Source organism: Roseimicrobium gellanilyticum, from assembly GCF_003315205.1.
Taxonomy (GTDB): Bacteria; Verrucomicrobiota; Verrucomicrobiia; order Verrucomicrobiales; family Verrucomicrobiaceae; genus Roseimicrobium; species Roseimicrobium gellanilyticum.
This window is the reverse complement of the sequence record NZ_QNRR01000004.1, coordinates 519044-576714: the sequence shown is the minus strand read 5'-3', so window position 1 is coordinate 576714 and position 57671 is coordinate 519044. Positions and strand designations below refer to the sequence as shown.

The following is a 57671-nucleotide window of genomic DNA, read 5'->3' as shown; positions in this document are numbered from 1 at the left end:
GGCTGCTGTCCAGCTTCCTGGTACCCGCCATTGTGCCGGTCATGATGTTCGGTGAGGGATTCGAAGGAGAGGTGCCGGGGAGGGGCAAGGCGATCTTGATCTCCTTCTCCAGCGCCTGCCTTGGACTGGGCTTGCTCTGGGTCGTGGTGGAGTTGGGGAAACTGGCTTTCGGCCGGCGGAAGATGAAGTTCGACTCCATCCAAAACTGGAACATCGCCCAGCCGGATGAAAACGAGGCGCCCGTCTTCACGGTCGGTGATGAGAAACTCTCCTACAACGACATCTTCGCCCGCCGTTCAGATCGTCTCATCATCACGACAGACACCGTCACCGTGAACGACCGCTCGTTTGGAAAGGGCAAGGCGGAAGTGCATATGGAGACCATCCACATCATTCCGGATGAGGGTGAAAAGGTGATCTACAAGCTGGAAGAGGTGAAAAAGATCGAAGGCCGCACCACGGAGATCGTGATTCCGCGCGAGGCGATGGGCTTTGGCGATGTGCTGCTCATCGCGATGATTGGCAGTTTCCTTGGATGGCAGGCCGTGCTCTTTACCATCGTGGCAGCGTCCATGCTGGGCAGTGTGTTCGCCATATTCACCCGCATCATCGGCCACACCGAATGGAGCGCGAAGATTCCCTTTGGTCCCTACCTCGCAGGCGGCGCGATGATCTGGCTCTTCTACGGGCCGCAGTTTGTGCACTGGTATCTGACAAGAGCAGGATTCAGGGCGGAGTATTGAGGGGGCAACAACGGTGCCCAGTCTTCACGCCTGTGGAGTCCTCGGATTCCCAAATCCCCACCTTCCCCCATAATACACCCTCTCTTGCCGTTCTTGGGCCATGGAGGGATTGATGAACTGCGCTGGCTTGCGGAAGTATTCGTACGCGAGGCGCATTTGCAGCGCAGCCTCCAGTGCGTTCATGCCGCCAGTGCCGGTGCCAAGGCCCGGGCATGCCACGGAGTAGATCTTTCGCCCCTCACCCCTGTTGTGCCGGTGCACCGCGGTGAGCGCGGCCCACAGGGCAAGATACACGTGATCCGTGCCTTGAATGTTCATGGGCGTGCGCATGGTGGGCGCGTGCGCGACGAAGGGATGCTTCACATCATCCGTGGGAACCAGCACACAAGTACCTACCGGTTGCTCGCCGAGATGGTCCTCCAGAATTACCTTCTGAATGCGCTCCATGACGTGACGGCCAAAGAATTTCACGACCGCGAGATCCATTCCAGCATCCATCAGGCCAAAGGAATTCCCCGCCGTGACGACACAGTCAAAGGTGGACAGTTCCTCGAACTTTCCGCAAACAATCTCGACCTCCGGATGGACGCGAAACTCCCAGCGGAAGGCCTCACACGTCTCCCTGCCACGGTCGACAAAAATGAGCCGGACGTCAGACATCACTCAATGGCGCCGTCCACCATGGGAAAAAGCACGTTGAAGGAGACTCACCAGGCACCTCACTCCGCCCAAATCAACTCCATACACCCATCTTCAGAGCGATGGCGCCCATCGGACTTCGCAGTGAAAGTGGGTTTCACCACGGGACCCGTGGGTGTCTTGGTGGTCTTGATGTGCTTGTGCTGCTCCATCTCCTCCGGGGTCCACACTTCCCAGTCCGGTGGCACACCCGGCAGATCTTCGAAAAACTTCCGGCGCACATCGCGCGTCTTCTGGCTGAGCAGTTCGTGCATCTCGAGCTGGCAGGTCTCGCAGATCATGAGCGAGTCCAGCATGCGGAGGCCGGCGCCCAGCATGGTGATCACAAAATCCTGCTCAGGCACCACATCGCGCTTCACCCCGCAGAAGGCGCAGGCGGAGGTGCTGGTCGCATCCTGCCGCATGTGCTCATTCTGATGCTTCATGAGGTTCGCCTTCGACTCCTCGGAGAACTCCTCCAGCAGCGAGTCCCGGCAGGGCTCGCAGAAGCAATACTCAAAGACGCACTCGCCCTTGCGAAACGCCTTGTTGATCTGGTAGCTGGCAAAGGTGCTCAGCGCCTCGCCACACCGTGAGCAAGTCTGGAACGGGCGCTCCTCATATTCGGAATGGAACTCACGTGGGATGGGAACTCCCGGTTCCTGCGGCTGCTGGGGATTCTCAGACATGGCGGAAAAGATTCGTCAGAGACGAGGGTAAGGATGGACCGGAAGCGATTGTAAGTGAAGCGGAAGTTTGAGCGGCGATCCGGCGTTGTCTGTCGTTTCCTATTCTGTATTGGACACCATCATGACATTCTCTGTTTCGATTCACAACCCCACTCTTGCCGTACTTTTTGTGCGCAGACTGGCGCTGAAGGTGCTGGCGGCAGCGGTAGCTGCAGGCGCCATGCTGCCCGCCACGGCCCAAGACTGGCCGGTGGCGCGTGGCAATGCCTCCATGACGGGCAGCTCCCCCGCAAAGTTGAACTTTCCTTTGGAGCTCGCATGGACCTTCGCCGCGGGAGACAAGGCGAAGCGCGAAGGCATCATCGCTGAATCCGTCGTGCAGGACGGCAAGGTGTATGTGGGCAGTCAGAGCGGGAGATTCTACTGCCTTGATCTCGCGACTGGCAAGGAAGTGTGGAAGGCGGAGAAGAAGGGCGCCTTTGAAGGCAACGCCGCATTCGCTGGAGGTCTGGTCATCGCCGGGTGTGTGGATGGCTTCGTGTATGCCTGGAACAAAACCGACGGCAAGGAGGTGTGGAAGTTCGAAACGGACGGAGAAGTCCACGCCGGCACGAACATCTGGACCGGCAAGGATGGCAGGCCGCGTGTCCTCATCGGCAGCTACGACAACAAGCTCTACTGCCTGGATGCAGCCGATGGGAAGAAGCTCTGGGAATACGAGACCGCCAACTACGTGAACGGCGCTGCCGCCATCTTCGACGGCCAAACCGCTTTCGGCGGGTGCGATGGCACGCTGTACATCCTGGACATGGAGAAGGGTACCGAGATCAAGAAGATCGAAATCGGCGCCTACATCGGAAACAACATCGCCGTGGACAAAGGTGTGGCCTACATCACCCACTACGGGAACAAGGTCGTGGCCTATGCCCTCTCCGATGGGGCCAAGCTCTGGGAATATGGCGACCGCGACTTCCCCTACTACGCTGCCGCAGGTCTGGCCGATGGCTGGGTGGTGGCCGCTGGCCGCGACAAACGCGTGCGCGGCCTGGAGCGACAGAAAGGCGAGGAGAAGTGGGTCTTCCGCACGCGAGGCGATGTGGACAGCTCCCCCCTCATCTGCGCCGGGGCAACAGTCCTTTTTGGCAGCAACGACGGATTTTTTTACGCAGCAAATCTGTCCACGGGAGAGGAGACCTGGCGGTATGAGGTAGGTGCTCCTGTCAAAACCGCCCCGGCGGTAGCCGGTGACTTTGTGCTCATTGGCGCGGATGACGGGAACATCTACTGCTTCAAGAATGGAAAAGCTGCTGAATCGAAATAACCTGACGCGCAACTCACCCCCGCCACGCCCCGTTTTATTTTAGATCCGCTCACCTCGCCTGCTCCACCCCACCCACCTGGCTTTTCCCTAGCATGTCCGCTGTCGACGAAATCCCCCTGACCCACCTTTCCGACAAGAAGTCCCACCACGCCACCGAAGCGGGGAACTACTTTGTGGCGAATTATCCTCCCTTCTCCTTCTGGCAGAAGGAGCAGGCCTTCGCCGTGGAAAAGGTGCTGGACTCTCCTGCTCCGAAAGACATCCCCCTCGGGCTGTACTTCCACATCCCCTTCTGCCGGAAGCGCTGCCACTTCTGCTATTTCCGTGTGTACACGGACAAGAACGCTTCCGAAATCCGCCGCTACATCCACGCGGGCATGGAGGAGTTCACCCGGTACGCCGCACGTCCCTACCTGCAGGGGCGCAAGCCGCACTTCGTCTACTTCGGTGGCGGTACCCCGTCCTACCTCTCCGTCCCCCAGCTTCAGGAACTGACCTCCCGCATGAAGGATCTCATGCCTTGGGATGAGTGTCAGGAGGTTGCCTTTGAAGCGGAGCCCGGCACGCTGAATGAGAAGAAGCTGGAGGCCATCCGCGAGATTGGCGTCACCCGCCTCAGCTTGGGGGTGGAGCACTTCGAGGATCACATCCTGGAATCCAACGGTCGCGCGCACCGCAGCGGTGAAATCGACCGCGCCTACCGCTTCGCCCGCAGCCTGGGCTTTGAGCACATCAACATCGACCTCATTGCAGGGATGATGAATGACACCACCGAGCTGTGGCAGAAGGCCGTGGCCAAGGCGGTGGAAATGCAGCCCGACTGTGTGACCATTTATCAAATGGAGGTGCCCTACAACACCGGCATCTACAAGCAGATGAAGGAAGAGGGCAAAGTCACCGCCCCGGTGGCAGACTGGGAAACGAAGCGCGCCTGGGTCTCCTACGCCTTTGATGAGTTCGTAAAAGCGGGCTACACCGTCACCAGCGCCTACACCGTGGTGAAGAATCCAGACAAGATCAAATTCGTCTACCGCGACGCGCTCTGGGAGGGTGCGGATCTCCTTCCACTGGGCGTGGCTTCCTTCGGCCACCTGGGCGGCATCCACCTGCAGAACCAGGCGGACATCCTGCCGTACATTGACACGATTGAAAAAGGTGGCAGCGCCATCTTCCGCGCGTATGCGACGAGCCCCGAGGAGCGCTTCATCCGCGAGTTCATCCTCAAGCTGAAGCTCGGCCACTCCCGCCCAAGCTATTACAAGGCCAAGTTCGGCGAGGACGTACTGACCCGGTTCGCCCCGCAACTGAACTGGATGGTGCAGGAAGGTTTTGCCGTCATCGGCGATGACCAGATCACCCTCACACGAGACGGCTTGCTTCAGGTGGATCGCCTGCTGCACGAGTTCTTCATGCCGCACCACCGCCACGCCCGCTACACCTGATGATGTATCGCATCCCATCATGATATGAAATGATGGGATGCAAGATGATGCCCCTTGAGTTCGTCTGAAGGAATAGCGCCCGACCTGATGTCCCAGCCGGAATCCCCAAACCTCCACCCGGAAGCCCCCATGACCCCTGCCGTACTGGACCAGCCTGCAGCCTCCGCCTCCACGGCTTCGTCAGCCACGACGGATATCCTGGCGCCGCTCCGCTTCTTCTACGGTTTGGGAAGCGAGAGTCCGCGCGTGACCTTCCTGGATGCAGACGCCCTTCCCGAGCCCGCGCATCATCTGCTGGTGCATCAGAGCGACATGACCGGCCGTTTGCGTGAATACCATCACACCGAGATCACACTCGATGTGCATGCAAAGTCCCGCATTGGGAACTACCTCGTGCGAGCCTCCGTCTTGAAACGCAAGAGCGATGGCGTGCCTGTGGAGTTTGGCGCGATCGGCATTCACCTGGATGCTTTCGATGACGACGCACGTGAGCTGATTCTGGAAGGCAAGATTCCCCTCGGCGGCATCATCACCCAGCGCCGCATCGGCCACACGAGCCGCCCCTGCGGCTACTTCCGCATCGAGATCGACCACCGTCTCGCCACCCTGCTCGGCGGCTGGGAGGGACAGACCTTGTATGGCCGGTGCAATACCCTGCACCACGCGGACGGCTCCGCACTCGCAGAAGTGGTGGAGGTGCTGCCAGCGGAGAAGGTGTAGGAAGGGAGTAGCGGCTTTGTTTAGAAGTAGCTTCGCGCAGCTAGTTCAGCGACTTTTGTCTTTTTCGCCGCTCTCCCCCACCAACCTCTCCAGCAACGTCGCACGGCCGCTCGCATCGAGACCCTCCGAGGCCTTCATGATTTCCTCCAACGAAGGCTGAGTGCTTGCGGGCCGGAAGAAGGCCCACAGAGAGCACGCGAGGAGTATGCTCACGAGCCCCAGCAAACCGCCTGCGATTGCCGTCAGACCTGCGGGTGCGCACGATGGCGCATGATGGCCAAAAATGGGCTGGCGGGCAAGGGGCGCGTTTCGTCCCTGCCTGAAGGAGCCGCCGCCCTACGTGGCTCCTCCCCGCATTTGCCTTTCCCCCAAAGTCCGCTAGGCTCTCGACCCACCATTTTCCCCGGCGTGCCGGACAAACCCTGATGAGCGACAAGAAGCCTGAGAAAGCAAAGAACAAGGAGAAGGAAGCCCCGAATCCTTACAAGGACAGCCTGCACCTGCCGGTGACGGAGTTCCCCATGCGCGCCAGCCTCACAGAGAGGGAGCCGCAGCGTCTCGCGCAATGGGAAGCCGCCAACGTCTATGAGCGCATTCAGGAGCGCCGGAAGGGGAACAAGAAGTTCGTCCTGCACGACGGCCCGCCCTTCGCCAATGGTGACGTGCACATGGGCACGGCCCTGAACAAGGTGCTGAAGGACCTCGTGGTGAAGTCCAAGAGCATGCTGGGCTATTACGCGCCTTTCGTCCCCGGATGGGACTGCCACGGGCTGCCGATCGAATTCCGCGTAGTGAAGGAAAGCGCCGGCCTGAGCCCGGTGGAAATCCGCCGCAAGTCCGAGGAGTACGCGCGGAAGTACATCGACATCCAGCGCGAGAGCTTCAAGCGCCTCGGTGTCTTCGGCACTTGGGAGAAGCCCTACCTCACGCTCGACCCGGCGTATGAGGCGGACATCATCCGCACCTTCGCAAAGTTCGTGGAGCAGGACCTCATCTACCGCAGCAAGCGCCCGGTGATCTGGAGCTATGGCGCCGGCACCGCGCTCGCGGAAGCTGAGGTGGAGTACAAGGACAAGACCTCCCCTGCCATCTACGTGGCCTTCAACCTCGTGGACTCCCCTTCCCTGCCTGCAGAGTTGAAGGGTGCCTCGATGGTCATCTGGACCACCACACCCTGGACGCTGCCCGCGAACCTGGGCATCGCGCTTCATGCCGAGTTTGGCTACATCGTCGGCGACTTCGCCAACGCTGCTGGCGAGACGCGCAAGCTCGTGGTGTACAAGGATCTTCTCGGGGAATTCACCGCGAAGACCGGCTTCACGCTTGCGAAGGAACATGCCACGCTGAAGGGCAGCGCCTTTGCCGGACTGCAAGCTCAGCATCCTTTCCTCGACCGCACGTCGAAGGTCATCAACACCGACTTCGTCACCGCAGACACCGGTACCGGCCAGGTGCACATCGCACCCGGCCACGGTCAGGATGACTACCTTGCGGGCAAGGCCCACGGCATGGAGATCTTCTCCCCCGTGGATGACAAGGGTCACTACACCAGTGAGGTGGGTCTGCCTGACCTCGTGGGCAAGCACGTGTTCCAGTCGAACGAGCCCATCATCACCCTGCTGGGTGAGAAGGGCGCGTTGCTGGCGCGTGAGAACTACGTGCACCAGTACCCGCACTGCTGGCGCTCGAAGACTCCGATCATCTTCCGCGCAGTGGAACAGTTCTTTATCAAGATCGACAAGATCCGCGGCAAAGCTCTGGAAGAAATCGACAAGGTGCAGTGGCTGCCCGCGTGGGCGCGCAACCGCATCTTTGGCACCGTGGAATCCCGTCCCGACTGGTGCATCAGCCGCCAGCGCACGTGGGGTGTGCCGCTGCCCGCCTTCTACGCGAAGGACGGCTCGGTCATCCTCACGGCGGATCTCGCCTGCAAGGTGGCTGACATTTTCGAAAAGGAAGGCACCAACGCGTGGTTCGAAAAGGACGACGCGACCTGGGCACAGATGCTCGGCCTTCCCGAAGGCACGAGCCGTGGTGTGGATACGCTCGACGTGTGGATCGACTCCGGTTGCAGCCACGTGGCCGTGCTGGATCGCCACCCTGAACTCGGCGCGCCTGCGGACCTCTATCTCGAAGCGACGGACCAGCATCGCGGCTGGTTCCAGAGCTCACTCATGGTCAGCGTGGTCGCGCGTGGCACCGCACCGTACAAGAGTGTGATCACCCACGGCTTTGTGGTGGACACGAGCGGTGCGAAGATCTCCAAATCGGATCAGGGCACGAACAAGAACGCAAAGCCCATGACCGCGTCCCACTACTACAACAAGTACGGTGGCGATCTCGTGCGCCTTTGGGCGGCTTCCGTGGACTATCAGAATGAGGTGCCGTTCTCCGAGCAACTCTTCGAGCAATCCACACAGAACTATCGCAGCATCCGCAACACCTTGCGCGTGCTCCTCGGCAACCTGAATGGCTTCGATGCCAACAAGGATGCCGTGAGCAAGGAGCAGTTTACCCTGCTGGATGGCTGGATCCTCGAGCGCCTTCATCGCGTGACGAAGGAATGCCGTGAGGCGTATGATGCGTTTGAATTCCGCAAGGTCTTCAATGCGCTGAACCAGTTCTGCACCGTCGACCTGAGTTCGCTCTACATCGATATCACGAAGGATCGTCTCTACTGCGATCGCCTGGACAGCCCGCGTCGTCGCGCCACGCAGACTGCGATGCATCGCATCACCGAAAGCCTGTGCCTGCTGCTCGCGCCCATCCTCGCCTTCACGGCGGATGAGACGTGGGAGTATCTCGGCAAGACGGAGAGCGTGCACGTGGAGGAATTCCCACAGCCCGACCCCGACTTCGCCGGTGAAGAAGCCAGCGCCGCCGTGGAAGACCTCTTGAAGGTCCGCGCCGTCATCCAGCAGTCCATCGAGAAGGCCCGCCAGGAAAAGCGCATCGGCGCCAACCTGGAAGCCACGGTGAATGTCACGCTGCCGGAGGAAGGCTTCGCCAATGCGGTGTTCCAGGACAGCGCGACGATGGAGGAATTCTTCATTCTCTCCACGCTGAAGCTGACGCGTGAGCCGAAGGCCGAACTCTTCGCCGAAGTGCTGAATTCGCCGCACCAGAAGTGCGCACGCTGCTGGAAGTACCTGCCGAGCGTGGGTACGCAGTCGCATGCGGACCTGTGTGACCGGTGCGAGGGCGCGGTGTGAGAAAAGGAAAGTAGTCCGCCGAGCCTCGGCGGTCAGTTGGGAAGTGCCTTGCGGCTGATGCCGTGGGGCATGTCTGCTGACGTATGCCAGAGCGCTTTGCGTCATGGAGTGCGGTGGCAAGCTTCAAGCGCGACACCGCTTTGAACGAAGGGTTTTCGCATGCACGAAGGTGCACCGTGAAAGAAATCCAGGACCGCGGAGCCTGGGGAAGTTAGAACGTGATTCGTTTATGTCCGATCACCAGCTTCGCTCAAAGCGGTGTCGCGCCTTAGCGCTTGCCACCGCACTCCACGACGCAAAGCGTTCGCACTACCAGTCGGCTAGTTTTCCGATACCATAGCGTACGTCATGCAAGCCACTGACCGCCGAAGCTCGGCGGACTACTTTCCACTGCACAAAAAAGCGGTGCGAGGCATTCACCGTCGCACTGTCGTACCGGATACCGGCTTACTTCTTCTTATCCCACTCGCGCTCCTTCACGATGGCAGCGATGTCCGCAGTCGCGGCAAAGTCTTCCGGCAGAAGCTTGAACTTCTTCATGTACTGCAGCGCGTTGTGCACCTGCATGACTTCGCCTTTCTTGGACTCGATCTTGTCGGCGGGCACGGCTTTGATGCTGGCGACGTATTCACCGGCAAGCTTGGTGCTCGCTTCCAAAGCCGCCGCATCCTGCTGATAGCAGAGGGATTCCATGAGGCCGAGCATCTTCTCCTTGCCTTCGAGCTTCGCTGCTTTTTCACGGATACCCTTGGCGATCTCAGCACGCTTCGCAGTGGTGGCCTCTTCGCTCATCACGCTGGTGTCGCCGCCTTCGATGGCGCGCTTCGGCAGCGGGCGGTACCAGATGTTGCGATAGCGCACAGGGTTGCCGTGATCCTGGAGCTTGAGCGGTCCCTTCTCGGGGAATGCACGATCCTTCGTGCGTCCCTTGTGGCCACCACCGCCCTGCAGCGGGGTGTGGTCCTGCACCAGCACGCCATTCACGAAGACGGTGAGGTAGCCGGGATCCACGAGCTGGCCGTCCTTGTACACGGGACGACGAAAGACGATGTCATAGGACTGCCACTCACCCGGCTTGCGCAGCGGGTTGGCCATGGGGGGATTCACGCCATACACGGAGCCAGCGAAGCCGTCGGCGTAGGTGGGGTTTTCATAGTTGTCCAGCACCTGCACCTCCACCTGGCCCATGAGGAAGACGCCGCTGTTACCACGGCCCTGACTGTTGCCTTCCACCTTGGAGGGAGCGGACCATTCCACATGGAGTTGGCAGTCGCCGAACTCGAGCTTGCTGCGAACGTAGCCGGAGCCGGGCACGCACTGGAGCGCGCCCCCCTTCACCTCCCACTTCGTGGCTTCGGAGGGATTCTTGTCAGAGACCCAGTTCACAATTGCGGACTCCGAGCCATCAAAGAGCACCACGGCATCCGCCGGCGGCTTGCCCGGGACTTCCTGGGAGCTGAATGTGCCCGGCTCCACGCGGGGTGGCTGGGGACGATTCATGTCATGGATGGCCCAAGGATGCGTGGCATCCGGCGGGTCGCCGTAGAATCCACCGTCGGCTTGGAGGGGCATGGTCAGTGAAGGCAGCGCTGCGGCAGTCGCGGCCAGGGTGAAGAGTGCGCGTTTCATGGAATGAATCGGGGGAACGGGCGTGATGAATGATGACAAACGAACCGGTCTCAGCAAAGCGCTCCCGCGTCCACGTGAGGGGGACGAGGAGAACCTTGTGAAACCGGGATGGAAAAGCCGCTCTGAGCGGCGGGTTTCTATCAAAACATCACCGACGATCAGTGACATCCGCAGCCGGAGCCACAGCCACCGCTGCTGGCCATCTCCTCGGACGTGGGCACGCGGCCCTTTTCGAGGGTCTTGGTCACGTGCTTGTTCACCATGTTCGCGATGCGCTGGAGGACCTGCTGCGCCTCCTGGAAGCTCTGGATGCCGGGGTGGCTGTCCGCCTTCTCCTGAAGGTTTTCATAGGCGCCCACTTCCTCATCCGAGATGATTTCGCCGGCACGATGGCGACGCTCGAGGTCGTGTGAGGTGGTGGCGACTTCGCGGTAGAGATTCACGGCCTCTTCATCCGAGAGGAAGGTTTCCGCGTTGGCGCGAGCGGCCTTCACGTCTTCATCATTGGCGATGGCTTCGCAGAGGTTTTGCAGATGTTCTTCAATGGTAGAGATGGCGGTGGCAGTCATAATGGGAACAGGCTAGGACACTCCGGCGGGAATGCGAATGCGTTTCCACGGAAAATCGCGGTCCCTTACCTTCATGGATGGATGCGAGGCTGAAGGGAATGGCCGCAAAAGAACGCAGAGAACGCAAAAAGAAGCGGCTCATGAAGGCCGGGGCAGACATTGAGTTTTCTCTGCACGTTTGCACATTTGCCTGCATGTTGAGCGACCAACCCGGTCTTTTTGCGATGTCCACGCCTGCTTTCTACGACTCATTGACTCCTTATTACCACCTCATCTACCCGGATTGGGAGGCAAGCATGGGGCGGCAGGGCAGGGCTTTGGATTCCATCATTCGTTCCGAGGGCGGACCGCATCTCCGCACCGTGTTGGACGCGGCCTCCGGCATCGGCACTCAAAGCCTGGCACTGGCGGCGCTCGGGTATGACGTCACCGCTTCGGACATTTCTCCTACAGCCATCGAGCGTGCCCAGCGGGAGGCCCAGCAGCGCGGTCTCTCCCTGCACGCCAGCGTAGCGGACATGCGTCACGTACATGATCACCACCATCGCACCTTTGACGTGGTGATCTCCTGCGACAATTCCGTGCCCCATCTCCTCTCCGATGCCGATATCCTGGCCGCTCTACGGCAATTTTACGCCTGTACAAATCAGGATGGCATCTGCCTCGTGTCAGCGAGGGATTACGCGACCATGGATCTCATGGGGCCTCCGCAATTTCAGCCTTACGGAGTGCGCGAGGCGGCGGGTTCACGCTACGTCCTGTTCCAGGTCTGGGAGTCCTCACCACCGCATTACGATACGACCTTCTACGTGATCGAGCATCCCGCTGATGCGGAGCCCATCTTGCGTGCCAACCGGGCCACGTACTACGCCGTATCCCTTTCACGCCTGGCTGAACTCATGGAAGAAGCGGGGTTTACTGATGTGCGGCGCATCGACGATGTGTTCTTTCAGCCGGTGCTCGTGGGACACAAACTCTCCTGAAGCCCAACTACTGCATCGGCAGCTTGAGTTCCTTTTTCTCGCTGCCACGCAGGACGGTTACAGACACTTTCTCCCCGGGGAAATGGTTGGTGAGCAGGTAGCCGATGATCTCACCTTCGGTCATCCGCTCCTCCACACCCGCGAAGCTCACAATCACATCTTCCTTCTGGAATCCGTTGTTCTTCGCCGTGGCATGCTTGCCGTACTGACCCACGCCCTTGGCGCGGAGGGCAAGTTGATCCTTGCTCAGGCCACGGGCGGTGCGCTCTTCATCCGGCAGGTCTTCCAGCACCATGCCGCCGAAGGCCATGCCGCGCATGGGCCAGGTGGCGACGCGGCGGGAGATGTCTGACTTGGTGCGCCAGTTCGGTGCGAGTTCCAGTTTCATGGCGGCTGGCTCCCCTGCCCCACCTTTGCGCACCATCACTCCCAGCGAGCCGGACTCAGGGCCATTGTGCAAAGCCCACGCCATGTCCGCGATGGACACCACTGGCTGTCCTTCGATGCTCGCAATCACATCTCCTGCGCTCACGCCGGCCTTGGCGGCCGCAGAGCCGGGCAGCACTTCCTTCACCTTCGCCACGTCATCCGGCGCCATCACCATGCCCACGGTGTCCGGTGCAGGCATGGGATAGATCCACTGCGCGGGAATGGCCTGTTTCTGCTCACGATAGGTGGCGCGAAAGGCATCGCCCACTTGATGGCAATGCACGCAACTCCCCACGATCTTGCCCTCCCAGTCGAGCTCACGCTTGTACTTCCCGGCGAGAAATGGGATGTCCACCGGGGTCTTGAACTTCGCCGGGCCACCCTGCTTTCCGCTCAGGCTTTCCTTGTTCGCAGAATAGCCCTGATGCAAGGCAAGGACCGCCTCCAGGGTGCGGCGATAGCCCAGGGTGCTGGCATCCTGCGCATCCTTCTGGTGTGTCCATGATCCGTAGCGGCCAAGCACGGTGCCATCCGGATGGAAAAACATCGTGGAGAAAGAAAGGTCGTAGTCGAACTGGAACTTTGAGAGGTCGAGGTCGTTCGCATTGATCACTCGCACGCACACAAACTTGTCCAAGACCGCCTGCAACTCAGCTTCCGTGAGCACGCTCGCATCCAGCCCCATGCAGGCGAGGCAGGGAATGCAGCGCAGCACCACGAGCAGCGGCTTGCCCGTGCGTTTCGCTTCGTCGAAGCCGCGCTGCACATCGTTGTAGATCCAGCGCGCGTCATTTTCCATCGTCGCCTTGTCCTTGCGCACGGCGCCTTCGCGGTCCTTCACCGCCTCGGCGGAGAGAGGGGTGCTCATGAAGAGAAGCCAACCGGTGACCGCGAGAAGTGAGGCCGTGTTTTTCATGGGTATGGAGAAGGATGAATGAGAGAAAATGCCAAACCGCCAGATGGCACCATTAGCCCGGCGTTGCTGTTCACAGCGACATCTTACGCAGGTTGAAACAGACCCTTTCAGCATTCAGAGAGAATGCTTAGGGGAATAGATGATGCTCACGCACGCATATCCTTCACGCGTGATCAGGACCCGTGTGATGTAGTGGAAGATGGTGGGCCATCACCCTTGCAGCCGTCGTCACTCGCAGCATCTTCATGCACCCCCCATGTCCGCCCTCGCCTCTGTCGCAGAAGCCCGAATCCTGGAGTCCCTGGAAGCCGGCGAAGAGGCGCTGATCTCTGGCAAGGGAAAGCCACTCGATCTGGACGGCTATTTTGCCGCCCCCTCCTCGCTACGGGCGGGTTTCGGCATGCTGAAGAGCGCGGGCGTCATACCACCGGAAGTGGAGGCCATGCGTGGTGTGAACTGGCTGCGTGACCGAATCACCACGGTCACGGATACTGAGGAGAAGCAAGCGCTGAAAAAGGAGCTGATGGTGCGTGAAACCGAACTGGCCATGGCTCTGGAACGCATGAAACGCAGTCTCAAAGCGGACGCCGCAGGGTGACTTCAGGGCGTTTTGATGTTTTTCCTGCCTCAGACGAACATCACAAACCGATTCCTGCTTGGCAGACGGGTATCGTCCCAGATAGATTGTGGAATATTTCACCTTAAGGCATGCAGGCACGATACAAAATCTTGGAGGAGTTGGGCGCAGGGGGGGCCGGCGCCGTGTACAAAGCCTACGATACCCAACTCGACCGGTACGTGGCCATCAAACGCCTGCTGAGCAAGGAGGAATCTGACAAGGGGGACAGCCAGTCCGGCAACATCAAGAAGGAGGCAGCCTCGCTCGCCACGCTCCAGCATCCCAATGTCGTCTCTGTCTTCGACCTTGGGAGTGATGAGCAGGGCTTCTTCATGGTGATGGAGCTCGTGGAGGGAGACACCCTCGCGGACTGGATTGGCGCCGCGGCCATGAGCCTGCCGGATTTCAATGAGCTGGCCACCCAGACGCTGGAGGCGCTCGTCTCCGCACACAGCCAGAGTGTGCTGCACCGCGACCTGAAGCCGGAGAACATCAAGGTCCGCCGCCTGCCCAGCGGACGCCTACAGGTGAAGGTGCTCGACTTCGGCCTTGCCCGCATGTCCTACGGCGCGAAGAAAATGACCGAGGACCAGAAGGGGAACATTCTCGGCTCCATCTACTACATGGCCCCCGAGCAGCTCAATCGGAAGCCCCTGGATGGACGCACGGACCTTTACTCGCTGGGGTGCGTGCTCTACCAGGCGCTGAGCGGTCGCCGCCCCTTTGAGGCGGACACGGTGCGTGGCGTCATGGAGGCCCATTTGCAGCATCTGGTCTATCCCCTCTCGCAAATCGCGCCTAACATTCCCCAACCGGTAAGCGACTGGGTGATGTGGCTGTTCAACCTGGATGCCTCGCACCGCCCAACAAATGCCCAGCAGGCGCTGAACTCCCTACGCGGCCTTGCGGTCGCTGGCTGGCTTTCCGAAGGAGCCGACTCAGTGCAAGTGGCCGTGGCCGTGCCGGATGAGCCCGTCTATCGCGCGCCCGCTCCTGGTGTGCCACGTGTCTCCACAGGGCATATCCCTCCACGCCCCACAGGTTCCGTCTCCCAGCGTATCACCGGTACCGTACCACCACGGAAACCAACTGGCGGGGTGCCTCCACGCCGCCCTACCGGTTCCATTCCCACACCCCTCCCCTCACCCGGACGCCGACCTGCCAAGGTCGAAGAGGATGAAGAGGGCGGCATGAACAAGAAGAAGATGATGATCTACGCGATCGGCGGCGGGCTGCTGGTGGTAGGCGCTCTTGCCTTCATGTTCATGGGTGGGGACAAGCCGAAGCCCAGCGCACCCGGCAGCTCTGGCCCAAGCATCGCCGGTCAAGCCCCTGGCTCGCCCACCAGTCCGGAACCACCTCCGCGCGCAGCAAATTTCATCCAGCCGGGTGTCATTCTGCACTACCGCGCCGGCGAAAAGATGGACGCCTACTCCGAGCCAAATGCCTCTGTGGTGGCCGCGAAGTCTGGAGACAGGGTGCTGACCTGGCATGACCTCTCCGGCGCGGCGGGTGATGGGTCGCTCTCAGCCTTCGGTCGCCAAAAGCAGAACTGCCCCCTCTATCTCCAGGAGACGCTCTCCGGGTTGAAGTTCCGGACCGGACTTCTCCGGTTCGAAGGGACGAGCGGGATGGTGCACACCATGGCACTGAGCAATCCCTCCGCGAAAGAGTACCCGCTCGGGGGCACCCAGAAGGACCCCGGCCTCACGGTGGTGATGCTGGTGCGGCCAAACATCAGCGACAAAGACGTCCGGTGCCTGAATATCCGAAACTCCGAGGACAAGGGCCATCTGAGCGTTCGCGCCTACCCCAACAACGAGTGGAAGCTCGGCATGAAAATCGGCCCCACCATCAAGGAGGCGAAGGTGACCGGACGCCCGGCGAAAATGTTCAACCTGGTGGGCATCAGCTGGAACGCCAACACCAGCAAGATGCTGCTCTCCATCCGCACGGAGGACGGAGGCAAAGGTCGTGCCGAAGCGGACGCTCCCAAGGAGAAAGCGGATATCCTCAATGAAATCCGCATCTCCGAAAGCAACACCTCCCAGCCGGAGAATCTCTTCAAAGGCGATGTGGTGGAGCTCATGGTCTGGCCCTACGCCATGGGTTGGGAAGAACGCAGCGGCCAGGAGTACCGCGTGGTGCAGGAGTATTTCCAGAAGCCCGGCTCAAGGTATTGAGGAAAGCGGCTGAAGCATGGCCCCGTCGCTAGTCTCTTCGAGGGAAGAGCGGCGGGATGCGAATCATTTGGGAATCGTCACGCTCACCCCCGGTAGCGCGGCCCGAAAGCGGGCAATCGCCGCTTCGGTCCAAACTTCCTCTGTCGTTCGCGATGGCTCCCCCAAGATGAGCTCCTTCAGATGGGGGATGCTGGCAAAGGTACGCGCTGATTCCGGGGTGATGCTCATCGGCACACGTTCCATGGTGATCGTACGCAGCGTGGGATGCCCTGCGAGTGGCGCCAGAGCGGCATCCGTGAGTTCCTCGCTGCCTATTCCCAGGGTGTGCAACCGGGGCAGGGTACGCAAGGCCTCGCACAAGGAGCGCCAGGACGACTCCGGTGGCGTGGGAGGACTGCCCCACCCTCCCCAGTCCAGCACCTCTACCGACTGCAGACCGCGGCACCTGCGGATCACATCCCCAAGCCGCTCATCGAAATTCTTCGGATCATAGATCCCAAGATTCCGAAGCCGGCCAGCCCTGAAGGGAGTCGTGATCCGATAATAGTAGAGTTCACGTTGATTGGAACTCGCGTGCGTCCATTCACCGTACCACTCAACAGACTTTTGGATGACCTCATCGAGGACCTTCGGCACGGATTCATAGCTCGTATCATTCAGCGTGATTTCTACATTGCGCGCTATGGCATTCTGGATGGCTGCTGCCAGATAGATCTCACGGATGAACGGTGCCAGACCGGCAACGCACGCAACCACCACGGCGAGCACCACCCAGCGAGCTTTTAGTTTTCTCGATCTGGCAGACATATCGCAGAAAGGCCCAACCCAGGGTTATAGGCAAGTCAGACACGGATGACGTGAGGGACTTGGCATGTTGCACAAAAGCCGCCGAACGCGCCCTTATTGCAGTCGCAGATCCTCTTCCTTTTCTTCTTTCTTTTCCTTCGCCCCCCGCTGCTCCTCACGCGTGGCTTCCGCTTTGCGATACCACTGGAGAGCTTCTGCATTGTCCGCGGGCACCCCCCTGCCATTCTTGTACGCGTCTCCCACAGCGTACTGTGCATCCACCATGCCCTGGTCCGCCGCCATGCGGAACCACTTCAGCGCTTCCTCGTGGTTTTCCTGCACACCATCTCCGTTCTGGTACGCCTTGCCGATGGAGAATTGCGCGTTCGCGTTGCCGCGCTCTGCCGCGTGTTTCTGGCTTTCAAACGCCATCTTGCGAACACGTTCCATGGGGCCGCCAGAGCCAGGCTTCTTTCCCCAAGGGTCCTGACCAAGATCTGAATTGGCCACCCAGTAGATGCCGTAACCCACGCCGCCGACGCAGGCGATCGCAAGCAAGAAGCGCCCGATTCTCTGCCAGATGGTGAGTTGAGCGGTTCCTGCAGGCACATGCGCCGCCTCGGAAACACGGCTGGCCGCGGATGAAGCAGCGGCTTCCTCAACATCCATGGCCTTCGAGCCCGAACTGGGCGCCACGGGACGTGTGGGAAAATGCCGTGTGGTATCCGTGTTCGGCGAGCCCTCTTTCTCGGCAGGGTGATAACGATCACCCAACGCTGGTACCAGAGCGTGATCGCCAGCGGGGTGTTCCTCAGCCTCGACTTCTGCAGCCGTCTTGCCTTTTCCATTCGCTGGTGCAGGAGGATGTGGCCGCGCAATGGGGGCTTGAGCGTGATTCCCGGGATGTGCTGCCGCAGCCGCGGATGCTGCCACCACCAGCGCGGCGGGCGCGTGGTGGGAGGCCCGGGCCGCAGCGGAAGTCTCCTCTGCCATGGCGGCAGGGATGCGATGCCCTTGCTGCGCAGAAGTCTCGACAGCAACCGCTGGCGTGCTGCCGGCTGGAGACTCCGGAGCAGCGATCCCAAGAGACGCCACCGCTGTCGGAGGCAGGGCGACCGATGTCTCCTGTTGCTCAACAGGCAGGGAAACGGGTTCCGGAGACCGGGGGGTGGCCGACTCTGGCGCTTTGGGTTCCGCTGCGGCTTCAGGTGCTTCCGCCTTTTCAGCGTCTGGGGCGGATGCAGGCGCTGCGGTTGGTGCTGCCGATTCCGAGAGCACCACAGTCGCCTCCGCTTTCGCCGGTGCGGGCGGCTCGGGCGCGGAAGCAGGAGGCGCAGCCGTCACCTCAGGTGCGGCGTGAGTGGGTGCTTCAGGAACTTCTGTTTCTGACCCACTCGACGGCACGACAGGCTCGGGAACCATCTCCGGCACCGCAGGCGTAGGTAGCGCCTCCGTTGCTCTCGCCTCCACCTCTGGCGCAGGTGCGATCGGTTCAGGTACTACTGCAGGCTCTGCGAGAATCGGGACTGGAGCGGGCGAAACCGTGGGAGCCTTTGCCTCCAGCTCCACCACGGGCGCGGGCAGTACAGGCTCGATCTCTGGCGCCACGGGAACCGCGGCGACATCAGACATGGGCGCAGCAATCGGGACGGAGGCTTCCGCCTTTACCGGTTGCTCAACCGATTCCGGGGCCGTCAAAGGCACAATCACCGGTGCCGCCGGTGGCGGCGGAACGGGTGGGCTTGTTGGGACTGGCGCGACAAGAGACGGCAGCGGTACCGGCACCGTGGCAACGGGCATGGAAGGCTGCACGGTCGCTCCACGCAACCGTGGGGAAATGATGACCTTGGGGGGGCGCACCTTGGTGATCGCGGAGTCGGTGCGGGGCTGCAAGGGCGAGCCCGAGCCAGAAGAGCCAGGCGACTCCATTGGCGCCGTCGCCCGTCCACGAAGCTCCACCTTGGGCGCTTCCGTGATCCCTTTCAGTGGGACAATGTCATGGAGGAACGGATTTGCCGCGGGAGCCGGAGGAATGAGCGGTGGCTCCTGGGATGGCACAGAAGCGCTCTCATCGGGCTCCTGTTCCTCCAGTCGCAACGATGCAGGCACGGCCGTGGCTGAATTCCGGGCAAAGGTAAGCCCGCTCTCTTCGCCAGGCAGCGGCTCCGGACCTACAGGAGTCTGGGACTCAACCAGCGGCGCACGCACCGGCTCAGGCGCCGAGCGCACTGGCGAGGCGGGCGTGGGACCGTACGCCTGCTTTAGGGCCTCCTCGACAAACACATTGGGCGTGGCCTCCTTCTCCGCTTCACACAGGGTAAGAAGCAAATCGTACGCCTCGTGAATGAGTGAGGTCTGCTCCAGAGCCTTCGTAAGCTTGGCGCGGTCACTCATGAACTGCGCTGGAAACCAGGTGACCAGGGCGTTTTTGTGCGCGGATTTGAGCTCCACTTCGGTAAATGGAGCCTCGAGTTCAAGGATGTTCTGGGCTTCCTTTGCCGTCATGAGGGAGTCTCGAATGCTGATAAGGGAATGACCTTGGGAGATTTGCGCATGGTACCGCAGTTGTCGAGCAACGCTCCCGCCTTTTCGTGGCGAAACTGCAGGCAGCCGCCGCGATGCCTCGGCGATTGAAACACAACGGGCAGCGCAGGAATCGCGCCAGCCCCGAGTTCACTGCCCACCGGCGGGTGACAAGGCGGGCTTTGTCTCAGCTTGCGCCCTGACCTGCGCTTGCGCTGGAACACTTCCGTCACCCTGGCCTTCAGGGGGTGTTGCTCCACCTTGCGCGGCGATGGCATTTTGCTGCGGACGGGCACCGGGCAGCAGGGAGAGCCTCCAAGCGGGTTTGTCGATATCCCGAAGTTGGTGCATTTCGCAGGCACGCAGCTTTTCCTCCATCGCGGAGCGATCGCTGCCTTCATACAGGGCATGGATGATCGCGATGGCGACCATATTTCCCTCGTCGTAGCCCTGCACGGCATTCTCCCACGGGGTGTAGCTGGTGAGCCGGGTGGAGAGGATGACCCCGGTGTCGTGGGACTTCTTTGCAAAGCACCCGGCAAACCAATCGCGGAAATGCTCGTCCGAGAGGCAGCCGGTCCACGAGACGAGCTTCGGGGTGGACTCCCTCTTTCGCAGGTAGGGTCCCAGCGCCTGCATGCCGGGGCGGTTCTTCTTGTAATAGGAGAAGTCCGTCGCAGACACTCCACCGGCGGCGGGTCGCGTCTCGGGCGGGTAGGTATCCGGCCCTCCTCCGCTACGGGAGTGGCCCACGTAGATCATCACCTCCGACTCAGCGCATGCTTTCTTGGTAAAATCCATGGCCTCGCCACTGCGCAGGAGTTGCTCCTTGTAGCCGATGCCAATGTTCTTGGTACCACTCTTGGAAAGGGCGCTCCACATGAGAGCCACGCGCAACATCTGCCCCTTCTTCGTCTGCCCACTGAGAATGCGCAGGTTCGGAGCTTCCACAGGCACCCCGAGCGCCTTCGCCGCAGCTTCGCTCGGCGCATGCTCCTGGAATCCCAGTTCCTTCAGCGAATTCATGAACCGCTCGGCACGAATGGGGTCATTGGCCTCGCGGGCGTCCTTCGTATCATCATACCCGAACGTCACCCGGATATCCGCAATGCCATCATCCGCAAAGATGGACCGGACGAGCTTGTCGAACCCAGCGTCCTTCTCCCGGGCCGCGGTGATTTTGGCCAGTTCCTCTGGTGGGACAGCGCTCGCTTCTTTCGCGGAAGCAGTCCCCACAGATGACGCCCCCTGCCCCTTCACGACATCACATCCCAATATCAAGAGCGCGCAGCAAAGACCGGTGACCCGGGGAGGCACGCAAGAAGACAGGATGCTGTGGGTGGACGACAGCATGGGAGGTTCAACCGCCATTGTACATGATTCGCGCGAGGGCGCCAGCGGGAGAGGAAAATGCCTGCAGGCGGCCATTTTCGGAGCCTGCAGGCACAGCCTAGATCTTCACACTCACCTGCGGCTTGTTGGTGCCCAGCTGAACCGAATTTGAAGAGGACGCATGAGAGGAGCCCAGCCCCAAGCTGTCTCTCACCGACTGGCGGGGTCCCTGCCCGATGCCGCTCAGATCATACTGCCCACCCGGTGAAGGTGACACTGAGGTGAAGACTTCGCCCGGCTTGTTGTCGAGACGCTTCTCCACCCGGTCGGAAAAAGCCAGCTCCTTGTCCCGATGGGACTGCACATTGCGGCGGGCATCTTCGAGATCTGCTCTTACATCGTTGAGCCCATTCTCCGTCTTCTGGACATGAATGCGCAGTTCCGCCGTCAGCGCGTCCCTCGCGTTCTGGAATTCCCCTCGTTCGAGTCGTGCGCTCGCGTTTTTGATCCGCTTGATGCTGACATCCAGTTCGTCGTTGGAGAGCTCGTGGTTGAGCATCTTGGCCACCACGGCTGGTTTGTCCTTGATCAGGGCTCGCAAGTCCGTGTCATTTGCGGGAAGTCCCGGCACGCGGGACACCATGTCATTCAACTCGCTGAGGAGCCGTTCGCCCAGGACCACATCCTCCTGCAGGCTTCCCACCTGCCGTTCCAGGCGTGCATGAGCGCTTTGCATGTCGTTCACGGATACACGCATCAATTCGTCGGCCTTGGTCACCGCGGTTTTTCCTGTGCTGAGAGTCTCCTGGGGCACCATCACGCACATGTTCACCTGGGCCTTGTCGAGCCCCTCCTTCTCCAGTTGGTCGCGAAGGGACACCTCCATCGAGCCCATGTGTGCCGCTCCCATATTGATGGCCACCAGGCAGCCGCCCTTTTTACCGGCCATGTCCTTCATGATGGCCGCAGCTTTTTGCCCCATCCCCTGCACACGCTCATATTCCATGTCTTCCAACGAGCCGCCATGGATGTGATTGCTCCCGCCGGTGAGTCGTTGACGTTTGTCCGCGTCAGAGACGGGATCGAGCCCGCGAATGGTTGCCTTGTCCTTCGCCCAGATGAGAAGACGGGCCTCCTCCATGCGTGCCGCTCCTTTTCCCTTGTTCACATCCTCCCGGGTGTGCGCCTCATGGCTGCTGAAGAGCAACTCTGCGGCCGTATTCTTTTGCTTCTCCTGCAGGGAAGCTTTTGGGCTGAAGTAATCGTAGACGGAGTCGTTCCAATTGACCTCGTTCACACAATTCGCCCGGAATCCCTCCTTGGTGGGAGTCTCACCCCGGGCGATGGCTTCATCACAATACTTTTGCACCAGGGATTCGTTATAGAATCTGGTGAGTGTTTCCGGCTTTCGCACGTCCACATCCGAATGCTCAATGCCGATGACGAGCTCCTTTCCCTCGCGCTTGAGGGCTTCATGCATGGCCTCAACTTTCTCGCGAACCGCCTTCATGGCTGCTTCATCCGTGTGATATTGGCCAAAGGCCACAACGCTGACATTCTCTCCGGGCATGGTGGGGGATCAATGGTTGGGGGTTCCGCGTTCCATCTATGATTCGATGCCACCGTTGAGCGCAGTGGCAGCTTGTCGCAAGCATTGCGTCCTGCACCGTTATTCAAATTGTATCCGCCGCGATGCAACCACGGAGGGAACCGATGGGCCCACCTCTGCTCACGCCCTTGAAACGACGACGCCGTCTTGTACGGAATGGAATCCTTCCGGTCATTGATGCACGGACTCACTCGCTCACCGGAAACCGGCTGAAGAGCACACACCAGTTCCATGCTGGATAAGGTTGCCCGGCCCGCGTGCCGTAGCCACTATCGCCAAAGACCTGAGAGGGGCTTGATCCACGGGTGTCCGAGTCACGGAGATTCCCATACGTGAAGGGACGCTGGGCTACGACAGTCTGGCCTGCATTGAAGGCGACACCGTTTCTCAGTTCGCGCACCTCGAATTGGAGGAACGTGTCACCGTTCTCGAAGATAACCTTGCGGATGGGCACGCGTGTATTCGCGCGACCGGTGGCCGTATTGGATACATAGAAGGCGCCCTCATCGGTGAGCGGCTTGAGCTTTTTGGAGAGATCACCTTCGAGAATCATCTCCATGGTGGGCTGGCCTTCGACCACAGGTCCGTTTCGGAAGGCGGCGATGGCGCCGAGTTCACCGGCATTGGGATGGCCGTAGTTGATGACATATTTTTCACCGGCGGGCAGAGGGCTGGCAAAATGAAGTCGGATGCTTGTAGGAGGAGAAGCGAAGCCGGGCTGAAGGACAAAGGGAGGACCCAGTTCGACAGCGGTAAGCGGCTGCGCCACTCCCTTCTCATCGCGCACCTGAAATCCGTAGAGGGATGCATAACCACCGCTCATGGCATTCTCCTGCCGTGGAAGGAACGTTTCATCCAGCACCAGGGGTGGAACAGGAACAACAAAGTCCAGGAGAATGCTGCTGCGCGTAGCGTCCAATTGCGCTTTGTTCGGCCGCAGCGGCTTCCAAAGGCCAGATAAGGTGTGCGAGAGCACCTTCCCCATCTGCGCACCGAGCCAGCGTTCCGCATCGGCAGAGAGATGAATGGGGTCTCCGTAGATACCGCCGGTGCGTCGGCTGTTAATGGCACTCGGCATGGCATAGTGTGGGCCCACCATGATGATATTCAGATCCTTGTCCGACGCCATGAGCTGGGCTTCACCGGCGGGCCCGAGTGTCTGGTAGGTGAGCATGTAAATCTGACCAGTCTGTCCCGTGATGCTTCGCAAATCATCCGACCACTGCTTGCGATAAGCGATGAGTTGGTCGCGATACCACTCCAGTCCCTGTGCCCGTGGCAATTCCTCATCCCAACGTGTGGGTTTGATGCCCCCCGTGGGTCCACCGTTGGCTTCCCCCTGCATCCAGCAGAGCGCCCTGATGGAGAACTTCTCCCCCATGGCTGCGGCTTGTTTGACCGCACGCCGTGCATCATCCAGGCTCGTCTTGTAGTAGCCGCCGCCGTGCTGGCGATTCTCCGGCGTGCGTGGGTCCGTGGAAAGGTCTGCTTTGGCGAGTTCCTGGATTTGTCGTCCTCCCTGCCCTGCGTAGGAGACCAGGAAATGCGGCGCTGAATTTCGTGTAATAGGCGGGAATCCGCGACCATGGATGCTACTCTCAACGATCAGCAGCTCCTTCAGCGTATCCGCCATGCCATTGGCAATCGTCTCTCCAAGACCACCTTCCACGGTGGCTTTCAGCGGGACGAAGGCGAATTGTTCGTCAGGGCGCTTCTCCGGCGTCGCCGCATTGTCACCGTATTTCCACGTGCGCACGCCGCGGGCGAAGCTGTAGTTCCCCCAGCCTGTGTCCTTGGTGGTGACCAGCGGCAGCGACTCCGCGCCTTCGCAGAGGGATTGTCCCATCATCCACAGGCCCTGAATGGTCGCGTGCGGCTTCGCCTGGTCCGTGCGTGGCGGTGTGGGACTCTGGGCGTGGACGGATGTACACGCAGCAATCGTGATGATGGCGAGTGCAAGGAAGCAGTGCAGCGCGAGTCGCATGGGGATATGTCGGCCATCTTGATACGCAGTCAAAGGCACCCGCCTTCAGCAGGTCTTTTTCTGTTATCGACATCTCGCACCCCGGGATGGAGACTCAATCCGTCACGACATTAACAGACCCCGAGGAGTACCAAGTATGCCCGACCGCGTCGTAGAATTCCAGTCCTCCGCATTCCCCAAGTATCCCAACGAGAATGAGGATCTGGTGAATGACAACTGCTGGGGCAAGCGCCTCGCGGAGTACGTGAATGAGCACCTGCCGGAGCATGGCGTGCCCACCAATGGCATCCTGTGTGAGGACTGGGGCTGGCTGGTCTACCTCGAGAATGCCGACTTCTCCATGTTCATTGGCTGTGGTGTGATGGATGAAGGTGATGAAGATGACCAGGACGGTGAAGCGTCAGACGACGATCCCAGCAAGTATGCGATGCCACCCTCCGCACAACCCAGGCTACCGAAGGGGGTGAATGAGTTCATCATGTTCGTCAACGCCGAGCCCGGATTCCTCAAGAGACTCTTCCGCAAGGTAAATACCGCACCCGCCGTGGAGCGCGCCGAGCAAGCCCTCAAAGACATGATGGCCGCAGCACCCGGGATGTTTCAGAGCGTGAAGTGGAGGGACACTTCGCCGAAGTAGTGGCTGGACGAGCAGGCGCTGCACGTCACTTACCATCCACCAGATCACGAATCGCCTCTTCCAGCCTGGTGACATTCACCGGCTTCACCAGATGCTGGGAGAATCCCGCCTCTCGACTCTTGCGGATGTCCTCCGCCATGCCGTAGCCGCTCATGGCAATGCCCGGTATCGGACGAATCGCGTGAATCTGCCGCATCAACTCGAACCCGGACTGATCCGGCAGACCGAGGTCACTGATAACCAGATCAAAATGCTGCTCCCCCACCAATGCCAGCGCATCAGCCACGGTATGCGCCAGCGTGACGGTGAATCCCATGCGGCGCAGGTGGGTGCCAAGCACACGGGCAGTATCCGCGTGATCCTCCACCACCAGGAGGTGCAACGACACCGGCCGCCCGGGCTGCTGAGCAGAAGGTGAATGGGAAGCTGGTGCCCGGACTTCTGTCTCCAGAGGCAGCGTGACCGTAAAGCATGCGCCAGTCCCTTTGCCATCACTCTCTGCGGCGATGGTGCCGTGATGCATGTCCACGAGCGCCTTCGTGATGGCAAGACCGAGGCCCAAGCCTCCGAACTGGCGGGTGATGCGGATGTCACCCTGCTCAAACGCATTGAAGATCTGAGGCAGCAGTTCCTGATCAATGCCCATGCCCGAGTCCTGCACCTGAATGCGCAGGTGACCATCCAGGCGCTCCGTACGGATATTGATGGTCCCACCTTCCGGGGTAAATTTCACCGCGTTGTTGAGTAAATTCCAAAGCACCTGCTGCAGCCTCGCGGAGTCCGCTCGCACCGTACCCGGTTCATCTGCAAAATCACAACGCACCTGGATGGAGCGTTCCGTGATCTGTGCGGTGCACATCGCACACACCTGACGGATGGAGTCATTCACATCCACGGATTCCAGATTCAGATTCAGCTTCCCGCTTGTGATGCGGCTGATATCCAGCAGGTCATCGATAATCTTGGCCTCCAGTTCCACATTGCGGCGAATCATCGCAATGTCCGCCTTGAATGCCGCAGGCAGTTCGGCGTCATGCTCCATGGTATCCGCCGCCAGCAACACCGGCGTGAGCGGCGTACGCAGCTCATGGCTCAATACCGCGAGGAAGAGGTCCTTCGATCGATTCGCTGACTCTGCCGCCGCCGCGGACTCACGGAGGCGCGCCTCTGCCACCTTGCTCGCAGTGATGTCCTGCGCCACGCCGAGCATGCCCGCGAGAGAACCATCCAGGTGGAACACGCAGCGTCCTTTTGCAGCGACCCAACGATAGCCTCCTTGGGGAAGTCTGACGCGGTATTCGATATCATAGTCACAACCGGTCTCCACGGAACGTTGCGCAGAGGACTTGGCCAGCTCCCGGTCATCCGGGTGCAGGAGACCGCGCAGCACGGAGCGGGAGGGATAGGTTCCCGCGTTGAGTCCATAGATCTCGCCCGTGCGCTCGGAAATGGTCATGGCATCCGTCTGCGCATCCCAGTTCCACGTACCCAGCTGGGCGGCCCCGAGGGCGACGCCAAGCTGCTGCGCGTTCTTCTCCATGGCCTCCGTGGTCTTCAGGCGATCCAGCGCAATCGCCGCGTACTGGGTGATGAGCCGCAGGAACTCAATCTCTTCTTCATCAAATGCAGGACGCGTGTGACTGGCGAAGGAGAGCGTGCCCAGCAGCCGCCCACCGACCATGAGTGGATGGCACGCATACGCCTGGATGCCGAGCCCGCGCACAAGATCAGCCTTGGGATCTGTCGAATGCTGGATGTCCGTGGCAATGATAGGCTGACGAAGCAGCGCCACCGTGCCGCAGATGGCGGTGCCCAGCGGTAGTGTCTGGATGGAGTCCTGCACCTCTTGGGACACACCCCTGCAGGAGTGCAGCACGAGGTGATCACCCGACTCTGCAAGCATGAAGTTGAAGTAGGTATCGACGTCCAGATTCTTCGCCACCTTGGGGAAGAGGTCACGCACCACCGTCTGGGAGTCCGCCGCGCCAATCAGCTGGGCGAGCAACTCCGAGAGCAGCTGCATGCGCTCGCTGCGACGCCGCAACTGCTCCGCCGCCTGCTTGCGCTCGGTGATATCACGCACATGCAGCGCAAGCATCTCGCGAGATGGGTAGGCGCGCACCTCCAACCACATGCGCGCGGCCTCGTACTCGAACTCCAGCACTCCGGGCACCTGTGTCGCTGAAACATGCTGGAGGAACTTGCCAAGCTCAGTCTCCTCCAGCTTGGGAAACTGCTCCCAGAGCACATGGCCGAGCAGGCTCGCAATGCCCCGGCGACCGCGTGGCACAAGGGCCATGAAGCCGCGGTTTACATACGTGAAGCGCCAGGCCTGATCCAGCACCGCGAAGGGCTCGCTGATACTCTGGAAGATGTTGTGCAGCCGGAGCTCACTTTCCTTCTGCTCCTGCAAGAGGGTGCGCACCTGGTACTGGCGCGACCGCGCGCGCATCGCGACCTCCACGGTGCTGATGAGTGTCTCTGGATGAAACGGTCTCTCCAGCAGGGACACATTCCCACCCAGGCCAAGATTCGCCATGCGTCGCAGCCGCCACTGCACAGCCTCGCCGCGACCACCGACAATGATCACCGGCAGATCCGACCAGGACGGCTGCTGATGGAGCACCTCTAGAAACGTCGGCACCGTCATGGTACCGAGAGCCTCCTCTGCCAGCACGACGGCGGAGCATCCTCGCGCGATCTGCACGCCCACCTCTACCATGGATGTGCACACCATCACCTCGTGACCAGCGCCCGTCAGGAGCTTCGCGGCCGTGCGGCCATCACTGCCTGTGGGAGCACACAACAGGATGCGGCGCTCCACCTCAGGGTATTGATCCAGCACCGCATCCGCATCCCGGCCTACCGTGGAATCATGAGATTGACCATCATGGCCGGGCAGGGAGATCATAGCTCGTGCTTCATGATGGTAGGAGGCTTGGAATGATCGTTACCATCTCCATTGCCGTTTGTCTGTGGGGAAAGAATATTGGGAATACCCGTAAGCACCCCCTGCATGCGAGTAAGCGGTGATCCTACCACAATGCCGCCCGGGCCCACCTTGATTTCACGGATGGTGCGCTCGTGGTTGCCACTGCGCTTCTTGATGACGGAGATGGCCTGCTTCACCGCACCCAATTCTTCAAAGAAGCGGAGCAACACCACGGTGTCTGCGAGATAGGTGAGATCGACCGTTGTCTTCATGGCACCCACCAGCCCCTGCTGGGCCAGCACCATGATCGTGACTACCCCGAGCTGGTTCAGGTACGTCAGCATCTCATGCAGTTGCAGATTGAGGAAGCGCTCCTGCGAGAGGGCGTTGAGGTAGCCATTGATGCTATCCAGCACGAGCACGCGGATGTCGTCCTTTTCCACCGCGTCCCGGATCATGCTGGCCAGTTCCCCTGGCACAATCTCCGCAGGATTCACCTGCGCGAATCGGATCATACCCGAGTCGATGTGCGGCTTCAGCTCCATGCCGAGCTGACCGGCACGATTCAGCAGGGTGCCGAGCGTCTCATCCAGGATGAAGCCCAGGCTCTTCTCCCCGCGCTCCGCTGCTGCCAGCATGAATTTCAGCGCCAAGGTGGACTTCCCAGTCCCAGGCGGACCCATGAACATATTGCTGGTACCACGGTCCAGACCACCACCAAAGAGCGCATCCAGTTGTCTGATGCCACTCGCCACCGCTTCGCGGTCGAAGGGCTGATGGTGCTCAGCAGCCACCAGTCTTGGGAAGACCTCCATGCCACCCGTGTGCAGCAGGAAATCATGATTTCCCTCGCGATACTTGGAGCCGCGAATCTTCTGCACATTCAGGCTGCGCCGCGCCACGCCATACTCAGGCGAGGTGCGGTAGAGGTGGATCACCCCGTGGGCGATGCTCTCGATGTGCAAATCATGCCTCTCCTCCGTACGATCATCCAGGAAGAGGACCGTGGTGTTCCGCCCCTGGAAGGTCTGCTTCATCTCCAGGATCTGCCGACGATAGCGCAGTGGCGTTTCCGAAAGCATGCGCATCTCCGAGAGTGAGTCAAACACCATGCGGGCAGGATTTACCCGGTTCATCTCGGAAATGATCCGGCTGGTCATGCGATTGAGTTCCACCTCGGAGGGATGAAAGAAGGTATTCGTTGCCTCCTCGTCGCTATGCTCGCGGATTACATTCAGGTCCATCACATGCAGGCCAGAAAGGTCCCAGCCGTGGGAAGCCGCCACTTCCTCAAGCTCCTGGCGCGTCTCGGAAAGGGTGATGTACAGGCCGGACTCGCCACGGCGCAATCCTTCCAAGAGGTATTGGAGGCCCAGCGTTGTCTTTCCGACCCCGGGGTCACCCTTGATCAGGTACATGCGATTTGGCGGGAAACCACCGTTGAGGATGTCATCCAACCCGGCCACGCCGGTGGCGCTGCGTTTGCGGGGGGCACCAGACGGGGTGGGAGCTACCGTGGGAGTCACTGATTTCGCAGTCATGGCTACTGAGGGTGTTATTCTATGATGGAGATGTGTCGGACTGAATCACTGGCGGTTGATTGGTGCAGCGAGTAGCAAGCTCGCGGCTCTATCTAAGAAACGGGATGCACGGAAAGGGCGGACTCATAGGCACGGTTTTTTTCGATTCAGAATGGTCGGTCGTAACCGGATTGGATGTATGACCCTGAGATTTTTGTGAGGGACGCGGTCAGGCGGGGCATTTCGCAAATGGTTGCTTGAGCCGCCCTTCCCACCGACTACATCCTCCAGACGTATTCATTCTTTCCTCCCCACGCATGCGCATCCCTCCCTTCCTCGCTGCCCTGGCTGCCGGTTTCATACTGGTCTTCGCCTATCCCGGGTGGAATCACGGCTGGCTGGTGTGGCTGTGGATGCTGCCCCTGCTCTACGCCCTCTGGGGATGGGACAACAAGGAGCCTGCCGCACCCGCAGCGCCCGCGAATGGCAAGCCGCCGAAACGCCGCAGCCCAGCCTGGCGCGGCTTCCGTCTCGCCTACCTCGCTGGGCTCGCCTTCTTCATCCCGAACCTGAACTGGGTGCGCCACTCCTCCCGCGTCATCAGCGGTGCGAGTGACAACTCGTGGGCAGGCTTGGGACCGGAGCTCATGGGCATGGGCGCGGTGGTGGGGCTTTCGATCTACATCTCCCTCTACTGGGGCCTCTGGGGTGCCTTTGCCGCGACCATCGGGCGGCCCCGCATCAGCCCGGAAGGAAACACGACCCCGGGTGACTCTGGAAAACTCTTCAGCGTCTCGCTGGAATCCCTGCGAGCCGCCTTCCTCTGCGCGGCGGCCTGGGTCGCGTGCGAGTGGCTGCGCGGCATCGTCTTCACCGGATTCGGCTGGAACGGACTTGGCATTGCTCTCTGGAAGACGAAGCTCCTCATCCAGGGCGCAGAATTCGTGGGCGTGACCGGCCTCTCCTTCATGCCTGTCTTTGTGGTCTGCATCTTTTGGAACACCCAACTGCGCTTCCGCCAGGAGGTGCGTACCTCCCGCGTGCGTCCGCATGCCGACTTCTTCTGCGCGGTGGCCCTCGTGCTGCTGAATGCCGGCTACGGCATGCAGCACCTCATGGAGCAGCCGAAGACGGATGTCATCCCGCTGAAGGTCGCCCTCGTGCAGGGAAACATCGGCCAGCAAGAGAAGTGGGACGGCCGCCGGTATGAAGACGTGGGCGACAGCATCTACAATCTGTATGGCAAGCTTACGGTGCAGGCGGTGATGGGTAATCCCGACGAGAAGCCGCAACTCGTGATCTGGCCGGAGAGCGCCCTCCCCTTCCCCTTCCACGATCCGAATCACGTCGACTTCCTGAACGACATCCTCGGCATCGCCGACTACTCGCTGCTCACCGGGGCGGACATCCTCATCCCCATGCAGCCGAACTACACCGGCGCCTCGCTCATGCGGGGGAACTTCAACAACCACCAACTGCATCGCAAGGTCCACCTCGTGCCCTTCGGCGAGTACCTGCCGCTGCGGAACTTCCCCGGCATGGATGCGCTGCTGGGCGGCGTGATCATGGGCGACTTCCAAAGTGGCCCCTCCACCGAGCCGCTGAAGCTGGAAGAGCCCGCCGGCGTGCAACTCATGCCGCTCATCTGCTTTGAGGATACCGTGGGCCGTCTCGCGCGGAAGTTTGTGCGCGAAGCCCCGCAGCTCCTCGTGAACCTCACGAATGATGGATGGTTCCTCCACAGCGAGGAAAATGAGCAGCACCTCGCCAATGCCGTCTTCCGCTGCATCGAACTGCGCCGCCCCATGGTGCGCGCGTGTAATACCGGCATCACCTGCTTCCTCGATGACAAAGGCCGCATCCCGAACGGCGGCCTGATGTGGAATGAAAAGGACGGCTACTTCTACAAGGGCATCCTGAAGCAAACGGTGAACCTGGAGAAGAGTCCCCCCATGACCGTGTATGCACGGTTTGGGGATGTGTTCTCCATCGCCATGCTGGTGATCATGGGCGTGGCGATCCTCGTGGCGGTGGTGAGGAAAAGAAGGTAGTCCGCCGAGCCTCGGCGGTCAGGAGTTCAAGTCCCACCAGAGCGAGAACGCGCACACGGTGCCAAAGATGCGCGAGCCCAAGGAGCGGCGACTTTGGTCGCCGACTTCTCGCACTCGCAGCGCGAGTGCTGCTTCCACGGCGGCTAGAGCCGCCGCTCCTTGGAGGGCTGGCGCCCTCATCCAAAGAATGTTCTGAATCCGATGACCACCCACGAGAGCATCGAGACGAGCTGCATTGTCGCCAGAAAAGATGCCACCAACGCCCCATTCATGCATGTGCAAGGCATGGTGCTCAACCATGCCAGGGGAATCACAACGCCTGCTACCACGCCTCCGGCCCGTGACCAGAAAAAAGCCACGACCCAAGGCGTCAAGAACGCCAGCACCCACAAGGCCACAAAGAGCCTGTACGAGATGCTGAAAGCTTTTGCCCATCGTTCACCGCACGACCCTAGCACGCTCACCCCATCCCCTTCAAGCACGCTTCCAGCCGGCCCAAGTTCTGCTCATTCGCGTCCGTGATGAACGCTCGTAGATTCTCCGCCTCCTCCACCGTGGCGAAGGTCATGCGCCACGTGAGCCGGGTATTTGCATCCGCGCCGCCGTCCGCGGGCACGTTTTCATACGTCATCACCATCTCGAACCAATGCACCGGGTCCTCGTGATGGAAGACGATGCGACTCGGCGCCTCCACCTCCACGAACCTGCTCACATTGGGAAACGCCGCGCCCGTCGGCGCATGCATGGTGAAGCGCCACATCCCACCGGGACGGAAGTCGAATTCGTCAAACGTGTTCGTGAAGCCATTCGGCCCCCACCATTGCGCGAGGATTTCCGGATTTTGAAACGCTCCGAAGACCTGGGCGCGCGGATACGGCAGGACGCGGGAGTTGATGATGGTGGGAGAGGCGGGAGAAGTGCTCATGAACAGATGCAAGTTTAGGGAGGAGGGGGTGATCGGAGTCTTTCCCATGTTATCGAATGGCAGGAACCGAGATCGACAAGGGCCTCGAAAATTTACAAAGATGCGCGTAACAGATGACCGGCGCGACAAGCCCACTCCCGGCATCGCAACGGGCCCAAGGAACGGGAACGCCTCGTTCCCGCACGACTGAGGTAGATGCATGAGCGATTGACGCATGCACCGCAACGTCACCGGAGTGTCCGCGAGTGGACCACGGCGTTGCATGCATCGCCCGGTGCGTCAAACACGTCAGGGGTTCGGGAACGAGGCGTTCCCGCTCCTTGAGCTGGCGCATGTGTTTGCGTCCATGAATTCAAACTACCGATTCACCCCACTCACGTTGATTCCACGCCCTGACCCAGTATCTTGCCATGATGCAGGCGCATGCTCCTCAAGTCCTTTGGGTACCTCAGGAAGTATTCTGGGACCATTTTGACCATACGGGTGTGTCCATCGATTACATGGGCTGGTGCTATTTCCATTCCACGCAGGAGGAATTGCAGAAGCGTGTTGGAACCATGCCGCCCAATAGTGATGTTTCAGGCGAAGATGATCCGCCAGGTCCCGTGTCACGATGGTATGGCAGCCTGGGAGATATCCCCATCCTTCTGGACCTCCAGCATGCCAACCCCCGGGGTCCTGCTGTGGTGATTCATCATGGCAATCAGCCACACGCTCGCGCGCTTGTGCGTGAAGTTTTCAAATCTTGGGGGCAGGACTGGCAGGAATCGCGAGAATAACCGGGCGTCCAGGACACGTAGCACCGGCTATACGTATTATCTCCACGACACCACGCTTCATGAGACACGGCGAATTTGGAATGCTGGAGCTTGCTCCAGCTTTCGGGAGCAGAGCTTGCTCTGCGTCTACCCATCCTTGATATGCAAACCCTCGAAGACAGCAAAGCGCGGGGTGGCTTCGCGGCAGCAAGCTGCCTGCACAAAGCTGTCCCGCATGCGGGATCCAGCACTCCAAATCACCGACCTGCCTCCATCACACCCAAAGCATTTCACAACACCGGCATGAACAGCCGCGCAAACCCATCCCGCAACCTCAAGTGCAATCCCGCACTGCGGATTTCCTGAAGGCTCACCGGCTGGCAATCCTCCAGGGCCTTCACGAAGATGGCATTCAACTGGCGCGCGAGGATGTCATCGAAGCACGCGACGTTGAACTCGAAGTTCAGCCGCAGACTGCGCGGGTCCCAGTTCGTGCTGCCCACCAGGGACCAAATGCCATCGACGGTCATGAATTTGCTGTGATCAAAATGGCCATCTGCCTCCAGGATGTGCACCCCACGCTCCAGCATCTGCGGGTACAAGGTGCGCGCGGCCCAGCGGACGAAGGGGATGTTGTTGTTCTTCGGCGTGATGATGGTCACGTCCACGCCACGCAGCGCGGCGGAGTTCAGCGCCCAGAGAATCGGCGCCTCGGGCAGGAAGTAGGGCGTCATCACGCGGATCTCCTTCTTCGCCGCGCCAATGGCCGCGAAAATGACCTTGGGCATCAATTCGAAGTCTTCATCCGGGCCATCCGGCACGCCGATGATGCCCACCTCACCCGCAGGCTCGAGCTCGGGATACCACAGGTCCCCCTTCAGCACCTCCCCGCAGCAGAAGGCCCAGTCTTCCGCGAACACACGCTGCAGCTGCCGCACCGCCGACCCCTCCACCTGGAAGTGCAGGTCGATCACGGGATGCTTCGGATTCTGCGAGAGCATGTTCCCCTCACGGATGTTCATGCCGCCGGTGAAGCCGGTCACGCCATCCACCACCATGACCTTGCGGTGGTTCCGCATGTTCATGCTGAACACGCGGAAGAAAAAGTGGCTGTGCATGAAGCTCTCCGCACGGATGCCACGCCGCCTCAGCGTGTGAATGATGGGCGGCCAGGAGTACATGGTGCCCATGTTATCCACCAGCACGCGCACCTCCACGCCACGGTTCTTCGCCTTCTCGAGCTCGTTCACGAAGTCCAGGCCGATGCCCTTCGCCTCAAAGATGTAGCTGCACAGGCTGATGCTGCGCCTCGCATGGCGTATGGAGGTGAGCATGGCCAGCATGGCCTCCTCACTGCGCAGGGGAATCATGTGATTTCCCACGCTGAAGTTGTACCGTGAGAGCTTGCCTATGGTCTCCGCGAGCTCACCGAGCAGCTTCAGCTCAGGCACCTCTTTCTCTGGATGCAGCGGACACGCCTCCAGCACCGCCTGGCGCTCCACCTCCGTCATCGCACGATACTTCTGCCCGCGCCGCTGGATGCGATTGATGCCGAACATCGCGTAAAAAATCGCGCCCAACAGCGGCACGAACGCAATGATCACCGCCCAGAACGCCGCGATGCGTCCATCCCTCTGCCGCAGCAGCACGTGGCTCACCGCAAAGCCCACCATGCAGACATCCAGCGCCAGCAGCAACCAATGCCACACGGGGGAGATGGCCTTGTACAATTCGATGAACATGCGTGAGAAGCGAAGATAAAGTAAGCGCGCAAATGATGTCCCACGATCGCGGGGAAGCAATGGAGGATTGTCTGCAATGGAATTCGGACAGAAAGATAGCAGAGTGTCTCGGACGATTTGGATTAACCGCAAAGGGGCAGAGAGGCAAAGGACGCAGAGGTTTGAAGGAGTTGGTGCTGACGTCTGCCACACACTGAAGCAGGAACGTTTCGATGCGGAGGAGGCTCAGAGCGCAGAGCTACAGCCCAGCGCACAGAACCTCCGCGCCCTCTGCCTCCTCTGCTACGTCGTCGCCATCGACCAGCATACTGAAACACCAAACACGGCAAACCCTCTCCCTCCTCTGCGTCCTTTGCCTCTCCGCCCCTTTGCGGTTAACCGGAATCATCCCTGCAGCGCACCACGCCCCGCCCCCACCTTTTTTGCGTCCTCTGCGTACTTTTGCGGCCATTCCTTTGCTGCTTTGTTGCTTTGCGTTTCAACTTTCCGCCCTCGCTCAAATCCCTTTGCGCGCCCCCTTCCCTGCGGTTAACGCTCCCACCCCCTTTTGCACGCTCCCATGAACCGCATCGACCAACGTTTCGCTGACCTCCGCGCCTCTGGAAAGAAGGCCTTCGTGGCCTACATCTGTGCAGGAGATCCGAACCTGGACACCCTGCGCGACATCGTGCTCACCCTGGAGAAGTGTGGCGTGGACATCGTGGAGCTTGGCCTGCCCTTCAGCGACCCGCTGGCAGACGGCATTGTGAACCAGATGGCGGCGGACCGCGCCCTGCGTGCTGGGACCACCACGCCGAAGGTGCTCGCCGCAATCAAGAAGCTGCGCGAGGAAACGCAAATCCCGCTCGTGCTCTTCACGTATCTGAACCCGGTATACACCTACGGCTTCGAGGCTTTCCACCGGGACGCGGCAGCCGCGGGAGCGGATGGCGTGCTCCTGCTGGACCTGCCGCCGGATGAGGCCTCCGTGAATGCCGAACTCGTGGGCGGCGAGGCGCTGAAGCGCATCCGCCTCATCGCGCCCACCACCCCGGCGGAGCGCATCCCGGTCCTGACCTCCCAGGCGGAAGGCTTCATCTATTATGTCTCCCGCGAGGGGGTGACCGGCGCGCAGACCTCCCTGGCGACCGGCATCGAGGCCCAAGTGGCCCGCATCAAGGCAACCACGGAAACGCCTGTGGCCGTGGGCTTTGGCATTTCCACCCCGGAGCAGGCAGGCGCGGTTGCCGGCATGGCAGACGGCGTCGTGGTGGGCAGCGCCATCGTAAAGCTCATTGAACAACATGGCTCCGACAGCGCCCTCACGGACAGGCTCGCCGCCTTCGTGAAACCTCTTGTCGATGCCGTGAAGTCGGTCTAGCTTCACCGCCCCTTTCCCCATGGCTACCACGCTCAAATTCTGGAAGATGAACGGCGCGGGCAATGACTTCGTCATGCTCGACAACCGCACTCAGTCCGTGCACATCGACAACGAAACGATCGCCCGCCTGTGCGACCGGCATCGCGGCGTGGGAGCGGATGGCCTTCTCCTCGTGGAACCCGCCACAGACGGCGGCGACTTCAAGATGCGCTACCACAATGCGGACGGTGGCGAGGCCGAGATGTGCGGCAATGGCGCGCGCTGCTTCGCCCGCTACGTGAACCGTCTCCATGAGGACAAGCTCGGTGGCCTGAAGTTTGAAACGCTCGCGGGTATGATCTCCGCGGACTACCTGGGCGACCAGGTGCGCATCAACATGAGTGCGCCGCACAGCCTGAAGCTGAACCAGACCCTCCCCGTGGAAGGCATTGAGCTCAGCGTCCACAGCGTGAATACCGGCGTGCCCCACGCGGTGGTCTTCGTGGAAGACCTGGAGCATACCAATGTGCGCGGCCTCGGCGCCGGCCTGCGGTACCACACGGCCTTTGCGCCCAAGGGCACGAACGCGAACTTCGTAAAAATCACCGGGCCAAACAGCATCTCCATCCGCACGTATGAGCGCGGTGTGGAGGATGAGACGCTCGCCTGCGGCACCGGCATGGTGGCGTGCGCGCTGATTGCCCATGAACTGCACGGCTTCACCTCGCCGGTGTCCGTGCTCGTGCGCGGTGGTGATACCCTGCAGATCGGATTCCAGAAGACAGCCGACGGCTACCAGAACGTGACCCTGCACGGACCGGCGGACTTCGTCTTCGAAGGCACCGTGGAGGTTTGATTTTCCTATGACCAGCAGACAATCCCTTCAGAAGGCCCACCGCATCGCGTGGCCGGTCGTGATTCTCGGAATCGCAGTGATGGCATTGTCTGACTTGAAATGGCTGCAAGCTACAGGCGTGGTGCTGCTTTTCAGCGGCATCCTCTGGGCGAAGTTCGCCGGGAAATGCGTGCACTGCCTGAAGCCCGCCGGCGCGTGGATGCACAGCGCCAGCCCGGGCGTGCAGTACTGCCCCTGCTGCGGAAAATCGCTCGATGCCGACCGCGCACGCGCGTGAGGCCACCCTCTTCGTCTGCTTCCAGCGCGCTTGCGCTGGCGTATTCCCTCTCTCAAATTGTCTTTCGTCAAAACACGTAACTACAAACCCATGTTCGCAGGTACCCATACCGCCATCATCACCCCTTTCCGCAACGGCCGACTGGATGAGGATGCGCTGAAAAAAGTCATCGACTACCAGTTCGATGGCGGCGTGCAGGGCGTGGTGCCGTGCGGCACGACCGGCGAGTCCCCCACCCTGGACTACGATGAGCATGACCGCGTGATCCAGCTCACCGTGGGCATCGCCCGTGGTCGTGGTCTCGTGATTGCCGGTACCGGCAGCAACAGCACGCGTGAGGCCATTGAGATGACGCAAGAGGCCGAGGCCGCTGGCGCGAATGCCTCCCTGCAGGTGGCACCCTACTACAACAAGCCCACGCAGGAAGGTCTCTACCGCCACTTCCGCGACATCGCGAAGAATACGAGCCTGCCCATCATGCTCTACAGCATTCCCGGACGCTGCGGCATCGAGATTGGCATCGAGACCGTGGTGCGCCTCGCCGAGGAGTGCCCGAACATCCGCGCCATCAAGGAAGCCGGTGGCAATGCCGACCGCGTGAGCGTGCTGAAGCAGCTCCTCCCCGCGGATTTCGAAGTCCTCTCCGGCGATGACTCCCTGACCCTGCCCTTCATGAGCGTGGGTGGCGTGGGCATCGTGAGCGTGGCGGGCAATCTGATTCCGAAGGAGATGAGCACCATGGTGCAGCACGCACTGAAGGGTGAGTGGGCCGAGGCCCAGGCCATCCACGCGAAGTTCAACCCGCTCTTCAGCATGTTCCTGAAGCTCGCGACGAACCCCATCCCCATCAAGACCGCCATGGCCCTCAAGGGTCTCTGCGACGCCGAACTCCGCCTGCCCATGTGCGAGATGAGCGACGCCCAGGTGGCCGAGCTGAAGGCCACGATGGTGAAGCTAGAAATTATCTGAATACGCTGAGCAGTTGTTTGCGATGGTTGAGCTGTGGTTGAGCGATGGTTTGTACTGAAGACAGTCGCCTTGCTCCCACGGCCTCATCTCCTCAACCAACCACTGCTCAACCATCGCAAACCACCGCTCAACAACCGCCAACCTCCCCTCTCATGTCTTCCATTCGCATTCTCGTCACTGGCGCCAAGGGCCGCATGGGCCAGGCTGTCATCCGTGCCACGGAGTCGGACCCTGATACCGTGGTCGGTGCTGCCATCGACATGGGTGATAGTCTCGATGAAGCGCTCGCCAAGTGTGATGCGGTCATCGACTTCACCTCGCACCACTTCAGCAATGAACTCGTGGCCGCTTGTGTGAAGCACAAGAAGGCGCTAGTCATGGGCACCACTGGTCACACGGACGAAGAGCGCAATACCATCCGCGAAGCTGCCAAGACCATCCCCGTGGTCTTTGCCGCGAACTTCAGCGTAGGTGTGAATACCCTCTTCTGGCTCACCCGCCAGGCCGCCCGCATCCTCGGCGAGCCCTTCGACCTTGAAGTGATTGAGATGCATCACCGCATGAAGACCGACTCCCCCAGCGGCACCGCACGCCGCCTGGTGGAAATCCTCTGCGAAGAATCCGGCGTGAGCTACGACAAGGACACGCGCCACGGCCGCTTCGGCGATGTGGGTGCGCGTACCAAGAAGGAAATCGGCGTGCATGCCCTGCGCGGCGGCGATGTCGTGGGCGACCACACGGTTGTCTTCGCCAACATCGGCGAGCGCGTGGAGCTCACGCACAAGGCCAGCAGCCGCGACACCTTCGCCGGTGGCAGCGTCCGCGCCGCCAAGTGGCTCTCCGACAAAAGCGCCGGCATCTATGACATGCAGGACGTTTTGGGACTGAAGTAGAGAAAGTAGTCCGCCGAGCCTCGGCGGCTGCACTCGCACGTGGCAAGCCCTCGCCTTCCATAGCAGCGCACCGCGCAAGCCGAACCTCAGGCAATGAAAAGTGAAAACTGCAAAATGAAAAATGCAAAGTGATGCGCGCCTGAGATGCTCGCCATTTTGCACTTTTCATTTTTCACTTCTCATTTTGCATTCTCTCTATCCGGATGAAGTCTCGATGGGCTCCCCTCCATGATCTACGGCATCGCCCTCGGCTCGAATCTCGGTGACCGCCTGCATCACCTGCAGGAGGCCGTGCGCCATCTTCTGATGGTGCATCCCACCCTGATACTCCGCGCCGCTGCTCCGGTGTATGAGACCGACCCCGTGGATTGTCCCGAGGGCTCGCAGTCGTTCTTGAATACCGTCGTGGAAGTGGAGTGCACCCTGGAGCCCCTGGAACTCCTCCGCGAGATGCGCGCCATCGAAGTGAAGCTTGGCCGACCCGCCGAGCATGGCCACCACGCTCCCCGCACCGTGGATTTGGATATGCTCTACGCGGGTAATACCGTGCTGGAGCACCCGGCTCTCATCCTGCCGCACCCACGCATGACGCAGCGGAGATTCGTGCTGCAGCCTCTGGCGGATATCCGGCCGGCATTGGTGTTGCCGGGGGATGAGCGGAGCACTGCGGAGCATCTGGAGACTCTGCAGAGTAATGAGCCTCCCTTGCGCATCCTACAGCGCGACTGGCTCCCGTAGCCGAGCCGAAGGCGTCGGCTCTGATGACTTCAAAACGGCTCCCAAAAGGCAACCTCACCCACCTCGACGCGGTAGGCCCAAGGAGTGGGAACGCCCCGTTCCCATGGTGACTGGGTTCACGGCGTCCAGCCACCCATGCACCGCATTCGAACCACAGAGGTCTCCAATGGCACGCGACACGAGAAGAGGTGGTGCCCACTGATGGGAACGAGGCGTTCCCACTCCTTGGGCCTGCCGCTACGTCTCTCGTGACCCATCCCCATTTCGCTCCGTGACCGTGCACGTCAGGCCGGAGGCCCAACGACCGCTGTCAGGCTAGAAAGCCTAACCTCCTTGGCTGCTTCGCTGCTTTGCGTTTCACCTATTTGCACGCTGCCCGCGTACCATGTACGTAGACCCTGTGCACGCCCTCACCCAGCAACTCCGCGACCGCAAAGCCTCCGGCGAGAAGCTCGCCGTGCTCACTGCCTACGACTACCCCACGGCCCGCCTCTTTGATGAAGCCGGGATTGATCTCATCCTCGTAGGCGATTCCCTCGGCATGGTGGTGCTGGGCCTGCCGGACACCACGGGCGTGACCATGAACATGATGCTCCACCATGCCGCCGCCGTGCGGCGTGGGGTGAAGAAGGCACCTGTCATCGTGGACTTGCCCGCGAACACCTATGGCAACCCGGACCATGCTCTCCACAATGCGGAACGTCTCGTCGCCGCCGGAGCGGATGCGGTGAAACTCGAAGGCGGTGTGGACATGATTGATTCCGTGCGTGCCATCACCAAGGAAGGCATCGCGTATGTGGGGCACATCGGCATGCTGCCGCAGAGTGTGCTGAAGGAAGGCGGCTACAAAAAGAAAGGCCGCACCGAAGATGGCGCGAGCCAGCTCCTCGAGGATGCGGTCGCATTGGAGGAAGCCGGAGCCGCTGCGATTGTGCTGGAGAGCATCGTGCCCGACGTGGCAGCGCGCATCAGTTCCAGCATCAAGATTCCTACCATTGGCATCGGTGCAGGAAGTGCGTGTGATGCGCAGGTCCTTGTCTCTCACGATCTGCTGGGTCTCTTCCCATGGTTCGTCCCGCCATTCGCGGTGCAGGAGGCGAACCTCGCCATGGAGATCACGCGAGCGGCGCGGAAGTTTGTGGAGAGGGTGAAGGGCGAGTAAGGCGTAGCCATACAAGTCCCATGCGCTCTCCAGCGAAAATCACGATTCTGGTCTTGGGAGCGCTGGTGCTGGCCTGCGTGATCTACAAGTCCACCGTGAAGTACCGTGTGAGGTGCGTCGTGTCCAAGGACTTTAGAGGCGTCTTCACGATTGCAGAACGGGCTCATGGGACGCCACCCAAAAAGTCCGCCAACAATCTATGGGTATATAATATTCCCAAGGATGGAACCTTGCGCACGACGGACGCGTCGATTCTTGAAGAATGGCACACTCAGGAAGCAATCTATGCTGATGGTTCGAAGCTACCCTCCTATGGGATGGATGAAGGAACCATTGACTCAAAAGGGGTGATGCTCTTTCCGCTGCAAACCAGCGGCGACAGAATCTGGTATTTCTTCGTTGGAACCAAAGAGGAGTACGATCAGGCTTCCACGTCGCCACGACCTCCAATTCCAGAGTAAAGTAGCGGGAGGAGCTTTACTTCGACCCTCTCACTTCTGCGCCCGCGTCCTCGCCGCCTTCTTCGCGGCCGCAGACCGTTCCTTCGCCGTGCGCTTCTTCGCCGCGTTCTTCGTCTGACGAGACAATGCTGTAGAACTCGCAGCCGCATGCCCTTCCTTCTCCAGCGCCTTTCGACTCGCCCTCGCCCGCTTCGGTGATGCCTTCACCGGCCCATGCTCGGCGCGTTTGAGTTCCCGTTTCGCCTGCTTCCTTGCCTTCTCAGAAGCCGTGCCCTTTTCAGGTGGTGGTAGTTTCACGCCGGCACGACGCGCCATGGAAAGACCGATGGCAATGGCCTGCTTTGTGGAGCGGGCGCCGTGTTTGCCATCGCGGATGTCATCGATGACTTCACGCACAAATTCTCCCGCTTGCGTGGAAGGAGCCTTGCCCTCCTTCTTGTCACGGCGGGCTCGCTTGATGGTGCTTTGCTTGGGCATGATGGCCTCCTGAGGCGTTGGTTGATTGATTGCAACGACGAGCACCATCATCATTGTTTCTGACCCGAGATGAGACACGTACGCTACATGAACGAGATCGCGCCCGCCGTGAACTCCGCGTGCCCGCGCCATCCACCGTCCATCTCTCCCACCACTCACGATACCCCTTCACGCCCCCAGTCACTCACTCCTTCATGACATCCTCCCCTGACTCCATCGCCGACCGCGCTGCCGGTTGCATCGTAGGTGCGTTCATTGGCGATGCCCTTGGACTCGGACCGCACTGGTACTATGACCTGAATGAGCAACGGAAGGACTACGGCCCATGGATTGATGGCTACACCAAGCCCAAGCAGGGACGTTACCACTCCGGCATGGAGGCGGGCGAGCTCTCGCAGACGGGCATCATCATGAAACTGCTGCTCACCTCCGTGGCAGAGTGTGGCACGTATGATGAGACGGACTTCACGCGTCGCCTCGATGAAGAACTCCTGCCCAAGCTCACGGGCAAACCTCAGGGAGGCCCCGGTGGCTACACGAATCACTCCTTCCGCCAGGTGTGGACTGCTCGGGTACGCGACCAGAAACCCTGGCGCGAAGCTGCGGGAAATGCGGACACTTCGGAAGCAGCCGAGCGCCTCAGCATCCTCGCCGCGCGCTTCGCGACTGAACCGTATCTTGCAGCCAAGTATGCCAATGATTGCTGCCTGCTCAGCCAGAATGATTCCCTCGTCGCGCAGCAATCGGTCGGTTTCGCGTGCGTGCTCGCAGCACTGGTGCGTGGCGAACCCTTCGACGAGAATATCTCCGACAGGTTGCTAGACCTCGTGGCCGCAGGCGAACTCCCCTTCCAGGCGGATCGCGCCATTGCTAAACCCAATCAGCAAAAGCCCACGTTCGGTTTCGCCTCACCCGACGCTCTGCTGATTCCCTCATGGGTCGCAGAAGCGGCGCGCGACAAGGACATCCGCATCGAGCCCGCATGGAAGGCCTCCATCGTCTACGGCATGTCCTGCGCCATCCACTCACAACTGCCTTCCGCTTATTATCTCGCAGCACGTTTTCCCGATGACTTCGAAAGCGCCGTGCTGCATGCCATCAATGGCGGCGGTCAGAACATGTCCCGCGCGTGTCTCACCGGTGCCCTCGTAGGCGCACAAGTCGGACTCAGCAAGATTCCGCAGCGCTTCATTGATGGACTCCGCGACGGCAAAGAGATCGTGGCCATGGCGGAGAAGGTGGCGGCGCAGGGGAAGTGATTGCCGGTTGGAAGTGCATTCTCACAAGAACACTGATTGTCACGAGGGATGTCTATCGGTATAAAAGGCAATCATCATGGCAACGATTTCGAACCAGTTGAAAGACAGAACCTGGTGGTGTCTCCTTTTCACTCTCGTGCTCGGGTTGCTTCTGCCGATAGCCGCGATCTCCGCCAAGGAGCCGTCTCTGAAAGAACTGCGGGATCAATGGACCAAGCGCATGGAAGCGTCGTCATTGCCGGATAGCTCTTTTGAGAAATACGAGCTGAAGATCTCGACCATGGCCGAACTCCTTGCTCGGACAGACAGCAAGCATCTTGAGATCTATGTTCGCGAGGCGGCTGCCGCCAAACCGCTGGAGCGCGACATCAAGTATGCAGTACTGCCAAAAGTACTAGAGGAATCTCAAGAGTTCGCACGAGCAGAACTGTTGAGGAAGTGTCTGGAAGAGTCGCATGACGCCCCTCCAACCCTCCTGCTACTCACAACCGCACCGCCAGACAGCGTGCGCTACAGGCAAGTAGAACATTTCCTGGCACTCAAAATGGGCCCGGATGGAATGGAACTCCTCCTTCAAGCCGCAAAGCAAACCCAAGACGAGTTAGCGAAGGAGCGCCTCTTTGCGATGTTGCGGAGAGCATTCCCTGGCTTTCGGGAGAAACATTCTGACAACGTGCGATTTCTTGAAGCCTGCTCCCAGTGGCTCACGGAGAACAAGTCCAAGGTCAAAATTGCGGACGTATATTACCCGATGAATCCCATCACCTCCGGTAAGCGACCTATCGCCAAGGAGACTACGCCAGACTGCACACTATTCGTCTCCCTGCAAGCTACCGAGCATTCTGGGCCGTAGTCTTCCTTCCGAAGACAGTGGCAGTGACAAGGAAATCCACCCCTCCCTTCCCATGAGTGTCCAAGTCTACGGCTGCAATCACGTCGCCATCGAAGTCGATGATGTGGAGAAGGCCGTGGCCTTCTACCAGGATGTCTTCAATCTGGAGAAGCTCGACGAAGGTGAAGGCGACGCCTTCTTCAAGTTGGGTGAGCATCAGTTCCTCGCCATGTTTGAGGTGGAGCGTCTGAATCCATCACGCTCCGCTCACTTCGGCATCATGGTGCGCGATGAGGCGCAAATCGCGGAGGTGCGGGACAAGCTCACGGGCAAGTATGGCATCAAGCTGATTGAAGGATTCCGCTGCGACTTCCGCGATCCTTTTGGCAATCGCATCCAGGTAGTGGACCTGCATGACGAGTCGCTCGTGTGGCTGCTGCCTTATCAAGAGGTGCAGAAGGTGGGGATCAAGTTCTAGAGTGGTGGATATATTTGAAGCAACTTCCCCGCCTCTACGCCGAAGGCGTTGTACATCGTCCAGCCCAAGGTCAGCTTGCGAAGCAAGCGCCACCTTGGGAATGCGAGGTGAAGATCATGAACGCTGAAAGCGTTCCACAAAACGCGGCGCAAAATGGAAGATGTTGCCGAGGTGGTCGCCACTCTGTGGAACCCTTTCAGGGTTCGACTGACGGTGCAACCACCCAAGGTGGCGCCCGCTTCGCGGTCTGACCTTAGGCTGGACAATGTGTAACGCCTTCGGCGTAGAGACACAGGCATTTCGAACGAGTCCGGCCAAACCAAGGTCGTCGGTGGCCGAGCAGACCCAGGCGAAACTGTGAAATTTCCTTTTGCATTCCTCATTTGCGGCGCAACATTCAACCATTCAGTTGAATGTTGTAACTCGGACCAACCGTAAACCCACAGCCCCACACCCCATGAGCACCAAAACCACCTCTATCTCAGGCGGATGCGCCTGTGGCGCGATTCGTTACGAAGCGGCAGCGGAACCCATCGTGATGCTCCACTGCCATTGTCAGGATTGCCAGAAGGCCAGCGGAGGCCCGTTTTCGTCCATGGTGGTGGTGCCGGCGGAGGCGTTCACTTTTGCGCAAGGTACGCCGCGCTACCATGCCTCCCCCAGTGAGGCGGGTGGGAAGACAAATCGTGGCTTCTGCCCGGACTGCGGCACGCCTTTGGTCATCAAGCCGGATGCGGCTCCGCAGATCATCGCACTCAGGACGGCGAGCCTCGATGACCAAAGTTGGTTCAACCAGCAAATCGATGTGTGGACTTCCGATGCGCATGCCTGGGACAAGATGGATCCCGCGCTGCCGAAGTTTGAGAAGTATCCGCCGATGGGGTGATGTGGGCTGAGACATTTCCATTTTAAAGGCGCATGCGCCTTCCCAAGGACCGGGAACGCCTCGTTCCCGAACCCCTGACGTGCCAGTTCCTTCGCCTGATGCATGCAGCGCCACGACTTTCTCGTGTGTTTGCTGCATTCCTCGAAGCATGGCGGCGGTGCATGCCACGCTCGCTGGTGATGGCACCTCAGTCGTGCGGGAACGAGGCGTTCCCGATCCTTGAGCCCTTCGCTCCATCACCACGCTCGGCAGTAGCGATTGTAACTTGGGCCACCTCTTCGGGCGCGGCTGCCAACGGGGCTCATCTCTTCCTGTATAACAGCCCCCTCACTCCCCAAACGCATACAAATGTTTGTCCGTACGCACGTAGACAACCCCATCCAGAATCGCGGGTGAGGCAAACACCGGAGCCTTCAGGTCGGTGCGTGAGAGGACGTTGAGATTGTCACTCGTGGCATCCAGCACCACGACCATGCCGCGTTGGGAGATGACATAGATGCGCCCATCTGCCGCGACTGCAGAGGCATAGTAGTCGCCAGACGCATCGACACGCTCAGCCTGGTAGAGTGGGCTGCCGCTCTTCGCATCATACGCAGAGGCGAGCCCGCCGCTCTTCATGGTGAAGACGCGACCATTCGCGGCCACGGGAGAAGAGACATACGGCAGGTGTTTGTTCTGCTGCCACACCACGTGTGTATGGGTGCAGTCGCCACTTCCACCGGGCTTGATGGCGAAGAGCTGGTTCACCGACGCGGCGAACATGCCGCGCATGGCTTCATATTCGGCCTTCGTCACATGGGCATCCTTATCTGCATCAATCTGCGAATAGCGATCCCTCACCTTGCCGGTGGGGAATTCGTCGCGTGTGAGCAGGCCATCCTTGTTTGCATCATGGACAGCGGCGAAGTCGTCGTACGGATCCATCAGCACGCGATCATCTTCATCACCGCCCACGTTCCAGCTTGAAACCAACAGCATGCCATCCGCGGCGATGGGGCTGGCATTCGCAACACGGGCCATGCCACTCACGGACCAGCGTTGTTTGCCGTCCTTCAAGTCATACGCACGCACCCAGAGCGACCCAGCCACCACGAGTTCCTGGATGCCATCGTGACTCCACACAAAGGGAGTCGAGAAGCCGCGCCGAAACTCGCCACGCTCCACGCGCCACGCTTCCTTTCCAGTCTTTGCATCCAGGGCAATCATGTAGCTGCCGACATCCTGGTCCGCGACAATGATCACCTTGCCATCCACCACAATCGGTGAGCTGCTGGTGCCAAACTCCACCACCGGCAGAGGCAGTGGTTTCTTCCACAGTTCCTGACCATTCCAGTCGTAGGCCAGGACACCGTACGAACCGAAGTAAGAAAACACCCGCTCGCCATCCGTACAGCAGGTTGGTGCAGCCGGACTGCCGATGCGATGCGCCGCCTCAATCTTTTCCGTGGGAGCCACGGCCCGCCAGAGTTCACGGCCATCCGTCTTGCTCAGGCAGAAAGTGGTTAGCTTCCCAGCATCCAGGCCAGTGAGCACCATCCTGTCACCCCAGATGCAAGGTGAGGAATGCCCATGCGGCACCTCCACCTTCCACTTCACGTTCTTCTCCAAGGACAACTCCACTGGAGGCTTCCCTGTGCCAACGCCAAGCCCACCCGGCCCACGAAACTGCGGCCAGTGGGAGGCAACTTCTGAATGAACTGTGGCCGGACAGGTGAATGCGCAAAGGAAGAGCGCGAGTCGGAGGTGCTTCATGGGGGTGAGTGCCGGTGCCATGAACGCGTCCGCGCAAGCAGTCGTTTCAAGCACCACAAAAGCCACCCATCAAAAATGCATTTCCAAACAAAGGCGAGGAAAACGCGGCACCGAATTCTCCCCCTACCCGACACCCGCCAGCCCGGGATTGCACAAGTCATCATGCAGCTTGCAACTGACTACAGACTTGAACCAAAAATCAGTAGTCCATTCACCTAGAAAAGCCTTCCTCAGCTGCAGGTTTTTGTTATGCTCTGGCCCCCTCGACAAATCATGGTGCCCCCACGTTTCCCCCGCTCGTTTTCCCTTCTCACCGTTCTGGCCGCGTGCCTGTGGCAGGTAGGGCCCGTTTCCGCCCAGTCCACATGGGATGGCCAGACTGACGCCAACTGGAGCACTGCCACCAACTGGAATCCAGACGGTGAGCCCACGCTGACCCGGCGGTGATCTTTGGCGCACCCATACCGCCCACCGGCTCCACCATCACACTCAGCACGGGAGAGCAGGCCCTCTCGCTCAGCTTTCTGGAAAGCTATACCCTCACAGGCGGCAATCTCAGCTTGGGAGCCGCGAGCACCATTTCAGTGGATCCGACGTTCACCGCCACCATCAGCTCGATACTGGGCGGCGCTGGTACCAGCCTCGCCAAGAATGGCGCCGGGACTCTCGTGCTCAACGGAGCCAATACCTTCACTGGCGCCCTGACGCTGAATGCAGGCATCCTGCGCGCCACCAATGCCTCGGCTTTGGGAACCGGAACTGCCACCCTCAATCTTATAGGGGGAGAACTGCAACTCGCCAGTGACACGACCCTGGGCTTGGGCCGCAATACCACGGTGTCAGGCAACACCCAGATCACCTCGGACCGCCTTACCAGCGGAGCAGGCGTGACGCACACGCTCGGCACCCTCTCCATCGGTACACAAACGCTCACCATCGCCGCAGGCAGCAATGTCGCGAGTGGCACGGCGGGCGTGACGTTTGGCGCCGTCACCCTCACTGGCAATGCCACCATCAATACCAACCTGGGCGCACTTACCACCATCGGGTCGGTCACCAATGGCAGCAACAGTCTCACGATTGGTGGCGCGGGAGATACCACCATCTCAGGTTCCACGGGACCCACCACTACCGGCAGTGCCGGCACCATTACCAAGGAGGGCACGGGCACCCTGCGCATCACGGTGGACCCCAATAGCACCGGGCAGCTCACCATCAATGGTGGTCTGGTCGAGCTCAGCCACGGCGGCTCCGTCGATTTCAATACCGTGATCAATAGCGGGGGCACCCTTCGTACCACCGGGTCCCAGATTGGCGACTCGTTCGACGTCACTGTAAACACAGGCGGCACCTACGACTTCCGTGCGGCTGATACCATTGGTGGCCTCTCTGGTGGCGGCACCGTCACCAAGGGCTCCACCGGCAGCGCTACCCTGACAGTGAATAACAGCAATGAATCCACCACCTTCTCCGGAGTCATTCAGAATGGACTCGGGACGGTCGGCCTGTCGAAGCAAGGCACGGGCACGCTGACCCTCACGGGAGAAAATACATACACGGGAGCGACCACGCTGATTCGTGGCGTCATCGTCCTGGACTTCTCCGCAGCAGGAGCCCCTGCATCAAACATCCTCGCCGCAGGCAGCAGTATTGTGTTCAATTCCAGCGTCGTCACCACGGGCATCGTCCGTATGACAGGCGCGGCCGCTGGGACCAGCAGCCAGACAGTTGCGGCAACAACGGTCCAATCAGGCACAAATACCCTCGAACTCAATTCCGGAGCGGGAAATACTCTCAACGTAGCCCTCGGGAACATCACCCGCACTGGCGGCACGTTGAACATACTGGCTCCCACTTCAGGAACGGTTACCGCCACCAATGGCGATGGATTGCTGGGCAACTGGGCCACCTACACTGCTGGCGGATCCACCAAACTGGCACGGGTGGCCAGTTCCGTGGTGAGCGGGGCCAACGCGGACTTCGTATACCAGACCGGTGTGGATATTTCCAATGTGGCTGGCTACAGCGCCACGGGCATCATGCAGGTGGACAACACCTCCACAGGTCAAGTGCTGCAGGGCACGGGCAGCACAGCGCTGCATTCCATCTATTACACAGACTCCGCTTCACGGACGTTTGAGATTGCCAGTGGCGAGACGCTGCAGTTTGCCAGCACGGGCACTTTCTTGAGTGATGCGGGCGCGGGCCAAGTTACTCTCGGTACTACTCCAGGCACAGGCACCATTACTGCCGGCGCCACAGGCGCGGCGGAGTTGATGTTCCACGTGGTGGATGCCGCAGGACAGGTCACGGTGAATTCGGTGATCGCCAACAATGCCGGCGGTGGAGCTGTGGCGGTGACCAAGGCTGGCGCCGGTGAAGTCATCCTGACCACGGCCAACAGCTACACCGGCACAACCACAGTGGCGGCAGGCACGCTCGAGATCCGGAACGCAGGCGCACTGGGTACCGGCAGCAATGGCACCACCGTGCTCAACGGCGCTACGCTCGAGCTCTCCGGCGGATTGACCATGTCAGAGACGCTCAACCTTTCCGGGGCTGGTGTGAACAGTGGCGGCGCACTGCGAAGCGTGAGCGGAAACAACACGTACACCACCACCATCGCGTTCACCATTGGAGCTTCCATTGGCGCGGACGCCGACACCCTCACCCTGGACACGACCAGTGGAAACGCCATCACCGCAGGGAACAACAGCCTCACCTTCACCGGAGCGGGCACCATCGTGGTGAATGACACCATCGTCCAGGGAGGCGCCTCCAATCCCACCATCACGAAAAGTGGGACGGGCACCCTGATACTCAACGCGTCCAATACCTTCACAGGCACCGGCACATTCTCGATCAGCGGTGGTGTGGTACGCATCACCCATGGTGGCGCCCTCGGCGGCACCACTGCCGGAACCAGCGTTGGTGCCAACGCATCCCTGGAACTCTCCGGTGGCATCACGACGAACGAGAGCATCACCATGAACAACTCCACCGGCATCGCCGGCTCAGGGGCCATTCACAACATTTCGGGAGACAACACCATCACCGGCAACGTCACCACGGACGAGGGAACAAGCCGTATCATGGCAGACGCAGACACGCAGCTGACCATCAGTGGTGAATTCCGTGGTGACCCCACTTCAGGCCAGAACCGCACAGCCATCATCGGCGGCGAAGGGGACGTGGTGTTGTCGGGCGTCGTGCGCAACGGCGTTGGCTCTCCCACCGCCGGGGTGCTCACTCTCATCAAGGATGGCACCGGCACCCTGACCATGAGCAACGCCAATACCTACACGGGCACCACCACCGTGAACAATGGCACCCTTTTGCTCTCGGGTTCCATCAGCGCTTCTGCCATCACGGTCAGCAAGATCGCCACCTTCAATCAGACGTCCACGGGGGTTCTTTCCGGCACTACAAGCCTGACCACTGCGGGAAACACCACGCTCGCCGGGACCAACACCACCACGGGCGCCACTGCAGTGACCAATGGCACACTCACCCTGAACTATGATGCCGGTGCCGACGGCACGAACACTTCCAAACTCGCCAACGGCGCTGCCCTCACCCTGGGTGGTGGTTCCGTGGTCCTGTCCGGTGGCTCTCATACCGAAGTGGTGGGCTCCACCACGCTCACTGCTGGAACGAGGACGGACATCACTCGGAACGGCGGCACCTCGGTGCTGGCTCTGAACGCCGTCACCGCCGGATCCGGTTCGATGATCAATATTGCTGGCAACGATACTGCCTCCACGACCAATGCGAACGTGAACGGCATTCTTGGCCCTTGGGCCACCGTCACCATTGCCGGTGAAACCGACTTCGCCGTGAACTCGGGCGTGAGTGATGGCGTGACCAGTGGCAGCTTCATTCGTGCCTACACCGGGTACACGGACATCACACGCCTGGGTCCCTCCAGCGTCGTGCCGAATGATGCCACGCTGAACGTCCGCATCATCAACGGGGGAACGTCCGGGAACATCACGCTTGCGGCTGCCACCACCCAGATCAACACCCTTCAGATGGATGCCAGCGATGGACCTGCCATCATCGATCCCACGACCAGTGCCACGGATGTCCTGATGATTGGTGGCGACGCGGGCGGCGCCATCCTGCAGACCGCCGCATCGGGCGGGCTCACCATCGGCGCCTCTGCTGGCGACGGACGTCTTACTACCGGTGGCACTGCGAATACCACTCCCGCTGCATTGCACATCATCAATGAGAGCATCGCGAATGCGCTCACGATCAATGCCATCATCACCAACAACGGAGCCAGCAATACCGACCTGGTGAGCATCGTGAAGAGCGGAGCCGGCAAGCTGGTCCTCACAGGCACCAACACCTATACCGGTGGCACGCGCATCGAGGAAGGCATTCTCCGCGCGGAAGCTGCCGCAGCCCTCGGCGGCGGTGGTACCGTGACGATCGCGGGCGGTGAACTGCAGCTCGCGGGGAACTCCAATACAAACTTCACACGCGCCGTTTCCATTGCAGGCGACGCCACCTTCACCGCCGACCGCCTTGCGGCGGGAGGCAGTGTCACTCACTCGCTCGGAGGCATCGACCTCAATGCCAACAACACCGTCCTCACCTTCCAGAAGGGGGCCAACGTTACCAGCGGCATTGCCGGCATCACCTTCACCGGAGCCTTCAACACCAATGGCAACGCCGCCACGATTGATGTGGACGCGGATGTCGTGCTGACCATGAGCGGCAGCAACAGCGCCACCGGCGATGCCTCCAGCATCATCACCAAAATCGGCGCAGGCACCTGGGTCATTTCCAACGGCAACAACTTCTGGGAAGGTCCCACGATTGCCCTCATGCAGGGCACGCTCGATCTTCGCAATGCGAACGCCCTCGGAGACAACACGCCGGCCACCCAGCTCATCACCGCGGCCGATGGCACCACTCTGCGCCTTGGCATCGATACCGGCAGCGACTTCCGCACGGACCTGACTCTTACCGGCACAGGTGGCACCGTCACCCTGATTGCAGACCGCAACACCGCTGGCGCCGGCAACACGCATACGATGGATAACCTGAACCTCGGGAGCAATACCCTGTTGGTACAGCGCGGCTCCAATGTGACCAGCGGCACGGAGACCGTGGTCTTCGACGCAGCCTCCACCGTGGGGGCAGGAGCTGCCATCAATACCACCACGGCTGATGTCAGCATCACCGCAGCCATCAGCGGTGCGGGTGGTTCGCTGACGAAGCTCGGCGCAGGTCAGCTGACGCTCTCCGGCGTGAATACCTACACCGGCGCCACGACCGTTTCAGGCGGCACCTTGCAGGTGGGCGTGGCTGGTGTGGGCTCCCTCGCCGCCCCCAGTTCACTCAACGTGAATGGCGCGACCTCCGTGCTCGCGGGCACGGGCACCGTGAATGGCCACACCACAGTGACACAGGGGGTGATACGCCCCGGCGACACCGGCGGCGCAGGTACGGGCACCCTGAACCTCGCGGGTGGACTCACCGTGAATCCCACCGCCCCCAGCGTGGTGGCAGAGTTGCAGATTTCTGGTCCCTCCACTTCGGATCAGATTCACATTACCGGTGGACTCACCCTCAACAGCAACAGCAACATCAGCGTCCTGCCCTCCAGCTATGTCGCGGCGCTGGGAGATTCCTTCCTGCTCATGGACTGGAGCGGTCTGCTCACGCTCAACGGCTGGACCGCAGGCGTGAACTATCGTGACGGTTCCGGTGACACCGGCATGAACCTGGACCTGCCGGACATCTCCGCCTCCGGCTACATCTGGGACATCAGCAACCTCACCGACGGCGCGAACGGCGGTTTCCTGAGAATCACCGTGGCCGCCGTCCCCGAACCCAGCCGGATGCTGCTGCTCGTCGGAGCGCTCGCCGCCCTGGTGCTGAGACGCCGCAGGCGGTAGTGTGCAAACACAGCTGGAAGCCGGCCGACATCTGAAGCCCCGGGGACATCAAAAATCCATCATCTCTGGGGACCATATTTGAGTCGGTCTTTCGCCTTGGGTGTCGAATGTGCTGCACCAAGCAGCACCCGTAGGGAAGCCCGCCTGGACAGATCACGCGGGCCCGGAATCCGCGTCGTCCAGATGGCCAGAAAAAACAACGACTGCATATCCATAAATCATACATATCACTCGCCCCACGACTTCATCACAGGGTATCCAGACATGGCTTTGCCCCCTGTGCGGAGGACCGTTACCTCCGTGTTGAGACTCAAGATTTTATCACGAAAGAAAGCGACACTTCGAAAAGTTGATACACCTCGCAACGCCCTTCGCATGACGTTCCAGGTCGGGAATGATCCGGAATTTGTCCTTGCGATTGTTTGCTTCTGGATGTCTAGGATTGGACCTCTAAAAACCGCCTCAAACCACGCTAACTCTGATGTTTGAAAACTCTCTTTCCGCCTTTGCTGGAATCTCGTTCCAGGACGTGATGGTCTTCCTGATTCCGTTCGTGGCGGCGGTCCTGATTGACTTGCTCACCCACCGGAAAGGTCACAAGATCACGATGGGCAATGCCCTCTTCTGGTCCATCATCTGGGTGGTCTGCTCCCTGGCTTTCGGGGTGTACATCTGGTTTCACAAGGGTGCCCACGGCGGACCGGAGAATGCGAGCCTCTACTTCACCGGATACGTACTTGAGAAGGCGCTGGCACTGGACAACCTCTTTGCCTTCTACCTCATCTTCAAGTCCTTCGGTCTCACGCAGGACCAGAACCAGCACTACCAGCACCGCATCCTGTACTGGGGCATTTTGGGCGCCATTGTCTTCCGTCTCTTCTTCCTCGGCTTCGGCGCCCTCATTGTGAACGTGAGCCCGTTTGTGCTCATTCTCTTCGCCCTCGTGGTGCTCTGGACCGTGTGGAAGATGTGGAAGAGCGGCGAGGACGATGAAGAGGTGGACTACACCAATCACTGGTCCGTGCTCATGGTGCGCAAGTTCACCAAGACCAATCCCTCCATCGAGAGTGGTCACTTCTTCAGCCATGGCGTCACCCCGCTGTTCCTGTGCCTTATCTGTATTGAAGTCTGTGACGTTATCTTTGCATTCGACTCCATGCCGGTCATCGTGGCCGTGGTTCGCGACCCGTACCTGATGATCACCTCCAGCCTGTGGGCGGCCGCCGGTCTGCGCAGCCTCTACTTCCTGCTCATCGCGGCGCAGAACCTGTTCTGGGCACTCGACAAGGCGGTGATGGTGTTGCTGATTTTTGTGTCGTTCAAGCTCATCGGAAGCGCCTTCGGCTACCACCTTCCGAACGCCGTCAGCCTTACCATCGTGGGCCTCGTCCTGGCCACGGGCGTCATCTGGTCTCTCGCAGTGAAGGCACCCGAAGAAGGCGAGGACGAGAAGAAAGCGGAGAACACCGACACTCCGTAATCGACCACTGCTTTTTCCGACAGAGAGTTGACTTTGTATCCAGATTTTTGTCTTGTGCTTCGCCTGACGCGATATTACAAGACAGGCCTTCTGATACACTGCAATGGCTATCAATCTCTCTAAAGGACAGCGAGTAGACATCGGTCTTCAAAAAATCGGTGTCGGACTCGGGTGGGACCCGGCAAAGACCGGTCAGGATTTCGACCTCGACGCCTCGGCTTTCCTGCTCGGGGCGAATAACAAAATCCCGACGGACGAGTTTTTCGTATTCTATAACAACATGTCGTCGCCGGATGGCGCGGTGACGTCCTCGGGAGATGACCGCACGGGCGGCAACTCCGATGGAGATGACGAGACGCTGATGCTCGACCTCAGCAGGGTGGATCAGCGCATCGAGCAGATCATCTTCACCGTCACCATTCACGACTACGAGACCCGCCGGCAGAATTTCGGCCAGGTGCGGAACTCGTTCATCCGCATCTATGATGCAGTTTCCGGTGGGGAAATCTGCAAGTACGAACTCGATGAAGACTTCTCCATCGAGACGGCGGTGGAGTTTGGGCGCCTTTACAAGCGCGGGGGTGCATGGCGGTTTGAAGCCATGGGAACCGCGACTACCGGCGGTCTGCAGAGCTTCGTAAACAAGTACGCCTGACGGAGCTTCACGTTCCCGCTCCCGCTCCCGCCCGCTTCGATTCTTCCGATCACATCAACACTCCATTCCCATGCCGATCAATCTCCAGAAGGGCCAGACCATCAGTCTCGAAAAGGACACGAACGACCTCAGCCAGATCACCATCGGCCTTGGGTGGAAGATTCGAAAGAAGGGGTTTTTTGCCAAACTGAGCGGTGCCCAGGACTACGATTTGGACGCCATTGCCTTCGTTTTGGATGAGCATGGCAAGGTGCGCAGTCTCGGGGACAAGCTGATGGGCAGCGACGTGATCTTCTTTGGGAACCTCCGGCATCCCAGCGGGCAGATCTACCACTCGGGTGACAACCGCGTGGGCGGCAGCGGCGACAACGACGACGAACAAATCGTCGTGCGCCTCAACACCCTGCCTGCCAACGTGCACCGCATCCTTTTCCTGGTGCAGATTTACCAGGGGAAACGCCACAACCAGCACTTTGGCGAAGTGGAGAGCGCGTACATGCGCGCCATTGATGCCAAGAACCAGGAAATGGCACGATACAATCTCACGTCCGAGCCCCTGTATAACGGCAAATGCATCATGGTGTTTGGCGAAGTGTACCGCCAGGGTGGCGGCTGGAAGTTCCGCGCCCTCGGTGAGGGTCACGCCACGGATAACTTCGTCGAGATCCTGAAATCACACGTGTAGATGATTCTGCCTTCTTGGAGTCGTGGTCTCCAACAGTGACATTGTCCGGGACGTAGTTTGGGGGGACTGGGTATCATCAGCCCCCCTGGATGTAAGTCCCCCGGACCGGTCCGCTCCTCAGAAACCTACTTCCCCGCCGCCGAGACCGGTGAGCCGGGTTTCCCATCCCTCCACAGCTCGCCAGAGTTGGTCGTCACTTCCACGGCCAGCACCTGCACCCAGGCACCGGGACATTTCGATCTCTGCCGTGGGCGTTGACGGACAGGCAAATTCCAGGAAAGCAGATGTTGGAGTGGACATCGCAATCCGCAACGAGTCCAATGTCCGCGTGAATCAGCGTTCCGCGGAAAGTTCACAGCAACCCTAAGCCCTGCATACATAAGGTCCCATGAGACGCCTCCCTGTATTCCTGCTCCTTGACACTTCGGGATCCATGTTCGGTGAACCCATCGAACAGGTCAAAAACGGAGTCCAGATGCTCGTCTCCGCATTGCGCCAGGATCCCTATGCGCTGGAGACGGCGTTTCTGAGCGTGATCACGTTCGACTCCAAAGCCGATGAGAAGGTAAAGCTCACGGAGCTCACCGCATTCCAGATACCTGCCCTTACCGCTCAGGGCAGCACCGCTCTGGGAGATGCCCTGCGTCTCGTGGCGGAGTCGGCTTCCAGCCAGCTCGCAAAGTCCACCTCCACCACCAAGGGCGACTGGAAGCCCATGGTCTTCCTCATGACGGATGGCGCTCCCACGGACGACTGGCAGAAGGGTCTTGCCCGCTTCCAGCAGGAGAAATGGGGCGTTGTGGTCGGTTGCGCCGTGAACAATGGAGACATCTCCGCGCTGAAGCAAATCTGTGGTGAGTCGGTGGTCAGGCTGGACACCTCGGATGCCTCGGCCATGGCGAAGTTCTTCAAATGGGTTTCGGCCTCGGTCAGCAGCAACAGCAAGGCCGTGGAAACTGCCGGGAAGGAAGTGGAGGGACTCGATCAACTCCCCCCGCCTCCGCCCGAAATCAAAGTCGTGGTGTGACCTTTCTACCGCTACTCGCCTAATCAAATCCCCCTTCGTATATGCGTCGCCTTCCTGTTTACCTCCTCATTGACACCTCAGGTTCGATGAAGGGAGAGCCACTGGAATCCGTGAAGTCAGGCCTTCAGGCCATGCTGGGCGGACTCCGCCAGGATCCCCATGCGCTGGAGTCCCTTCACCTCTCCATCATCACCTTTGACCGCGAGGTGAAGGTCGTGCTCCCGCTCAGCGGCCTGGAGTCGCTACAGCTGCCTGTCATCACGTGCCCGGACTCGGGCCCCACCAATCTCGGTGCCGCGCTGGAGGTCCTTTGTGACCGCGTGGACAAGGAAGTGCGGCGTACCCAGGAGGAGAACAAGGGCGACTGGAAGCCCATCGCCTTCATCATGACGGATGGCTCGCCTTCGGACATCATGCTTTACAAGGAGACGATCCCCAAGGTGAAATCCCGTGGCTTCGCGAGCATCGTGGCCTGTGCCGCAGGTCCGAAGGCCAAGAAGGATGAGCTGACCCCGCTGGCGGATCATGTCGTCACGCTGGAAACGATGGACGGGAACAGCTTCCTCAGCTTCTTCCGCTGGGTTTCATCCAGCGTCGCTGC

At 60.3% G+C, this 57671-nt stretch carries 47 protein-coding genes (2 of these 47 running past the window's edge); 30 read left to right on the top strand and 17 right to left on the bottom strand.

Features of this window, described 5'->3' with window-relative positions:
• A protein-coding gene (locus DES53_RS14830; RefSeq protein ID WP_113959040.1) for a prepilin peptidase crosses the window boundary here: on the top strand, positions 1-743 show its 3' portion. 478 nt of this gene lie to the left of the window's left edge; the window shows 743 of its 1221 coding nt (coding positions 479-1221); its start codon lies off the left edge, out of view; the stop codon is at positions 741-743.
• Between the two features lie 24 nt (positions 744-767).
• Here the strand turns inward: DES53_RS14830 and DES53_RS14825 are convergent, their stop codons facing one another.
• Positions 768-1403, bottom strand: coding sequence for a macro domain-containing protein (locus tag DES53_RS14825; protein ID WP_113959039.1), 636 nt, complete (start codon positions 1401-1403; stop codon positions 768-770).
• A gap of 59 nt (positions 1404-1462) precedes the next feature.
• On the bottom strand, positions 1463-2110 hold the full coding sequence (locus DES53_RS14820; protein WP_113959038.1) for a hypothetical protein: 648 nt from the start codon (positions 2108-2110) through the stop codon (positions 1463-1465).
• Positions 2111-2231: 121 nt separating this feature from the next.
• Between DES53_RS14820 and DES53_RS14815 the strand changes: the two genes are divergently transcribed.
• The 4 genes from DES53_RS14815 (at position 2232) to ileS (ending at position 8805) form a co-directional block, all read left to right on the top strand.
• A complete protein-coding gene (locus DES53_RS14815; protein WP_147263417.1) occupies positions 2232-3431 on the top strand; it encodes an outer membrane protein assembly factor BamB family protein in 1200 nt (399 codons plus the stop codon).
• Positions 3432-3523: 92 nt separating this feature from the next.
• Positions 3524-4873 carry a coproporphyrinogen-III oxidase family protein gene (locus DES53_RS14810; RefSeq protein ID WP_113959036.1) on the top strand — a complete coding sequence of 450 codons (1350 nt, stop codon included), beginning with the start codon at positions 3524-3526 and terminating at the stop codon, positions 4871-4873.
• Between the two features lie 129 nt (positions 4874-5002).
• Positions 5003-5593: a hypothetical protein gene (locus DES53_RS14805; protein WP_113959035.1), complete on the top strand. Its 591-nt coding sequence runs from the start codon at positions 5003-5005 to the stop codon at positions 5591-5593.
• Between the two features lie 425 nt (positions 5594-6018).
• The gene (gene ileS, locus DES53_RS14800) at positions 6019-8805 is read left to right on the top strand and encodes an isoleucine--tRNA ligase (RefSeq protein ID WP_113959034.1); all 2787 of its coding nucleotides are present in this window, start codon (positions 6019-6021) and stop codon (positions 8803-8805) included.
• A 447-nt stretch (positions 8806-9252) separates the two neighbouring features.
• On the opposite strand, the gene DES53_RS14795 is transcribed toward ileS, so the two are convergent.
• Together DES53_RS14795 and DES53_RS14790 are read right to left on the bottom strand one after the other, a co-directional pair.
• Positions 9253-10434: a 3-keto-disaccharide hydrolase gene (locus DES53_RS14795; RefSeq protein WP_113959033.1), complete on the bottom strand. Its 1182-nt coding sequence runs from the start codon at positions 10432-10434 to the stop codon at positions 9253-9255.
• A gap of 158 nt (positions 10435-10592) precedes the next feature.
• Positions 10593-11003: a YlbF/YmcA family competence regulator gene (locus tag DES53_RS14790; protein WP_113959032.1), complete on the bottom strand. Its 411-nt coding sequence runs from the start codon at positions 11001-11003 to the stop codon at positions 10593-10595.
• Between the two features lie 194 nt (positions 11004-11197).
• Here DES53_RS14790 and DES53_RS14785 point away from each other — a divergent pair, with 194 nt between their 5' ends.
• Complete coding sequence (locus tag DES53_RS14785) at positions 11198-11986, top strand: class I SAM-dependent methyltransferase (protein ID WP_211325553.1); 789 nt, start codon at positions 11198-11200, stop codon at positions 11984-11986.
• 7 nt (positions 11987-11993) lie between these two features.
• Here the strand turns inward: DES53_RS14785 and DES53_RS14780 are convergent, their stop codons facing one another.
• Positions 11994-13331 (bottom strand): Trx7/PDZ domain-containing (seleno)protein, encoded by a 1338-nt coding sequence (locus DES53_RS14780; RefSeq protein ID WP_170157128.1) that lies wholly within the window; start codon positions 13329-13331, stop codon positions 11994-11996.
• 256 nt (positions 13332-13587) lie between these two features.
• Between DES53_RS14780 and DES53_RS14775 the strand changes: the two genes are divergently transcribed.
• A complete protein-coding gene (locus DES53_RS14775) occupies positions 13588-13929 on the top strand; it encodes a DnaJ family domain-containing protein (protein WP_170157127.1) in 342 nt (113 codons plus the stop codon).
• A 110-nt stretch (positions 13930-14039) separates the two neighbouring features.
• Positions 14040-16133, top strand: a complete 2094-nt coding sequence (locus tag DES53_RS14770; protein WP_113959029.1) for a serine/threonine protein kinase — start codon at positions 14040-14042, stop codon at positions 16131-16133.
• A gap of 63 nt (positions 16134-16196) precedes the next feature.
• On the opposite strand, the gene DES53_RS14765 is transcribed toward DES53_RS14770, so the two are convergent.
• From DES53_RS14765 to DES53_RS14745, 5 genes are all read right to left on the bottom strand, one after another.
• A complete protein-coding gene (locus DES53_RS14765; RefSeq protein ID WP_147263416.1) occupies positions 16197-16940 on the bottom strand; it encodes a hypothetical protein in 744 nt (247 codons plus the stop codon).
• Positions 16941-17033: 93 nt separating this feature from the next.
• The gene (locus DES53_RS14760) at positions 17034-19424 is read right to left on the bottom strand and encodes a tetratricopeptide repeat protein (protein WP_113959027.1); all 2391 of its coding nucleotides are present in this window, start codon (positions 19422-19424) and stop codon (positions 17034-17036) included.
• A 168-nt stretch (positions 19425-19592) separates the two neighbouring features.
• Positions 19593-20795, bottom strand: coding sequence for a hypothetical protein (locus tag DES53_RS14755; RefSeq protein WP_147263415.1), 1203 nt, complete (start codon positions 20793-20795; stop codon positions 19593-19595).
• Positions 20796-20892: 97 nt separating this feature from the next.
• Entirely contained in the window at positions 20893-22344 is a 1452-nt protein-coding gene (locus DES53_RS14750) for a hypothetical protein (protein WP_113959025.1), read from the bottom strand.
• Between the two features lie 226 nt (positions 22345-22570).
• Complete coding sequence (locus tag DES53_RS14745) at positions 22571-24367, bottom strand: phosphate ABC transporter substrate-binding protein (RefSeq protein WP_245958175.1); 1797 nt, start codon at positions 24365-24367, stop codon at positions 22571-22573.
• Between the two features lie 136 nt (positions 24368-24503).
• On the opposite strand from DES53_RS14745, the gene DES53_RS14740 reads away from it, so the two are divergent.
• Positions 24504-25004, top strand: a complete 501-nt coding sequence (locus DES53_RS14740; RefSeq protein WP_113959024.1) for a hypothetical protein — start codon at positions 24504-24506, stop codon at positions 25002-25004.
• 25 nt (positions 25005-25029) lie between these two features.
• On the opposite strand, the gene DES53_RS14735 is transcribed toward DES53_RS14740, so the two are convergent.
• Together DES53_RS14735 and DES53_RS14730 are read right to left on the bottom strand one after the other, a co-directional pair.
• Positions 25030-27915, bottom strand: a complete 2886-nt coding sequence (locus tag DES53_RS14735) for an ATP-binding protein (protein WP_113959023.1) — start codon at positions 27913-27915, stop codon at positions 25030-25032.
• Complete coding sequence (locus DES53_RS14730) at positions 27912-29477, bottom strand: ATPase domain-containing protein (RefSeq protein WP_113959022.1); 1566 nt, start codon at positions 29475-29477, stop codon at positions 27912-27914. The genes DES53_RS14735 and DES53_RS14730 overlap by 4 nt, the downstream gene beginning before the upstream one ends.
• Before the next feature lie 296 nt (positions 29478-29773).
• Here DES53_RS14730 and lnt point away from each other — a divergent pair, with 296 nt between their 5' ends.
• Positions 29774-31507, top strand: a complete 1734-nt coding sequence (gene lnt / locus DES53_RS14725; protein WP_113959021.1) for an apolipoprotein N-acyltransferase — start codon at positions 29774-29776, stop codon at positions 31505-31507.
• An 18-nt stretch (positions 31508-31525) separates the two neighbouring features.
• On the opposite strand, the gene DES53_RS33020 is transcribed toward lnt, so the two are convergent.
• Positions 31526-31807, bottom strand: a complete 282-nt coding sequence (locus DES53_RS33020; protein WP_113959020.1) for a hypothetical protein — start codon at positions 31805-31807, stop codon at positions 31526-31528.
• A 160-nt stretch (positions 31808-31967) separates the two neighbouring features.
• Positions 31968-32432, bottom strand: a complete 465-nt coding sequence (locus DES53_RS14715; RefSeq protein ID WP_113959092.1) for an SRPBCC family protein — start codon at positions 32430-32432, stop codon at positions 31968-31970.
• Positions 32433-32842: 410 nt separating this feature from the next.
• Between DES53_RS14715 and DES53_RS33515 the strand changes: the two genes are divergently transcribed.
• A complete protein-coding gene (locus DES53_RS33515) occupies positions 32843-33211 on the top strand; it encodes a hypothetical protein (protein WP_113959019.1) in 369 nt (122 codons plus the stop codon).
• 269 nt (positions 33212-33480) lie between these two features.
• Here the strand turns inward: DES53_RS33515 and cls are convergent, their stop codons facing one another.
• Positions 33481-34932: a cardiolipin synthase gene (gene cls / locus DES53_RS14705; RefSeq protein ID WP_113959018.1), complete on the bottom strand. Its 1452-nt coding sequence runs from the start codon at positions 34930-34932 to the stop codon at positions 33481-33483.
• A gap of 559 nt (positions 34933-35491) precedes the next feature.
• Here cls and trpA point away from each other — a divergent pair.
• The 8 genes from trpA to DES53_RS14665 all read left to right on the top strand — a co-directional run bounded on the left by trpA (position 35492) and on the right by DES53_RS14665 (position 41627).
• Complete coding sequence (trpA, locus tag DES53_RS14700) at positions 35492-36292, top strand: tryptophan synthase subunit alpha (protein ID WP_113959017.1); 801 nt, start codon at positions 35492-35494, stop codon at positions 36290-36292.
• 19 nt (positions 36293-36311) lie between these two features.
• Positions 36312-37127: a diaminopimelate epimerase gene (dapF, locus tag DES53_RS14695; RefSeq protein ID WP_113959016.1), complete on the top strand. Its 816-nt coding sequence runs from the start codon at positions 36312-36314 to the stop codon at positions 37125-37127.
• A gap of 7 nt (positions 37128-37134) precedes the next feature.
• Positions 37135-37404 (top strand): hypothetical protein, encoded by a 270-nt coding sequence (locus DES53_RS14690; protein WP_113959015.1) that lies wholly within the window; start codon positions 37135-37137, stop codon positions 37402-37404.
• 90 nt (positions 37405-37494) lie between these two features.
• Positions 37495-38373: a 4-hydroxy-tetrahydrodipicolinate synthase gene (dapA, locus tag DES53_RS14685; protein WP_113959014.1), complete on the top strand. Its 879-nt coding sequence runs from the start codon at positions 37495-37497 to the stop codon at positions 38371-38373.
• A gap of 152 nt (positions 38374-38525) precedes the next feature.
• The gene (dapB, locus tag DES53_RS14680; RefSeq protein WP_113959013.1) at positions 38526-39266 is read left to right on the top strand and encodes a 4-hydroxy-tetrahydrodipicolinate reductase; all 741 of its coding nucleotides are present in this window, start codon (positions 38526-38528) and stop codon (positions 39264-39266) included.
• 228 nt (positions 39267-39494) lie between these two features.
• Positions 39495-40004, top strand: a complete 510-nt coding sequence (gene folK, locus DES53_RS14675) for a 2-amino-4-hydroxy-6-hydroxymethyldihydropteridine diphosphokinase (protein ID WP_113959012.1) — start codon at positions 39495-39497, stop codon at positions 40002-40004.
• Between the two features lie 385 nt (positions 40005-40389).
• Positions 40390-41166 carry a 3-methyl-2-oxobutanoate hydroxymethyltransferase gene (gene panB / locus DES53_RS14670; RefSeq protein WP_113959011.1) on the top strand — a complete coding sequence of 259 codons (777 nt, stop codon included), beginning with the start codon at positions 40390-40392 and terminating at the stop codon, positions 41164-41166.
• Positions 41167-41186: 20 nt separating this feature from the next.
• Positions 41187-41627: a hypothetical protein gene (locus DES53_RS14665; protein WP_147263414.1), complete on the top strand. Its 441-nt coding sequence runs from the start codon at positions 41187-41189 to the stop codon at positions 41625-41627.
• A 30-nt stretch (positions 41628-41657) separates the two neighbouring features.
• Here the strand turns inward: DES53_RS14665 and DES53_RS14660 are convergent, their stop codons facing one another.
• Positions 41658-42104, bottom strand: coding sequence for a DUF6496 domain-containing protein (locus tag DES53_RS14660; protein WP_113959091.1), 447 nt, complete (start codon positions 42102-42104; stop codon positions 41658-41660).
• Between the two features lie 194 nt (positions 42105-42298).
• On the opposite strand from DES53_RS14660, the gene DES53_RS14655 reads away from it, so the two are divergent.
• The 4 genes from DES53_RS14655 to DES53_RS14640 all read left to right on the top strand — a co-directional run bounded on the left by DES53_RS14655 (position 42299) and on the right by DES53_RS14640 (position 45559).
• Positions 42299-43363: an ADP-ribosylglycohydrolase family protein gene (locus tag DES53_RS14655; protein ID WP_113959009.1), complete on the top strand. Its 1065-nt coding sequence runs from the start codon at positions 42299-42301 to the stop codon at positions 43361-43363.
• 76 nt (positions 43364-43439) lie between these two features.
• Complete coding sequence (locus DES53_RS14650; protein WP_113959008.1) at positions 43440-44216, top strand: hypothetical protein; 777 nt, start codon at positions 43440-43442, stop codon at positions 44214-44216.
• Between the two features lie 52 nt (positions 44217-44268).
• Positions 44269-44673, top strand: a complete 405-nt coding sequence (locus DES53_RS14645; RefSeq protein WP_113959007.1) for a VOC family protein — start codon at positions 44269-44271, stop codon at positions 44671-44673.
• 457 nt (positions 44674-45130) lie between these two features.
• Positions 45131-45559, top strand: a complete 429-nt coding sequence (locus DES53_RS14640) for a GFA family protein (RefSeq protein ID WP_113959006.1) — start codon at positions 45131-45133, stop codon at positions 45557-45559.
• A gap of 327 nt (positions 45560-45886) precedes the next feature.
• On the opposite strand, the gene DES53_RS14635 is transcribed toward DES53_RS14640, so the two are convergent.
• Positions 45887-47311: an outer membrane protein assembly factor BamB family protein gene (locus DES53_RS14635; protein WP_170157126.1), complete on the bottom strand. Its 1425-nt coding sequence runs from the start codon at positions 47309-47311 to the stop codon at positions 45887-45889.
• Positions 47312-47584: 273 nt separating this feature from the next.
• Here DES53_RS14635 and DES53_RS33510 point away from each other — a divergent pair, with 273 nt between their 5' ends.
• The 7 genes from DES53_RS33510 to DES53_RS14605 form a co-directional block, all read left to right on the top strand.
• Positions 47585-47758 (top strand): hypothetical protein, encoded by a 174-nt coding sequence (locus DES53_RS33510; RefSeq protein ID WP_211325552.1) that lies wholly within the window; start codon positions 47585-47587, stop codon positions 47756-47758.
• The gene (locus tag DES53_RS14630; RefSeq protein WP_113959004.1) at positions 47755-53223 is read left to right on the top strand and encodes a beta strand repeat-containing protein; all 5469 of its coding nucleotides are present in this window, start codon (positions 47755-47757) and stop codon (positions 53221-53223) included. The genes DES53_RS33510 and DES53_RS14630 overlap by 4 nt, the downstream gene beginning before the upstream one ends.
• A gap of 481 nt (positions 53224-53704) precedes the next feature.
• On the top strand, positions 53705-54703 hold the full coding sequence (locus tag DES53_RS14625; RefSeq protein ID WP_113959003.1) for a TerC/Alx family metal homeostasis membrane protein: 999 nt from the start codon (positions 53705-53707) through the stop codon (positions 54701-54703).
• Positions 54704-54806: 103 nt separating this feature from the next.
• Positions 54807-55358: a TerD family protein gene (locus tag DES53_RS14620; protein WP_113959002.1), complete on the top strand. Its 552-nt coding sequence runs from the start codon at positions 54807-54809 to the stop codon at positions 55356-55358.
• 70 nt (positions 55359-55428) lie between these two features.
• The gene (locus DES53_RS14615) at positions 55429-56043 is read left to right on the top strand and encodes a TerD family protein (RefSeq protein WP_113959001.1); all 615 of its coding nucleotides are present in this window, start codon (positions 55429-55431) and stop codon (positions 56041-56043) included.
• Positions 56044-56431: 388 nt separating this feature from the next.
• The gene (locus DES53_RS14610) at positions 56432-57070 is read left to right on the top strand and encodes a vWA domain-containing protein (protein WP_113959000.1); all 639 of its coding nucleotides are present in this window, start codon (positions 56432-56434) and stop codon (positions 57068-57070) included.
• 41 nt (positions 57071-57111) lie between these two features.
• Positions 57112-57671, top strand: the 5' portion of a protein-coding gene (locus tag DES53_RS14605; RefSeq protein WP_113958999.1) for a vWA domain-containing protein. It continues 76 nt past the right edge of the window; the window shows 560 of its 636 coding nt (coding positions 1-560); it begins with the start codon at positions 57112-57114; its stop codon lies beyond the right edge, outside the window.

Coding starts and splice junctions, on each gene's coding strand:
- folK (WP_113959012.1), top strand. CDS start 39,495: ATGATCTACGGCATCGCCCTCGGCTCGAATCTCGGTGACCGCCTGCAT.
- DES53_RS14655 (WP_113959009.1), top strand. CDS start 42,299: ATGACATCCTCCCCTGACTCCATCGCCGACCGCGCTGCCGGTTGCATC.
- DES53_RS33510 (WP_211325552.1), top strand. CDS start 47,585: ATGGTGCCCCCACGTTTCCCCCGCTCGTTTTCCCTTCTCACCGTTCTG.
- DES53_RS14740 (WP_113959024.1), top strand. CDS start 24,504: ATGCCCGACCGCGTCGTAGAATTCCAGTCCTCCGCATTCCCCAAGTAT.
- panB (WP_113959011.1), top strand. CDS start 40,390: ATGTACGTAGACCCTGTGCACGCCCTCACCCAGCAACTCCGCGACCGC.
- DES53_RS14825 (WP_113959039.1), bottom strand. CDS start 1,403: ATGTCTGACGTCCGGCTCATTTTTGTCGACCGTGGCAGGGAGACGTGT.
- DES53_RS14610 (WP_113959000.1), top strand. CDS start 56,432: ATGAGACGCCTCCCTGTATTCCTGCTCCTTGACACTTCGGGATCCATG.
- dapB (WP_113959013.1), top strand. CDS start 38,526: ATGTCTTCCATTCGCATTCTCGTCACTGGCGCCAAGGGCCGCATGGGC.
- DES53_RS14640 (WP_113959006.1), top strand. CDS start 45,131: ATGAGCACCAAAACCACCTCTATCTCAGGCGGATGCGCCTGTGGCGCG.
- DES53_RS14790 (WP_113959032.1), bottom strand. CDS start 11,003: ATGACTGCCACCGCCATCTCTACCATTGAAGAACATCTGCAAAACCTC.
- DES53_RS14760 (WP_113959027.1), bottom strand. CDS start 19,424: ATGACGGCAAAGGAAGCCCAGAACATCCTTGAACTCGAGGCTCCATTT.
- DES53_RS14765 (WP_147263416.1), bottom strand. CDS start 16,940: ATGTCTGCCAGATCGAGAAAACTAAAAGCTCGCTGGGTGGTGCTCGCC.
- DES53_RS14770 (WP_113959029.1), top strand. CDS start 14,040: ATGCAGGCACGATACAAAATCTTGGAGGAGTTGGGCGCAGGGGGGGCC.
- ileS (WP_113959034.1), top strand. CDS start 6,019: ATGAGCGACAAGAAGCCTGAGAAAGCAAAGAACAAGGAGAAGGAAGCC.
- dapF (WP_113959016.1), top strand. CDS start 36,312: ATGGCTACCACGCTCAAATTCTGGAAGATGAACGGCGCGGGCAATGAC.
- DES53_RS14715 (WP_113959092.1), bottom strand. CDS start 32,432: ATGAGCACTTCTCCCGCCTCTCCCACCATCATCAACTCCCGCGTCCTG.
- DES53_RS14635 (WP_170157126.1), bottom strand. CDS start 47,311: ATGAAGCACCTCCGACTCGCGCTCTTCCTTTGCGCATTCACCTGTCCG.
- DES53_RS14730 (WP_113959022.1), bottom strand. CDS start 29,477: ATGACTGCGAAATCAGTGACTCCCACGGTAGCTCCCACCCCGTCTGGT.
- DES53_RS14735 (WP_113959023.1), bottom strand. CDS start 27,915: ATGATCTCCCTGCCCGGCCATGATGGTCAATCTCATGATTCCACGGTA.
- DES53_RS14690 (WP_113959015.1), top strand. CDS start 37,135: ATGACCAGCAGACAATCCCTTCAGAAGGCCCACCGCATCGCGTGGCCG.
- DES53_RS14820 (WP_113959038.1), bottom strand. CDS start 2,110: ATGTCTGAGAATCCCCAGCAGCCGCAGGAACCGGGAGTTCCCATCCCA.
- DES53_RS14620 (WP_113959002.1), top strand. CDS start 54,807: ATGGCTATCAATCTCTCTAAAGGACAGCGAGTAGACATCGGTCTTCAA.
- lnt (WP_113959021.1), top strand. CDS start 29,774: ATGCGCATCCCTCCCTTCCTCGCTGCCCTGGCTGCCGGTTTCATACTG.
- DES53_RS33515 (WP_113959019.1), top strand. CDS start 32,843: ATGATGCAGGCGCATGCTCCTCAAGTCCTTTGGGTACCTCAGGAAGTA.
- DES53_RS14780 (WP_170157128.1), bottom strand. CDS start 13,331: ATGAAAAACACGGCCTCACTTCTCGCGGTCACCGGTTGGCTTCTCTTC.
- DES53_RS14815 (WP_147263417.1), top strand. CDS start 2,232: ATGACATTCTCTGTTTCGATTCACAACCCCACTCTTGCCGTACTTTTT.
- DES53_RS14645 (WP_113959007.1), top strand. CDS start 44,269: ATGAGTGTCCAAGTCTACGGCTGCAATCACGTCGCCATCGAAGTCGAT.
- cls (WP_113959018.1), bottom strand. CDS start 34,932: ATGTTCATCGAATTGTACAAGGCCATCTCCCCCGTGTGGCATTGGTTG.
- DES53_RS14810 (WP_113959036.1), top strand. CDS start 3,524: ATGTCCGCTGTCGACGAAATCCCCCTGACCCACCTTTCCGACAAGAAG.
- DES53_RS14615 (WP_113959001.1), top strand. CDS start 55,429: ATGCCGATCAATCTCCAGAAGGGCCAGACCATCAGTCTCGAAAAGGAC.
- trpA (WP_113959017.1), top strand. CDS start 35,492: ATGAACCGCATCGACCAACGTTTCGCTGACCTCCGCGCCTCTGGAAAG.
- DES53_RS14750 (WP_113959025.1), bottom strand. CDS start 22,344: ATGCCCGGAGAGAATGTCAGCGTTGTGGCCTTTGGCCAATATCACACG.
- DES53_RS14650 (WP_113959008.1), top strand. CDS start 43,440: ATGGCAACGATTTCGAACCAGTTGAAAGACAGAACCTGGTGGTGTCTC.
- DES53_RS14745 (WP_245958175.1), bottom strand. CDS start 24,367: ATGCGACTCGCGCTGCACTGCTTCCTTGCACTCGCCATCATCACGATT.
- DES53_RS14775 (WP_170157127.1), top strand. CDS start 13,588: ATGTCCGCCCTCGCCTCTGTCGCAGAAGCCCGAATCCTGGAGTCCCTG.
- DES53_RS14625 (WP_113959003.1), top strand. CDS start 53,705: ATGTTTGAAAACTCTCTTTCCGCCTTTGCTGGAATCTCGTTCCAGGAC.
- DES53_RS14785 (WP_211325553.1), top strand. CDS start 11,198: ATGTTGAGCGACCAACCCGGTCTTTTTGCGATGTCCACGCCTGCTTTC.
- DES53_RS14665 (WP_147263414.1), top strand. CDS start 41,187: ATGCGCTCTCCAGCGAAAATCACGATTCTGGTCTTGGGAGCGCTGGTG.
- DES53_RS14795 (WP_113959033.1), bottom strand. CDS start 10,434: ATGAAACGCGCACTCTTCACCCTGGCCGCGACTGCCGCAGCGCTGCCT.
- DES53_RS33020 (WP_113959020.1), bottom strand. CDS start 31,807: ATGGTTGAGCACCATGCCTTGCACATGCATGAATGGGGCGTTGGTGGC.
- dapA (WP_113959014.1), top strand. CDS start 37,495: ATGTTCGCAGGTACCCATACCGCCATCATCACCCCTTTCCGCAACGGC.
- DES53_RS14805 (WP_113959035.1), top strand. CDS start 5,003: ATGACCCCTGCCGTACTGGACCAGCCTGCAGCCTCCGCCTCCACGGCT.
- DES53_RS14660 (WP_113959091.1), bottom strand. CDS start 42,104: ATGCCCAAGCAAAGCACCATCAAGCGAGCCCGCCGTGACAAGAAGGAG.
- DES53_RS14755 (WP_147263415.1), bottom strand. CDS start 20,795: ATGCTGTCGTCCACCCACAGCATCCTGTCTTCTTGCGTGCCTCCCCGG.